The sequence below is a fragment of the Bradyrhizobium sp. 2TAF24 genome, from assembly GCF_052115025.1.
GTDB lineage: Bacteria > Pseudomonadota > Alphaproteobacteria > Rhizobiales > Xanthobacteraceae > Bradyrhizobium_A.
On sequence record NZ_JBFRFW010000004.1, the window covers coordinates 1 to 54,835 of the forward strand.

Genomic DNA, 54,835 nt, shown 5'->3' on the forward strand with positions numbered 1-54,835 from the left:
AACTACACCCCGTCCGACCTGCAGCAGTCCGCCAACGGCACGGTCGACCCGGAAGTGACGCCGCAGACCCGCTACACGCTGCACACCGCGCAGCTCAACGTCAGCTTCACGCCGGACATCTGGGGCCAGAACCTGCGCAACGTCGAAAGTCTCGACGCCCAGGCCGAGCAGGCCCAGTACCAGCTCGAGGCGGCGTACCTGACGCTGACCGCCAACGTCGTCACCGCGGCGATCCAGGAAGCCTCGCTGCGCGGCCAGATCGCCGCCACCGAGCGGCTGATCAAGATCGCCCGCGACATTCTCGGCATCCTCAAGAACCAGTTCGCCGCCGGCCAGATCGCCCAGGTCGACGTGCTGACCCAGGAGACGCTGCTCGCCCAGGCCGAGCAGGCGCTGCCGCCGCTGCAGAAGCAGCTCGCGGTGCAGCGCGACCTCCTCACCGCGCTCGCCGGCCAGTTCTCCGCCGACGAGGTGCTGCAGAAGTTCGACCTGCCGCGGCTGACGCTGCCGGCCAACCTGCCGGTCAGCCTGCCCTCGACCATGGTGCGCCAGCGCCCCGACGTGCGCGCCGCGGAAGCGGCACTGCATTCGTCGAGCGCCCTTGTCGGCGTCGCGATCGCGGCGCGGCTGCCGAACATCACGCTGTCGGCCAACCCGGGCGCCGCCGCATTCAAGTTCGCCGAGCTGATGACGCCGGGGACGCTGTTCTACACGGTGGCGGCGAGCGCCAGCCACACGGTGTTCGACGGCTTCACGCTGTACCACAAGCAGAAGGCTGCGGAAGCGGCGCTGGAGCAGTCGGAAGCGCTGTACCGCCAGGCGGTGATCACCGCGATGCAGAACGTCACCGACGCGCTGCGCAGCCTGCAGGCCGACACCCGCGCGGTGCAGGCCGCCGTCAAGGCGGAGAACGCCGCCAAGGCCAGCCTCGACATCGTGCAGAAGCAGCTCACGCTCGGACAGATCAACCAGGTGACGCTGCTGAACGCCCAGCAGGCCTATCTCAACACCGCGATCGCCCGGGTACAGGCGGAAGCGACCCGCCTGTCCGATACCGCGGCGCTGTTCATGGCGCTCGGCGGCGGCTGGCCGGCCGACTGCCCGAGCAAGGACTGGCGCGCCTGCGTGTTCGACGACGTGCAGGTCGCGGCGGCGGCGAAGCCGGTGCAGTAAGCGCTCCAACGGGCGTCGTGAGCCGGCTTCCCGGCCAAGCCTGAGGCAGCCAGGCCTGAGGCAGTGCTTGCGCGTTTCCGGCGGCGAGCGTGTCGCCGGAAACGGCTCAGGCGGCGACCGCCATTGCCTCAGCGGCATCACGGTGCGCTGACAGCAGCAGCCCGCGCTTGCAGTGCACCCCGGCCTCGATCCGGAAACCGAACGGCGCCAGCAGCGTCCCCGCCTGCGGGCCAAGGCCGCAGCCGTCCTCGATCAGCACCATCATCGTCGCGGCTCCGGCGAGGAAAGGCACCACCCGCGCGATGGCGACGCCAAGCGCCGCGCGCGACCGCGCCCCCGCCACGATGCCGACCGCGTATTGACCACGCCCGATGGGATCGGTCTCGAGGCCGATGGCCCGCAGGCCGTCAGCCCGCAAGGCCCCGCACAGCGCGGCGTCGCCACTGACGATGAAGCGGCAGGCGGCGCCGGGCTGCGCCAGGCGGATCACCGTCTCGACGATCTGGCGCTGCGCCTGGGTCGATGAGAGCTCGTTCATACACGCCTCGCTTGCCACCGCCGCCCCGCGACCCGTCCCTGCGCGCCCGGGGTCAACGCCTGGCACGCCGCAGGGTTGCGCCGTGTTCCACCCCGATCGCGCGCCATGCCAGCCGCGACGCCCCATCCGTTGAGGAGAAGATGGCAGCGGCGCCGTAGGGATTCGAGACAAGGGTCCGCCGGATTTCATAAACGGACCATAAGCGCATGGCGACGAGGCGGACCTGCGTACCGTCCCAGCCTCCGCTTACGGACGGCGAATCTGGTTTATCCTGCCGCCATGTCCGCTCCCAAACCGCTTCCCCTCGGCAAGGCACAGGCCCGCCGCATCTGGCTGCACGCCCAGCGCCTCGACACGCCCGCGCCGTTCGGCGACGGGCCGCAGGCCGTCGCCGCCGCGGTGAGCCATCTCGGCTATGTCCAGATCGACACCATCAACGTCATCGAGCGCAGCCACCACCACATCCTGTTCAACCGCATCCCGTCCTACCGCCGCGCCGACCTCGTGCAGGCGCAGAGTGCGGACAAGAGCGTGTTCGAGTACTGGACCCACGCGCTGTCCTATGTGCCGACCGCGGACTTGCGCTTCTTCCTGCCGGCGATGCGCGCGCACCGCCGCGAGCCGAGCCGATGGTTCGCGAGCGTGACGCCCGCCGACACCCGCAAGGTGATGCGGCTGCTGCGCAGCGGCGGCCCGCTCAGCATCCGCGACATCGACGACGACGTGCTGGTGGACAAGATCCATCCCTGGGCCAGCCGCAAGCCGTCGAAGCGGGCGCTGCAGCTGGCGTTCTATGGCGGCGCCGTCACCATCAGCGCCCGCGACGGCATGCTGAAGAGCTATGATCTGACGGCGCGGCATTTCGGCTGGCGGACACCGCCGAAGGGCGCCTCGGAGGCGGAGATCACCGCCTATCGCCTCGACCGCGCGCTGCGCGCCCAGGGCCTCGTCAGCCTCGACTCGGTCTGCCATCTCGAGGCGTCGCGCAAGGCGGCGGTGCGCAAGCTGATCGAGACGCGCATGCGCCGCGGTGCGCTGGTGCCGGTGGCGCTGGAGGGCGCCGGCAAGCAGGAGCACTGGGCGACACCGCAGACGCTGGCGCAGGTCCATGCCCCGACCGACCTCGTCCACATCCTGTCGCCGTTCGATCCGCTGACCATCCAGCGCAAGCGCACCCACCTGCTGTTCGGCCACGACCACCGTTTCGAGGCCTATCTGCCGAAGGAGAAGCGCAAACTCGGCTATTTCGCCCTGCCGGTGCTGGCCGGCGACCGCCTGGTCGCGGCACTCGACCTCAAGGCCGACCGGGCGCAGGGCAGGCTGCTGATGCAGCAATGGACGTGGCTGGAGAACGGCCCGCGGCGCGAGCTCAAGCGCCGCATCGAGGACGCGCTCGACCGCTTCGCGCGCTTCCAGTTCGGCGCGTGAGACGGCCTATTCGCTGAGCTGTGCGCGGTAGTCGTCGAGCACGCCCTGGACGCGATAGCACTCCGCCTCGTCGGTGGTGAGCTTGACCCAGCCGCGCTCGGGGATGAACACCGCCTGGTCTTTCAGGCCGCGCTCGAACCCTTCCTGGATCCAGCTCTTGTTGCGCGGCGACAGGAACGGCGCGAGATCCGCCATCAGCTGCTTGGTCTGTCCCTGCGGGATTCGATCGTGGCCCTCGCACAGCAGCGCGGCGGCGAAGAACGAGCCGGCGCTGGTCGCGGTCGTCTTCGACATGTCGGCGGCGGACGGAGCGGAACCGAGCACAAGCGTGGTGAACGTCGCGACGGCGGCTGGAGCGAAACGGACGGAACGACGAAGCACGAAACGCAAAACGACAGCCCTGGTTCGGGTGGGTGGAGAAAGAGCCGCGACCGGCGCTCCCCGCGACAGAACTGAAATTTCGTGGCGCCGTCAAATGCTGCGCTGCGTCGTCCGACAGTTGTGCACCGCCGCGTGACGGTGCCTGGGAACCGGAGCGGGAGCGCTGTCAAGGCAGCTTCGCGAAGCCCTGCGCCGCAGCGCGTCGGCTTGTCGCTGTGGCACCGCCTCGATAGGTTCCAGGACAACAAGCAACACGATCGACACGGCAACACGACTGGAAGCGCCATGGACTGGTTCGGCCTGCCCCTTTCCGACCTGCGGCATGAGACGCGATTCGGCGATCGCCTCGTGCCCGCCTTCGCCGAACGGCCGCACAGCCTGTGGCAGATGCTGGAGGACGCCGCCGCGCGGCAGCCCGACGGCGAAGCACTGGTGTGCGGCACGGCGCGGCTGACCTGGCGCGAGGTCCGCGACCAGTCCGCGCGGGTCGCCGCCGGGCTCGCCGCCCGCGGGCTTGTCAGCGGCGACCGTCTCGCGCTGCTGCTCGGCAACCGCACCGAATTCGTGCTGGCGCTGTTCGGCGCCGCCCGCCTCGGCGTCGTCAGCGTGGTGCTGAGCACGCGCCAGCAGACGCCGGAGCTCGCCTATGCCCTCACCGACAGCGGCGCGCGGCTGATCGTCCATGAGAGCAGCCTCACCGACCGCCTGCCGCAGGCGGATGCCGTACCGGCGCTGGCTGGACGCATCGCCACCGATGGCTTCGCCGAGTTGCTGGCCGCCGAGCCCGGCCAGCCGCCGGCGGCGGTCGGCGAGGAAGACACCGCGCTGATCCTCTACACCTCCGGCACCACCGGCCGGCCGAAGGGCGCGATGCTCGCCCACTGCAATCTCATCCACTCGGCGATGATCTACGAGGCCTGCCTGGGGCTGACGGCCGCCGACCGCTCGATCGCCGCGGTGCCGCTCGCCCATGTCACCGGGGTCGTCGCCAACATCATGAGCATGGTGCGCTGCGCCGGCACGCTGATCGTGGTCGCCGAGTTCAAGGCCGCCGACTACCTGCGCGTCGCCGCGCGCGAGCGCGCCACCTACACGGTGATGGTGCCGGCGATGTACAATCTCTGCCTGCTGCAGGCGGACTTCGCCGACCATGACCTCTCGGCGTGGCGCATCGGCGGCTATGGCGGCGCGCCGATGCCGACCGCGACCATCGAGAAGCTGGCGCAGGCGCTGCCGGGCCTGAAGCTGATCAATGCCTATGGCGCGACGGAGACCACCTCGCCCTCGACCATCATGCCGCCGCAGTTCACCGCGCAGCATCTCGACAGCGTCGGCTTCGCCTGCCCGGGCGCCCACATCATCGCCGTCGATCCGCAGGGGCGCGAGCTGCCGCCGGGCGAGGTCGGCGAACTCTGGATCCATGGCGGCTCGGTCATCAAGGGCTACTGGAACAATCCGAAGGCGACCGCCGAGAGCTTCACCGCCGGTTACTGGCACTCCGGCGATCTCGGTTCGGTGGATGCCGGCGGCTTCGTGCGGGTGTTCGACCGCGCCAAGGACATGATCAACCGCGGCGGGCTCAAGATCTATTCGGCGGAAGTCGAGTCGGTGCTCGCCGGCCATCCCGACGTCATCGAGAGCGCGATCGTCGCGAGGCCCTGCCCGGTGCTCGGCGAGCGCGTCCATGCCATCGTCGTCGCCCGCAACGCCACCCTCGCCGCCGACAGCCTGCGCCAGCTCTGCATCACCCAGCTGTCCGACTACAAGGTGCCGGAGACCTTCGACATCACCCTTGAGCCATTGCCGCGCAACGCCAACGGCAAGGTGATGAAGAAGCAGCTGCGCGAGCGCGTGACAGCGGCGTGAGAGGCGTGCCCTCGCGGCGGCGTCGCCGATGGCAGCGGGATGGGCGTTCATGATGTCGGCGCCGCGGGAAGGTCTGACGTCTGAATGCGGCGCCCTCGTGAGGCCGTGAACCCGGCCGCGACCATCGGCCGAGCATGGGCCGGGCCTCGCCGCATCGAACCAACATTTCGCCCTATGGAAATGACGTTTCCCGCGACCGCGTGATTTGCACTGGCCGCAGCTGTTGTGCCAACATCGTTTCACCGCCCCCCATAATCGAACAAGGGCCCGCCTGAACGGGCCGAACGTCGAAAGAGGACATCATGGTCAATCGCCTGCAATTCTACATCGACGGCGCCTGGGTCGATCCCGTCGTCAAGAAGACCGTTCCGGTGGTCAATCCCGCAACCGAAGAGCCGCTGTACGATGTCGCGGTCGGCTCGAAGGCCGACGTCGACAAGGCCGTCGCCGCCGCCAGGCGCGCGTTCGAGACTTTTTCGCAGACCAGCCGCGAGGACCGCGTCGCGCTGCTGACACGGGTGGTCGAGGTCTACAAGACGCGCATGAAGGACATCGGCGCCGCTGTGTCCGACGAGATGGGCGCGCCGCTCGGCTTTGCCGAGAAATTCCAGGCCGGCGCCGGCCTCGGCCACATCATGTCGACCCTCGAGGTCCTCAAGAACTACCAGTTCGAGGAGCCGCTCGGCTCCGCCGTGGTGGTGCGCGAGCCGGTCGGCGTCATCGGCATGATCACGCCGTGGAACTGGCCGCTCAACCAGATCGCCTGCAAGGTCGCGCCCGCGCTCGCCGCCGGCTGCACCATGATTCTCAAGCCCTCCGAGTTCACGCCGACCTCGGCGCTGATCTTCGCCGAGATCCTGCATGAAGCGGGCGTGCCGAAGGGCGTGTTCAACCTCGTCAACGGCCTCGGCCCCGAGGTCGGCGCCGCCATGAGCGAGCATCCGGACATCGACATGATCTCGTTCACCGGCTCGACCCGCGCCGGCATCGATGTCGCCAAGCGCGCCGCGCCGACGGTGAAGCGCGTCAGCCAGGAGCTCGGCGGCAAGTCGCCGAACATCATCCTCGACGACGCTGATTTCACCAAGGCGGTGAGCGGCGGCGTCGCCCAGGTGTTCGCCAATTCGGGCCAGTCGTGCAACGCGCCGACCCGCATGATCGTGCCGCTGTCGAAGATGAAGGAGGTCGCTGAGATCGCCAAGGGCGTCGCCGACAAGACCAGGGCGGGCGATCCGCGCGCGGCCGACACCACCATCGGCCCGGTCGTGTCGCGCATCCAGTGGGACAAGATCCAGGCGCTGATCCAGAAGGGCATCGACGAGGGCGCCACCCTCGTTGCCGGCGGACCCGGCCTGCCCGAGGGCGTCAACAAGGGCTTCTATGTCCGCCCGACCGTGTTCGCCGACGTCACCAACGACATGACCATCGCGCGCGAGGAGATCTTCGGGCCGGTCATCGCCATCCTCGGCGCCAAGGACGAGGACGACGCGGTGAAGATCGCCAACGACACGCCCTATGGCCTTGCCGGCTATGTCTCCGCCGGCACCGTCGAGCGCGCCCGCGCGGTCGGCCGCAAGCTGCGCGCCGGCAACGTCAACCTCAACGGCGTGCCCAACGAGCGCACCGCGCCGTTCGGCGGCTACAAGCAGTCGGGCAACGGCCGCGAGTGGGGCAAGTTCGGCCTCGAGGAGTATCTCGAAGTCAAGGCGATCGCCGGCTACAGCGCCGCGTGACGACACAATGAACGACCTGGCTGGGTCATCCAGCAGCTGACAAACGCGCCGGCCTCTCGCGAGGCCGGCGCTTTTCTTTGATCAGTTGGAATTGCGTCCGGTGCCAGCCAGCGCGTTCCGTCCCCTCACCCGATGCCCCACAGCTGCGCCAGGCGATAGCCGGCGTCGCGCAGCAGCTCGGTGGCGGCGGCGCGGGCCTGCGCCGGGGTGCGCCAGTTCAGCGCCAGCCCTGCCGCTTCCAGCGTCTGCTCGGCACACACCACGCGCTCCACCACCAGCGCGGCGCGCAGGCCGATGTGCTGCACCGCCTCGCGATAGCGCTGGCGGTGAAACACCTGCCGCTCGGTCTTGGCCATGCCGGAGTAGCCGCCGGGATCGACAGCGAACACGCGGCTGAGGTCGACGCTGCCGACCGACGGCTGCAGGCCGGCATGGTGCCAGTGCTGCTTGAACTTCATCAGCGCCGAATACTCGCGCGCGTCGATGCCGCCGCGGGCATTGAGGCGCTCGAGCGGCGAATCGCGCAGCGTGTAGATGCGCGTGCCCTGGGCATCGTCGCCGATCTCGACATGGCCGTCGGCTTTCGCAAGACGCTCCTGCGTCGGCGCGCCGAGCGGCTCGCGCCGCGTGCGCAGGCGGCCGACGCGGCGGCGCTTCGGCCGGCGCTTGCCGTCGTTGGCGGCGACCTTGATGTCGCCCTTCGGCGGAATGTGAAAATGGCTCATGGCTGCAGGCTCTCCTTGAGGGTGGATGGATCGGGTGACAGGTCGGCTGACGGCGCGAACGGCGCGCCGTCGGGGGCGAGACCGAAGCGCGCCAACAGCTCGGTGGAGGCGCGGCAGCCGGCGAGACCCGGCGCCGGCCCGGCCCAGCGCGACCAGTGCCGTGTGGTGGCGAACAGCCGCACCGCCTCCTCGATGCCGAGCCGCGACGGCGGCCCGAGCGCGAGGCGTTTCGGTGCCCGCGATGCATGGGCTTCGCGGATCGGCGCGTCGAAATAATTGAGGCTGGAAAGGTTCGGCTTGCGTGCCACGATCTCGCTGACCACCGCGAGGATGATGTCGGCCTCATAGCCCTGGCTGAGCCACAGCCTGACGCGGCCGGTGTCCGGCACGCTCGCGGCATTGGCCTGCACGAACGCGCGCGCGACCTCGTCACGCAGCTCGGCCTCGAGCGGTGATGCCGCGCCGCGCGGCGCCGCGGCGTCCGGCGCGGCCGCGCCCTCGGCGATCTCAGGCACGGCCGCCACGATCGTCGCCTGCGCCGCACGGCGGTTGGCGCGGAAGCGCCGCACCCGCTCGGTCGAACAGTCCGACTGAAACTGGCGGCCGTTCCAGTTGTGCGGCATCACGACGCCGCCGCTGTCGTCGAGCAGGCCCGCCGTCACCAGGCGCGCGATGATGTCGGCCGCCTTGCGCGGCGTCATCCGCAGCTTGTAGGCGACGACATTCACCGCGGGCAGCGCGCCGCCGTTCTGCGAGGCGAGGCACCACAGGTTGATCAGCGCCTTGAACAGCGCGCTCGACAGCTGCTGCACTTTCGGATCATCCACCAGGGTGTTGTAGACGCGGAACCAGTGATGCATGCGGTCACGGCCTGGGCCGCTCCAAGACCAGAACCAAGCACAGAGCCAACAACAGAGGCGGGAACGGAGCCGCGCCTCGCCGCCCGCCCCTCGCGCCCCCGCGACGGCGACGATTCCCATCGCGATCGCGTCCCGCGCGAGGAGCAGGCGGCGCGGACAACCCTGTCACGGCGCGCCCTCGCCGGCCTCGAGCTGCGACAACAGCTGGTCGGTCAGCACCTCGACATCGAGGCGCAATTCGTCGTCACGCGGCAGCTGCTCGGTGACCTTGCGGATCGCCGCGAGAATGGTGGTGTGATCGCGGTCGCCGAACAGCGCGCCGATCTTCGGCATCGACAGCGCGGTCACCGTGCGGCAGAGGTAGACCGCGACCTGGCGCGGCCGCACGATGCCGGCATGGCGGCGCGGCGACAGCAGGTCCTGCAGGGTGACGTCGTAATAGGTGCACACCGCGAGCTGGATGGCGCGGGCGCTCGGCGCCGGCGGCAGCGTCGCGGCAGCTGCGAGTTGCGCAAGGCGGGCGGCCGCCGCGCGGTTGGGCGACAGCGCCGCCGACCGCCGCGGCTGGCCAGGCGCGAGCTTCGGCTCGCTCGCGTCCAGCATCGGCTCGGCCACCCGCGCCGCCTCCGGCGGCTGCGGCCGTGCGGCGGCGGCGAGGCGCGCCAGACGCCGCTTGCGGGCATGATGCAGCGTGTACTGCGTCGGCGTCATGGCGGTGCCGTCCTCGTCGCGCAGCTGCGCGAGACGGTTGGCGATCTGCGCCTCGGAGCGGTTCATCCGCCGCGCGATGTCGACGGTGTCGTGGCGCTCGTTCCACAGCCGCAGGATGGTGCGGTCGTCGGCGGGCGACAGCGCCGCGCCGGCGGCGTCGGCGGGCATCAAGGGCGGGGCAGTGGCGATCAGCGGCGCGCGGACGGCGGACATGGCGGCTCCATCGGGGACGGTTGCGGATAGATGTCGGGGCGCAGGTCGTGGCGGCTGACGCCGCTCGCGGCTTCGATCGCCAGCACGAACTCGCCGGGCACGCCGCGCCGGCTGCGCGCCAGCCAGTACCAGACCTTGGACTGGGTGGTGCCGATGCGCCCGGCGAGCGATTTCTGGCCACCGACGGCATCGCAGGCTCGCTGCAGCGCCAGCTTGTGCGACGCGGATGGATCGGGGACGACCTGCCCCGCGGCGTCGGGCGCGGGCGGGCTCGGCAGTGACGTTTCCTGCAAGGAATGGTTGTTATCGGTCATGCCCTCACCATCACTGAAACATTGGTTGACAGCAACCGATAAATCAGTAGAGTGGATAACCGAAATCTTGGTAGGGCCGCGCGCCCCGCCCGTCATCCCCGAGCCGGTTGCTCGCACCTCGGAGGTCATCATGAAGCAGGTAAATGCTGCGGCGTTCGGCCATCGCATGCGGCGGCGGCGGGCGAAGCTCGGCCTGTCGCAGGAGGCGCTCGCCGACCGGGTCGGCATGAAGCAGCAGGGCATCGACGCCATCGAGCAGGGCCGCGTCAAGCGGCCGCGGCTGCTGCGCGAGATCGCCGCCGCGCTCGCCACCTCCGAAGACTGGCTGCTGTGGGGGCGCGGCAGCGAAGACCCCGACAGCGAACCCAAGCGCGTGCCTGCCGGCGAGGAGTTCGAGCCCGATCCGGAGATCGACACGCCGACCACCGAGCTCGACCGCCCCTTCCCCGACGCGCTGCCGCAGATGCGCGGCCGCATCGGCGGCGGCTCGACCGGCACGGTGCTGACCATCGACGTCGGCGAGATGCAGGCGCGCGAGGAGGTCGCCGACTGGTGGCGCATTCCGGCCGCCGTGCTGCGCGGCCTTGCCCGCGCCGACGTCGCCCGCACCGTCGGCTTCGTGATGGATGGCGACAGCATGGAGCCGACCATCCAGCGCACCGACGTCGTGTTCGTCGACACCAGCCGCCAGCAGATCGAGCCCGACGGCATCTGGGCGGTGGACTACGGCCTCGGCCGCACCCTCAAGCGCGTCTTCGTCGAGCGCACCGACAGCGGCATCCGCTATGTGCTGAAATCGGACAACAAGATGTACCCGGACCAGTCGTTCGCGCCGGAGGAAGTCACCGTGTTCGGGCGCTATGTCGGGCGCTTCTCGGTGTACTGAGCGGCGCGGCGATGGCGAGAACTGCAGGGTTACGGCAGTCCGGTTCATTGCCATATTTTTCAGCGTCATCACCGGGCCGACGCCAACGGGTCCGCGCGAAGCGTGGCCCGATGACAGGCTCCGCGTCGAGCCCCGGTGATCCAGCTTCAAAACGTGCGTCAGGCTCTGAACAGGAGCTCGATTGCCGGGTCAAGTCCCCGGACTGAACATCAAGCCCGGCAATGACGCAGTAGGTGTGGCTCGTGTATCCGGTCAACCGGACAGTCACAGCTCAGGCCCGCGCATGACGCAGAATTTGCGGAAGCTTGCCGTCAGTCATTCGAACACCGCGGGACCGCCCTTCAGGCGCTGCTGACAGAAACTGACACAGCGGCGGCCTTCAACCTGCGCCGTCGCGCGGCATCCTGCGCGATCAGGAACAGGAGACACAGATGTCCGACACACCCGAGCCCAACGATTTCACCGCTTTCATGACCCAGCGCGAGGCCGCCGCCCGCGCCTATGTCAACGGCGACGCCGCTCCGCTCGATCGTCTGTGCACGCAAGCGGAGCCCGCGAGCTTCTTCGGCCCCGCGGGCGGCCATCGCCTTGGCGCGACCGCCGTCACCGCCGCCTACCGCCAGGGCACGGCGCTGTTCAGCGGCGCCGGCGAAACGCACCTTGAAATCCTGCAGCAGGGCGCGAGCGACACGCTCGCCTTCTGGACCGGCATTCAGCGCGCCACCGTGCGCCTGCATGGCAAGGCGGAAGCTGTCCCGATGGACCTGCGCGTCACGGAAATCTTTCGCCGCGAGGACGGCGGCTGGACGCTGGTGCACCGCCATGCCGACATGCTGACCACCGAGCCGCCGCGCGTCACGTGACGGCATGATCCGTCAACACCGACACGGCATCCCTCGCGCCGGTGCGCGGGAGATGCCGTGATCACATCATCCGGTATCAGCGCTTCGGCAACGAAGTTCTTGCCGACGACGACATCTCGTCGACCTTGACCAGTTGCGGCTGAACGGTGGTGAGCTGATGGGCGCTCATCGTCTGCGTCTTGGTGCTGTGCTTCGACGGTGCGCTGGCGGATGCGCCGGCCTCGACGCGGCCAGACGCCAGCACACCGAGCGAGACGATCAGAACGAAAGTGATCGCCACAAGGGTTTTGCTCATTGCACGCTCCTTTGGTTCGAGCGGATCGCGGCGTGTCCTCCTCGGGCGTAACCGCCCGATGCCGCGACTATGATCCCGCCGCAGACCCTGCGCAATGCGCAACTCGCGCATGCCGAAAAGTTCGTCAGCGTGTTGTCGGCGGCGAAAAAAGCGCCAGCAGCATCGTGCGCCGCAACATCGACACAGCCATGCGGCGATGAGATCGCGCGATCAGTGCGGCGCACCGGAAGCCTGCAGCAGCAGGTCGGTGCGGTCGCGCGCGGTGCGGAAGGCCGTCAACAGCTCGCCATCGAGCACGCGGCCGGCGCGCAGCTTCACTCGCAGCGGATCGACATTGCGGCCGTTGATGCGCACTTCATAGTAGAGATGCGGGCCCGTCGACAGGCCGGTCGAGCCGATGGTGGCGATGGTCTGGCCCTGGCGCACGCGATCGCCGACCTTCAGCCCGTGCGGCACGCCGGCGATGTGCGCATAGGTCGTCTCGTAGCCGTAGTCGTGGCGGATGCGGATGTATTTGCCGTAGCCCCATTGCTGGTCGATCTTCTCGACCACGCCGGCAGCGGCGGCCGCGATCGGCGATCCCATCGGCGCGGCATAATCGACGCCCTCATGGAAGCGGCGGTCCTGCAGCACCGGATGGGTGCGCCAGCCGAAGCCATCGCCGAGCCGGCCGGAGGTCACCGGCTTGCGCAGCAGCGACTTGGTCACCGAACGGCCATCGGCGTCATAGTAATCCGAACTGTCGTCGTCGGGCGCATCGAAGCGGTAGTAGCGCCGCGTCTCGCCGCCGAGGGTGAGCGCCGTGAACATCAATTCCGCCTGGCCCAGCGCGTTGGGGCTGAACAGCAGCTCGACCTTGTCGTCGGCGCCGATCGGCGCATCGAGATCGACGTCATGGGCGCACAGCCGCCCGACATCGTCGATGACGGCGCCGTCGATGCCATGCGCCCGCGCCAGCGCCTGCAGGCTGTCGCGCAGGCTGGTGCCGCCGGCAGGCCGCAACCGCTGCGCGCCGGCATGCGCGACCCCGGCGCGCACCCGCGCCGGCTCGGCATGGGCCACCGGCACATAGCGGCCGGCATCGGACAGCGCCGCGGCGACATCCGGCCGTCCGGGGCGCGCGAGGCGCACCAGCCGCGGGCGCAGCGCCGGCCGCGACGCGGCGGGCGCGGCATCACCGCCATCGAGCACGGTGATCTCCTCGCCGCCGGTGAAGCCATCGCGGCTGAACCATTTGCGCGGCATCAGCAGCGTCGCGATCGCCTCGGCGTCGGACGCCGCGACGCCAAGCGCGACCAGGATCTGGTCGAGGGTGTCGCCGGCGCGTGCCACGACCACGCGCTGCGGATCGCGGACCTCGGCCTTGGGCGCACTCTTGCGGAGCACCGTGAGGTTGATGGCGTCGGGCGGAATCGCCAGCCGTCCGGACAGTCCGTCGTCGGCGGGCGCATAAGCACTGGCACGCGGCTGCGCCGCCGGCTTCGCCGCGCCATAGCGGATCACCGGCGGCAGCGTCACCGCAGCCATCTCCGACGACGGGCCCGAGGACACGTCGGCAAGAGCGGCGACGAGATGGGTGAACGGTTTGGGCCGCAGCTCGCCGTCGGCGAGCTGCTCGATCCGCGTGCGCACCATCGTGCCGTCGTCCTTGCCGCTGTCCGGCGCGCGCGCCTGCGCCAGGCGGTCACCGCGCGGCAGTTCACCCTCGCTGGAGGCGCGCCGGGCAAACGACGGCACTGCTGCGAAATGCGCCCGCATTCCCAACACCGAGCACAGCGTTCCAAAGATCAGCGCCGCCGAGACCGCAGCCAGCAGCAGCACGGCCGCGAGCCAGCGCAGGTTGAGATGCAGGCCGAACAGATGGGGCTGTGGCGGCAGCGCCGCCTCGATGTCAGCTTCGGGCCAGGCGCCGTTCAGCGCCGGAACGCCCTCGATCAGTCCCCCGCCCCGCGTCACGCATCCACCAGAACGGTCTGGCGGCGCGCCGCATGCACGGCAACGGGAAACCTGGCGCTGGTCTTGACGGGAGTCTCGGACAACGCAGCTCCGCCCCGCGGTCCGGAGCGAACCACGTCAGTCGGCGGCTCCCTATGGCTTCCAGAGGAGGAGGGCTTCGACGTTGCGCTTTGTCGGGGTGAAGATGGGCAGCAGTGTGGCAACACGCCACACTGCTGCTACATCAGCATCCGATTACCGCTGCATCGTCACCAGGTGTAGCGCGCGATCCCCTTGCCCGCGTAGGAGCGCGTGGTGCTCGAGAACTCGCCTTCGAAGGTCGCGCCGAGCGAGAAGCCGCCCGCCCAGACCTTCTCCGCCGCGACCGTCGCCAGCGCCGCATCGCGGGCCGGCGTCGCGCCGTTGACCACGAACGACGCCGCACCGAGGTTCTGGAACGTCGCCGTCACGTTCGAGGTCGGATTGTAGTCGTGCGCCCAGGCGAGGCGTCCGCGCAGCACCAGCATGCCGTCGGTGAGCGCGAACGAGCGATCGGCGCGCAGGCCGAGCTCGCTGCGGGTCGCCGTGGTGGACTTGCCGGCATAGTTCAGCGCGAAGGTGTTCATCCCCGACACCGCCTGCTCGCCATAGCCCGGCAGGCGATAGAGCGTCGCCTGCACCGCCGCATAAGGCGCAAGTCCCAGGGGATCTGCATGACAGCGCGATGACGCGGGAACCCGACACCGCGCGATGCGACAATCCGCAACTCGCGGCGACTTTTCCACAAAACTGATTCATTTGTTGATGAATACTAATTTATTAGTGATGCTGGCCACGGCTCGAAGCGACGGAGATGCCGTGGGACGCACGCTGACCTTCCAGTTCGAGGAATTGCCGCTGGTGATCGAGGGCGGCATCGAGGCCGGCGACGTCGCCGGCTCGGCGGAGATCGCCTATCACGGCGACGGCGCCTGGACGATCCGCAGCATCGCGCTCGACGGCGCGCGACGCCTGGTGCACGCGCCGCGCGACATCGCCACGGCCGCGCGCACCGGGCGTGGCCTGCCCGCCTTCGCGCGCCACAGCATCATGCTCGACGAGGGCGACCCGCTGTACCTGCGGATCTATCACCGGCTCGAACACGAGTGGCACCCCCGTGTGCAGAGTGCGGTGATCGAGCAGCTCGCCGACGATCGCGACACCCGCGCCGACAGCCGCGCCGATCGGCGCCGCGCACTGCGCGCGCTGTGATCGCGGTGGATCGCGGGCATTTTAACGAAATTCTTGACAGCATTTTCAGCACTCTACCTTAGGTCGTCCATTGTGGTTGTCACACGGGGAGCGAGATGATGCGCGGTCTGCGGTTGGTTGTTGCCCTGGTGTCGGTCGGCTCTTCCGGCGCGTTGGTGCTGCCGGCGGCCGCGGCGATCCGCCCGGCCCCAACGGCCGCCGTCGTCGCGCTCCCCGCGATCACCACCCCTGCGCGGGCCCGCCAGTCCGCCTGGTGCAGCCGCGCGCCGCACCGCCTCTGCCTGCCGCAGGACGCGTCGCCGGCCGCGGCGCCGTTCTCACCGAACGCCGCTCCACAGAACGGTCGCGCCTGCATGCGCGGCGTCGACCGCGAGGCCGCGATGCGCCCCGACATGCCGGCGCTGGAGGTCGCGCCATGATCACCGCGACAGCTACGCGACTGTGGCTTGCCGTACTGGCCGGCAGCTTCGCCGTCACCGCGGCGGCGGCGCCGTCGCCGTCGTCGTCGTCGTGCACGCTGCTGCAAGTGCAGACCAGCCCGGACAGCGTCATCGGCCCCTGCTCCGCGATCATCGACGATTCCACCACGGCGCCGGCCGACAAGGGCTTTGCGCTGTTCATCCGCGGCAAGGGTTATCACCACACCAGGCGCCTCGACCTCGCCCTGCAGGACTACGATGCCGCCATCCGCCTGACGCCGCGCAATGCCGAACTGTTCGTGTCGCGCGCCAATGTCGCGGCTCGCCAGAGCCGCTGGCGCGAGGCCGCCGAGCTGCTGCAGCAGGCCCTGACGATCGAGCCGGCGAACGCGCACGCACTGCGCATGGCCGGCACCTTCACCGACGGCGCCGAGAGCACGCGCTACTTCACGCTGGCTCTGGCCTCGGACCCGACCGAGGCCTACGCGCTGCTGTTCCGCAGCCGGCAGTACAAACGGCGCGGCCAGCTCGACCTCGCCCTCAAGGACGCCGACACACTGGTGGCGATCGCGCCGCAAGCGATCAACCGCCAGGGCTATCTCGACGAGCGCGGCGACCGGCTCGACTTCCATGTCATCGCGCTGCAGAACCGCGCCCGGATTCTCGACGCCCGCGGCGAGCCGCAACTGGCCGAGCGCGATCTCGCGGCCGCGATCAGCTACAGCCCCGCGGCGCTGGCGCTCGCCGCGCGCGGCCAGTACCTCGCCTACAAGAAGGGCCGTGAAGCCGACGCCCTCGCCGACCTCGACAGCGCCATCGCACTCGGCTCCACCGATCCGGACACCTTCTACGCCAAGGGCATCATCTATGTCCGCCAGCGCGAGTTCGCCAAGGCGCTGAACGCCTTCGACGCCGTGATGAAGCGCGATGCGGAAAACGGCGAAGCGCTGCTGATGCGCGCGCGGATGTATCGCCAGCTTGACGATAGCGAACATGCGGTCGCCGACATGCAGCAGGCCATCGCCGTCGATGCCCGGGTGCTGTCGGAATCCCTGCCCGCGCTGCGCGCCGCCGGCTACTGGACGGCGCAGGACCCGCCACGGCAGATGACGCCGGAACTGCAGGATGCGATCCGCGCCTGCATGCTCGACAAGGACTGCAACTGATGGCCTGCGGCCGCCTGCGTTTCGCAGCCCTTGCCGCCGGCGTACTGCTGGCTTCTGCGGCCGGGGCCGCAGACCGCATCGGCAGCGCCGGACCGATCCGAAGCTATGGCGGCATCCCGTGCGCACGCGGCGTCGAGGCGCTGATGAACGGCGAATGCGACCCGCCCGCGGTCGATGCGGCGCTGCCGCCGGCGCAGCGCGTGCAGGCTCATCTCGAACGCGCCCGGCAGCTGATCGGCCTGATACGGCCGGAGCAGGCCCGGCACGCGCTCGACGACGCCGTCGCGGCGGATCCGGCCAACGTCACCGCGCGGGTGCTGCGCGCCCGCGCCAGGATGGAGATCGCCGGCGACGACGCCCGCGCCGACATCGCCGCCGCACTCGCATTGGATCCGGACAACGTCGACGCGCTGGCGACCCGCGCCTTCCTGATCCGGGACGATCCGCCCAACGCGCTGCAGAACGTCAACGCCGCGCTCGCGCGGGCGCCGCACCATGCCGACGCGCTGTGGATCCGCGCCACCCTGCTTACGCGCCTCGGCGCGCCCGACAAGGCGGTCCGCGATCTCGACGAAGCGCTCGCCGCCGAACCCGGCTTCACGCAGGCACGGCGGACCCATGCCCAGCTGCTGATGCGCATGGGCCAGTATGCGAGGGTCGAAGCAGACGCCAGCGCGATGCTGGCCGAACGCCCCGACCAGCAGACCTACGAGCTTCGCGCCGCGGCACGCACCGCGCTCGGCAACCATGCCGGTGCGATCGAGGATCTCGACGCGGTGCTCGACACCGCGCGCGGCCCGCGGCCGCCGATCGGCAAGGAGCAGGTCGGTCTCTACATCCAGCGTGCGCTGGCGCTTGTGCGCACCGGAAATTCCCAGGCCGCCCGCCGCGACCTCAACACCGTCGTCGGGCTTGGCGGACTCAGGGCGGTGCTGCAGATGCAGGTCTATCTGCGGCAGCATGGCTTCCCCGACATCGCGCTCGACGGCAAGCGCTCCGACGCACTCGACGAGGCCATGATCGCCTGCTTCGTCAACGAAGCCTGCGGCCGCGGCATCGCGACCCGCAGTTGAAATCACCGCACGCTCGCGCGATGCGCGCAACGCGGGAACCAGCTGTTCCCATGCCTTTCACCGACCACAGCGTTTCCGCAATTCGCCGCATTCGGCTCATCAAAGCGGCGGCTTGCGGCGGCACTTGCACGCTCGCTCCCGCCGCGAGGTTCAAACCCTGACGCCGAAGTCAGGCCCGCGACGTGGGGCATGGGGAAGGTTGTCACAGGGTCTGTCGCGGGATGCGGTATCTGATCGCCGCGCTCGCCGCTATGCCGCTTTTACTGGCGGACGTCGCGGTCGAGCCGGCTATGAATTCGTCACACCATCTGCTCACACTGTCGATCGAGGCCTCGCGGAGCGAGGCGGAGACGATGCCGTTCGATCCGGCACGGTTCGATTTCGACGGCGCCAGCACCATGCTGCTCGGCTTTCCGGCCTTCGTCGACGCGCGCGCCATGGATGTGCCCGCCGATGCGTCGCCGCCGGATGCGCCGCTGGACCGCCTCGCACTCTCGACCGGCGAGTTCTGCGACACGCTCGCGGCGGCGGCGAAGGACAACGACATTCCGCCGAGCTTCTTCGCCCGGCTGATCTGGCAGGAAAGCCAGTTCAAGTCCGACGAGGTCAGCCATGCCGGCGCCCAGGGCGTCGCTCAGTTCATGCCCGATACTGCCGCGGAAGAGGGCCTCGACGATCCGTTCGATCCGCGCAAGGCGCTGCCCGCCTCCGCGCGGCTGTTGCGCAAGCTGCGCGACCGGCTCGGCAATCTCGGCCTTGCGGCCGCCGCCTACAACGCCGGCACCGGGCGCATCCAGGACTGGGTGGCCCGCCGCGCCGCGCTGCCGGCGGAGACGCGCAACTATGTGCACCGCATCACCGGCAATTCCGCCGAAAGCTGGCTGCGCGAGACCAACACCGTCGGGCTGATCCAGCACCTGCCTCGCGAAGCGCCGTGCGAGGGCATCGCCGGCCTGTCGCGCGACAACGCTCCGGTTGCGACGTCCGTGGCGCTCGCGCCGGACCTGCGCACCCTGCTGCAGAAAGCCCGCGCCGCGGCAGCGCGGGTCGAGGCACGAGCCCATCGTCGCCTCGCCGCGCGCAGCGCGATTCGCCTTGCCCACGCGCATGCGCGCGGGCCACGCACGCTGCGCCTTGCCGCAGCCGAGCGCTGAACGTTGAACCTTTCCGGCGCCGCGCCGACCAATCACCAAAACGTGCGTGATCATCGAAACGGTTAACCACGGACACGGGAACCAAACCGCTCGCGGGGAATTGACCGTCACCGTCATAACGGCTGTCTTGCAAAGGTGGTCGTGAATGACGATGTCGTGATGGTGAAGCTGCGGGCATCCGCGAGTGATGTCCCCAGTTTCAAATGTCGTGTCCACTCGCCGCAGTGTCGTCGCAACGCCTTTTTCAGTGTCTTGTGCAGTATCTTGGGGCAAGTGTCGTGTCCTGCCGACCATCGTCACCCGGGTGTGCATCACCCAGATGTGCATCGGCCAGATGTGATGCTGGCGTGACCGGTTCCGGATCCGTCCGGCGCCTGCGGATGCGTGGTGCGGCCTGTCGTTGCGTGGCCTGTGTCGAAATCAATCCGAACGGTGTGTGATGCCCCTGTTGCGTTATTTTGTCGGAGTTGGCGGAGCGCTGATGGCGCTGATGCTGCTCGTGAACGCCTACCTGCCGACGCCGGTGGCGCCGCAGCAGCAGCAGGCCAACGGCATCGACAAGTCCACGATCCGCATCGTTTCCAGGCAGAAAGGCCCCGAACGGGTGGAGATCGACACCTCGCTGCCGACCATCGTACCGTCGGTCGACGTGGCGCAGGCCCAGATCCAGCCAAGCCGCACCGTCGAGCGGCAGGCGGCGGCTGAGGCGGCGAAGACCGTCGAAGCGAACGATGCCTACGCGCAGATGCCGGCGACGTCCGCCAGGCATGTCGCGGCGACCGCGAAGAAATCCAAGGTCAGGATCGCGCGCACGGATGCGCAACGCCGCATCGCGCAGCCGACACGGGTGGCGATGCGCGTGCAGCAGCAGCCGTCGCTGTTCGCGAACTTCTTTGGCGGCTGGCAGGTTCGCTAAGCGATTACCGGCCCGCCTCCGTCTTTACACGGACACAGGACACGAACACAGGGACATCGCGGCGCGCCGCAGGGTTAATCGCGCCATAACGCCCGCGCGACAGTTGTCCGTGTCGGGCCGGAACCGTCGGTTCCCGGTAGCCTTGCGTTAGCTACGCCTCAGCCCCGCGGCATCGATCACAACGCAGCATTAAGGTCCACGGCGGAAACTGTCTCCCGGACGGAGAGGTTTCCATGTTCCTGCTGTGGCGCAATCCCGGGCCGATCCGCCTGCCGCTGCTGGCGGCGGGGTTCGTTGCGCTGGCCTGCCTCGCCATCCTCGCGCTCAGCGGCTGGCGCGAGTGGGAAGCGCGCAACGCCACGCTGAGCAACGCCGAGACCGACATGGCCAATCTCGCGCGCTCGCTGACCCAGCATGTCGACGACACCTTCGAGATCACCGACAACACGCTGACCGTGCTGGTCAACCAGCTCGAGCTGGAGGGCACCGGCGCAGCCGCCATGGCCAAGCTGCAGGTCTTCCTCGCGCGCCGCAATGCCGCGGGCCGCATTCATGGCATCTTTGTCTATGACGAAAACGGCCGCTGGCTCGCCACCACCGAACATGTCGCCGATCTCGCCGTCTTCAACAACAGCGACCGCGACTATTTCAAGCAGCACAAGGCGTCGCCCGCGCGCGGCACGCTGATCGGCCATCCTGTGCGCAGCCGCTCCGGCGGCCAGTGGATCGTCACCGCGTCGCGCCGCTTCAATCATCCGGACGGCAGCTTCGCCGGCGTCGCGCTCGCCACCATCGACGTCGCCTATTTCACCCGCTTCTACGAGCAGTTCGACGTCGGACCGCGCGGCGTCATCGCGCTGCTGCAGACCGACGGCGCCATGCTGGCGCGCAGCCGCGACAACGACAGCTATGTCGGTCGCGACATGTCGGGCGCGCCGCTGATCCGCAGCCTCGCCAGCCGCCCTGCGGCCGGCGCCTACGTCTTCACCTCGCCGCTCGACGGTGTCGAGCGGCTCAGCTACTACCGCGTCAGCAGCCGCTATCCGATCATCGTGCTGGCGACGGAAGCGCGCGACGACGTGCTCGCGCCCTGGCGCCGCGACGCGGTGATGCACATGGCGGTGGTCACGGGCCTCGTGGCGCTGGTTGCGCTGACCGGCTTCTTCCTGGTGCTGCAGCTATGGCAGCGCCAGCGCATGGCGGCGGCGCTGGAGGCCAAGGAGGCCGATTTCCGCATGCTCGCCGAACAGTCCGGCGACATGGTGATGCGGATCGGGCTCGACGAGGAAATCCTCTACGCGTCTCCCTCCTCCGCGCGGGTGGTGGGCTGGCTGCCGCATCAGCTTGTCGGCATGCCCGCGCTGGCCGGCATCCATGCCGACGACCTGCCGCACGTGCGCGACCGGGTCTCGGCGCTGCGGGAGGGCCGCGCCGAGGAAGCGCGGATCATCTACCGCACCCGCCATCGCATCCGCGGCGACATCTGGGTCGAGAGCGCGCTGCGCGTGACGCGCGTCACCACCACCGGCGCCATCAACGGCGTGGTGGCGATCACCCGCGACATGACCGAGCACAAGGATCTGGAGCAGCGCCTCGCGGCACTCGCCACCCGCGATGGCCTCACCGGCCTCGCCAACCGCCGGCATTTCGACGACCGCCTCACCGAGGAGTGGGCACGGGCAAAACGCGACGGCACGCCGCTGTCGCTGCTGATGATCGACGTCGATCACTTCAAGCTGTTCAACGATCGCTACGGCCACCAGGTCGGCGACGATTGCCTGCGCGCGGTGGCGCGGGTGCTCGCTGCGCAGGCGCGACGGCCGGCCGACCTCGCCGCGCGCTATGGCGGCGAGGAGTTCGTGCTGCTGCTGCCCGACACCGATGCCGACGGCTGCGTCCGCATCGGCGAGGCGGTGCGGGACGCGCTGCACGAGCTCGCCGTGCCCCATGCCGCCAGCCCGTCGTCACGGTCCGTCACCGTGAGCATTGGCGGCGCCATCCATCAGCCGGCAACCGGCAGCAGCGAGGCCGCGGCGCTGATCGAGGCTGCCGACCGTGCCCTCTACACCGCCAAGGAACGCGGCCGCGACCGTCTGGTGATGTCCGGCGAAGTCATCGCCTGGCCGAGCTCGCGCAGCGCCTAGAGCGTTTTCGAGCGAAGTGGACACCGGTTCGCGAGAAGAAAACGCGTCAGAACAAATAACCAGAGCGCGTTCGTGATTCCATCAAAAGCGAACGCGCTCTAGTGTCCCGCCTGCCACATGCGCATCACCTTGCGGCGGGCTGCTTGCGAAGGCCAGAACCATGGGGATGCCGGCCAATGTGGAATTCCAGCGCGGTTTGGGATCAGACATTCGCTTGATGGACGCGCGGCGATAGTCAAACGAAAGTCGGATCCATCACACTGGAACGATTGCAGCCGACAATCTCTGTGGCATCAATCCATCGCCGGCAGGCGGTGTTCAGCGACATGAACGCGCCATTCATCCCCGAGTAATCAAGACTTCGCCATGATCGGCTCGCAACGTCCAGCCTGCAACGATTTGCCAGTCGTGGACGTGATGAGCTGAGATCGAGGACCGGGAGATGATCATGAAAACAAGAATGGCCCTGCTGGCCTGCGTGGCCACCCTCGGGATGGCGCTGTCGAGCGGCACCGCGTCCGCAGCGATGCCGAACGGATTGCAGGGCGTGCAGACCCCCGTGCATACCGAGCAGGTGCGCTGGGTCTGCAATCCCTGGCGCTGCTGGTGGCGCCCGAACTACTATTATGGCTACTACGGCCCCGGCTACGGCTACTATGGTGGCCCGCGCTACTACTATGGCGGCGGCTGGGGCTGGCATCGTGGCTGGGGCGGCGGCTGGGGCGGCGGCTGGCATGGCGGCTGGCACCATCGCCACTGGTGAGCTGCAGGGCACAGCGCTGACGATCCGACGCGAGGGGCGGCCGCAGGGCCGCCCTTTGTTTTGTGACGCCTGGTGTTTTTGACCTGCGGCCTTCGACCGCCACCGGGCCGCGGCGTGGAACCCGTCGCCTGACCCGCGCGTTACCCTGCTGCTGTCCGGCCATTCTGCGCCACAAGACCGGACGCGCGATGCGAACGCGGGCCGGCGCATCGCAGATCTGGCGATCAGCCGCTTCCGACATACATGTCATGCATGAAACGGGAAGCTGCGGGCCCTGCGGGTGACACGAGGCTGACATGACGACGTATGGTGCATCGAGGCAAGGCGGAGAACGGCGCGGCGTCGCGGCCGCGATGCTGCTTGTGCTGTGCTGCACGACGGCGGCCTTCGCCCAGTCACCACAAGCCGGCCCTGCGGCGCCGGCAGCCAGCTCCGTCTACCGGCCCGGCGACTTCCTGACGCTGGACCTCAACCGCGCGGCGCTGTCGCCGCGTCCGCTCGGCCCGGAAACACGCTTCGCGCCCTATGGCGTCGAGGCCAAAACCGAGACATTGCCGAACACCGGCGGCCACACCGCGCGCCTTGCCCGCACGCCGGCGGAACAGGCCACCGCGGAGCACGCGACCGCGGCGCGCAGCGCCGAGGCGAAGCCGCGCGACAGAACGACGGTGCACCGCCTCGCCGTGCGCCGCCACCGCAATCCGCTCGATGCCCAGGCGTTCGACGCCCGCCCGCAAAGCTGGCCGTGCCGCGGCAACAGCGGCATCTGCGCCTGGCGCTGAAAGTGTGATGAGTTGAGCCAGACGCCGTCATCTGGCTCGTGCTCGACACGAGCGGCATCGGCGACAGCGTCAGCGCCGCGAGCCGCACGACTGTCGCCGGCAAGGCGCCGTCGACGTCGGTGTGAGGCCAGGATGAGGCACGGTGTGAGACGTCGTACGCGACGTCTCACTCGGCATTGCTTCCTCACCCTGAGGAGCCCGCGCAGCGGGCGTCGCGAAGGGCGAGGCCGAGGCGCCGCCGAGACGCCGTGATCAGGAACGGTCCGCCACACGGAGCCGCTGCGCCCCGGCCTCATGGTTCGAGACGCGCGGCGTCGCCGCGCTCCTCACCATGAGGAGTGGGCCCCCCTCTACGACTTCCCGAGGCCGCGCAGCACGAAGCGGTTGACGCGGCTGGCGAAGGCGGCGGGGTCGTCGGGGAGTTCGCCGTCGAGGATCTGTGCCTGTTCGAACAGCAGCAGCGACAGCTCCGCGCTGTCCGGATCGGAGCCCGGCAGACCACTAAGCGTGCCGACCAACGCATGGCGCAGGTTGACCTCGAGCACCGGCTTGAAGCCGGCGCCGCGGTTCTGCTTCGCCAGCAGGCGCTCCAGCTCGCGGTCCGGCCCCTGGCCGGCGGCGACGAGGCAGGAGGCGCTGGTGGTGAGGCGCTGCGACGCCCGCACGTCGGCGACGCGCTCGCCCAGCGCCTGCTTGATCGCGGCGATGATGGTGGCCTCGGCAGCGCTGTCCGGCGCCGGCTGATCCTTGTCCGCATCGTCCGTGAGCGGGATCTGGCCGAAATCGACGTCGCCCTGGCTCAGCGAGCGCAGCGGCTTGCCGCCGAACTCCAGCGGCGCCGACGTCCACAACGCGTCGACCGGATCGGACAGCAGCAGCACCTCGATGCCACGCGCGGCGGCGGCCTCCAACTTGGGATTGGCCTTGAGGCGCTCGACGCTCTCGCCGACGAGATAATAGATCTCGGTCTGGTTGGGCTTGAGATCGTCGACATACTGCTTGAGCGAGCGCTTCTCTCCCGTGGTCGACGTGAAGCGCGTCAGGCCCAGCAGCTTCTCTCGGCGCTCGCCGTCCTCCCAGATACCCTCCTTGAGCACGGGACCGAACGCGTCCCAGATCTTGGTATAGGCCTCGGCATCCTTCTCGGCGGTTGCCTCCAGCTCGCCGACGACGCGGCTGGTGATGGCCTTGCGGATCTGCGCGAGCTGCGGATTGTTCTGCAGCATCTCGCGGGAGAGGTTGAGCGGCAGGTCCTCGCTGTCGACGACGCCGCGGATGAAGCGCAGGTAGGTCGGCAGCAGCTCCGCCTCGTCGGTGATGAAGACGCGGCGCACATAGAGCTTGACGCGGCCCTTGCGCTCGCCGTCGAACATGTCGAACGGCCGCATCGACGGCGCGAACAGCAGCACGGCGTAGGAATAGCGGCCCTCGGCGCGGTAGTGCAGCGTCATCGCCGGCTCGTCGAAGCCGCCGCTGATGGTGCGGTACGCTTCGGTGTAGTCTTCGGCCTTGAGTTCGGACCTGGAACGCTGCCACAGCGCGCTCGCCGAATTGATCTGGCGGATCTCGCCCTCTTCCGGCTTCAGCTCGATCGGGAACTGGATGTTGTCGGAGTACGCGCGAACGATACGCTCGATGGTGTGCGGCTCGAGATAGTTTTTGGCATCATCCTTCAGATGCAGCACGATCTCGGTGCCGCGCGAGACGCGGGCGGCGGCCTCGGCGTCTGCCGGCGTCACCTGGAAGCCGGCGCCGCCGGTCGACGTCCACACCCACGCCTCGGTCTCGCCGGCGCGGCGGCTGGTCACGACGATGCGGTCCGCCACCATGAACGCGGCATAGAAGCCGACGCCGAACTGGCCGATCAGGCCGGTCCCCTTCGCGCCGTCCTTGCCGTCCTTCGCCGCCTCCTGGCTGGCGTGCAGACGGGCCATGAACGCCTTGGTGCCGGAGCGCGCGATGGTGCCGAGGTTGTCGATCAGCTCCTGGCGCTCCATGCCGATGCCGTTGTCGACGATCGACAGCGTGCCGGCGGTCTTGTCGGGCACGATGCTGATTTTGGGCGCGACGCCGTCGGCCATCAGCTCCGGCCGGGCGATCGCCTCATAGCGCAGCTTGTCGCAGGCGTCGGAGGCGTTGGAGATCAGCTCGCGCAGGAAGATGTCGGTCTCCGAATAGACCGAGTGCACCATCAGGTGCAGCAGCTCGGCCACCTCTGCCTGGAAGGGTTGGGTCTCGGCCGCAGTCGTCGTCATGGCGTCGGAAATCCCTGGGTTCGCAATGAAGATGGAGGCCGCGACACGATCGCGGCAGGCCTTTGTTTAGGAATGGGGCCTGCATTTCGCAAGCCCCGCCCCGGACGCGGCATCGCGCCGACTTGATCCGGCCACGGCTTTCTCCTTAAAAAGGACGGCACCGCACCGCCCAGGAGACGCCCTTGAACGCCCCCTCCGCCCCACGCAGGACCACAGTCGTGTTCGACCTCGGCGGCGTGCTCGTCGACTGGAATCCGCGCTACCTCTACCGCAAGCTGTTCGACGGCGACGACGCCGCCATGGAGCGGTTCCTGGCCACCGTCTGCACCTCCGACTGGGTGCTGCAGCAGGACGCCGGCCGCACCTGGGCTGAGGGCGCGGCGGCGCTCAAGGCCGCGCACCCGGCGCAGGCCGCCATGATCGACGCCTTCCACCAGCGCTGGCCGGAGACGATCGCCGGCCCGATCGCCGGCACCGCCACCATCCTGCGCGAACTCGACGCCGCCGGCACACCGCTCTACGCCCTCACCAACTGGTCCCACGAGACCTTCGATCATGCCTGGCAGTTCGACTTCATGCAGGCGTTCAAGGGCATCGTCGTGTCCGGCCACGAGAAGCTGGTCAAGCCGGACCCGGCGATCTACCGCCTGCTGATGGACCGCTACAGCCTCGTTGCACCGGACCTCGTCTACATCGACGACAACCCGCACAACGCTGAGGCCGCCACCGCTCTCGGCATGCACGGCATCCATTTCACCAGCCCCGACGCGCTGCGGCGGGAGTTGGTGACGCTGGGGTTGCTGCGGGGGCATTAGCGCCTTCCGCGGTGCGTCCGGAAGGGTTACCCTTCTCTCGCTCACACCCCGCGATGACGGGGGCGCACCTTGATAACGCGGAGACGCCTGGGGCTGCGTTCCGAATCCTCGTCAGCCATAATCGAGTTCTGCCACTCGATATGACGGCAGAGCCCATCGATATCGGGATAGATGCTGAACTGGTTGAAGCCGCAGCGGTCGAGCCCGAAGCGCAGATCGCAGAAGCTGTCTGCCGGAATGATCAGCTTGGTCAGGCGCTTCCGATAGATCTTGATCCTGTCCAGCGGTGAGAAGCCACGGGAGGCGTCGAGATATTTGTGAACGGTGAAACATCCGCTCTGTGCGCGGATGCGCGCCGAGACATGGGATGGGGTGAACACCCTGGTTCGCTTTCCGGCGAACGGATCGTCGCTTTCGTCGACGACGTTGTCCGCTTCGGCCGGCTTGAAAACCCAGACCACGCCGTTCTGCCCTTTTTCCGGCGGTTTTTCGACAGCGAACCAAAGCGCGACAAGCGGATTGAGTGTCCAGTCCAGCAGCCGCGTCGCCATGCCATGGTGCTGGGCGAGCGCGAGCCACTCCCAGCTGTTGAGCAGCTCGCGCGGCAGCAACTGGTTGGACTGGCGCCTGAGTGCGCGCATCATGTGCTTCTCGTCGTCGAGAATGGAGCTGCGCGGCTTGATACGTGCGATGCGCGGGCGCAGGGGATAATCGCCCTTCTGGCCACGAAACAGAATCTGATCCTGCGTATCCAGCTCCGACAGATACCTGAAATAGTCTCGCAACTCTGCAATGCGATGTTCCCTGACCATGGCGTCAGCCCTCAAATGAATTCGAGAAAATGAACTGAAAAAAGCATAGTAACAAATGTCGCCCCAGGGTTTGATGACACCCCAGGGCGATGAGCACAATGGTGACGGCAGCAAGGGCGCGAGGACACTCAGACCGCAGCGGCGCCGGTCGATCAGCCGCCTACAGCAGCTTGCCGTCCGCCCCGAAGAACGGATGCGGGCCGTCGAAATCGCCGATCGGCACCCAATGCGTCACGACATGGCCGAACGGATCGTCGAGCGCATTTACCGGCGGAAACCAGGCGTGGAGATGAAACGCCGGCGGCTCGATGCAGAACGAGGGCGGGCGCAGCTCGCCGAGGTCGAGGTCGACGGCATGGTTTGGCGCCGGACAGATGGTCGCCGGGCGGCCGGCGAACAGCGTCAGCGTTGCGCGATGGACATGGCCGGCGGCGACGAGACGGATGCGCGGATGGCGCGCGACGACCGCAGCCAGCGCATCGGCATTGAAGAGGTTCTGGCGATCCATGTGCCAGATGCCGGCGACGAACGGCGGATGATGCAGAAAGACGATCGCCGGCCGCTGCGGCGCCGCGGCGAGCTGCGCCTCCAGCCACTGCAGCGTCTGCGGCTCGAGCACACCATGCGGCTGCCCGGGCACGCTGGAATCGAGCAGCAGCAGGTCGAGCACGCCGAGCGAAGCCGCCTGGTCCAGCGGGCCTTCGACATGGGCATAGGCCGCCTGCGGAAACGCGGCGCGCATCAGCGCACGGCCGTCATGGTTGCCGGGCACGCCGACGACCGGAATCCTGAGCGGTGCCAGCAGTTCCGCGAGGAGCTCATACTCCTCGCGCAGCGGCGTATCGACGAGGTCACCGGAGATGACGACGATGTCGGGCCGCGGCAGCAGCGCGTTCAGCGTCTCGACGCAACGCGCCAATGCCGCCGCGGTATCGACCTTGCCATAAGCGAGCTGCCCCCGCGGCTTGATATGCAGGTCGGAGAGCTGGGCGATGAGGACGGGCTTTGGCATGGGACGGGCCTTGGGTTTGATCAGTTGAGCTGTATCACGAAGCGGTCGCCCGCGGACCGCTCGCGATCCGGCGAACGTTTCCTGCTGTCCGACGAGCCTTTCTCCTCATCCTGAGGAGCCCGCGCAGCGGGCGTCTCGAAGGATGAGGCCCGTGTCGACGAAACGAGAAGCCTCGGCCCCATGGTTCGAGACGCGCGGCAGAGCCGCGCTCCTCACCATGAGGGGAGACGGCAAGGCGTGTGAAGAGTGCAGGCTGCGTGCGCGCGACGCACAAGGCCCTCATCGCGGTGCGGACCGAGCGGCGCTGCTGCTTGTATCGCGAGACCTGCCCCACCCACTGCGTCATTGCCGGGCTTGACCCGGCAATCCAGCTTACGCGCAGCGCGGTACAAAGCTGGATCACCGGGTCACGACGCTTCGCGTCGGCCCGGTGATGACGCTGAGCATGGAGAAAGACCCCAGTCATCAACATTCGTCAGAACCCGATCCCTGCCCCGCTCCTCACCCCTCCGGCAACAACCGCACGGCCTCCGGCGGGACCGCAAGCCCGACGCGGTCGCCAGGCTTTGCAGCAATGGTGTTGGGTGCATCGACATTCAGCGGCATCGGCGCAGCGCCCGTGACGACGATACGCTGGCGGTCGCCGATGAAGGCGACGGTATCGACGGTGCCCGCCAGAGTTGCGCCGGCGGCATCGACGATGCGGATGGTCTCGGGACGGATCATCGCCACCTTGGCGCCGGCGGCGGGCGCACCGGCGACGGCGAGCCGGCCGCCGGGCAGGCGCAGATGCACGCCCTCCAGAGGCGCCTCGACGATGTTGGCGGCGCCGACAAACTCGGCGACGAAACGGCTCTGCGGTGTGAAATAGATGTCGCGCGGCGTGCCGATCTGAGCGATGGCGCCCTTGCGCATCACCACGATGCGGTCGCCAAGCTCCATCGCCTCGGCCTGGTCGTGGGTGACATAGATCGCGGTGATGCCGAGCGCCCTCAAGAGACGGTTGAGCTCACTGCGCAGGCGATCGCGCAGCGCGGCGTCGAGCGCGGTCAGCGGCTCGTCGAGCAAGAGGATGCCGGGCCGGATCGCGACCGCGCGCGCCAGCGCGACGCGCTGGCGCTGGCCGCCGGACAGCTGGTCGATGCGCCGGCCTTCGAGGCCGCCGATGTTGGTCAGCGCCACCAGCTCGGCAACGCGCGCGTCGCGCTCGGCGCGAGCGATGCCGCGCAGCTTGAGGCCATAGGCGATGTTGTCGGCCACGCTCATGTTGGGGAACAGCGCGTAGGACTGGAACACCATGCCGACATTGCGCTTCTCGATCGGCATCGCGGTGACGTCGCGGCCGTCGAACAGCACGCGGCCGCCGGCGTCCGGCGCCTCGAGCCCGGCGATGATGCGCAGCATGGTGGTCTTGCCGCAGCCCGACGGCCCCAGCAGCACCAGCGTCTCGCCGCGGGCGATGTCGAGGGTTGCCGGCTCCAGCGCCCGCGTGCCGTCGGCGAAGGTCTTGCCGCAGGCCTCGACGCGCACCGCCGCGCCGTGCCCCGCCGTGACGTCGGTCATGATTTCTGTCCCCTGTCGGCCAGCATCTGCATCGCCACCAGCAGCGGCACGATCATGATGAAGAAGATCAGCGTGTAGGCGGACGCCACCTCGAGCCGCATCGAGGCGTAGCTGTCGGCAAGGCCGACCGGCAGCGTCTTGGTCAGCGGCGTGTGCAGCATCCAGGTGAGGTTGAACTCGCCGAGCGACAGCGTCACCACCATCAGCGCGCCGGCGAGGATGCCAGGCATGGCGTTGGGCACGATGACGTCGCGGAAGCGCCGCCATGGCGAGGCGCCGAGCGAAGCGGCGCCTTCGTCGAGCGTCCTGATGTCGATGGTGGCGAACACCGCCATCACCGAGCGCACCATGAACGGCAGCGTGAACACGACATGGCCGGCGAGGATGAACAGCCACGAGCGGCGGAAGCCCGAGAAGCCGCCATACGTCAGCAGCAGCGCCAGCGCGATGGCAAGACCGGGGATCGCGAGCGGCAGCGTGATCACCTCCTCGATGACGCGTGACAGCCGCCCGCCGCGGACATGCAGCGCATAAGCGGCCGGCACGCCGATGACGAGGGTCGCGAGCAACGTCGCGAACGCGATCAGGAACGACAGGAAGATGGTGCCGGCATAGAGCTCCCACACCTGCTGCACCCATTGCAGGGTGACGCCGGACTGCAGGCCGCGAAAGTAATTCGCGGTGACACCGGCGGAGATCGACAGCACCGCGGGCACCACGAGGAAGGCGGCGACCAGCAGCGTGAACAGCAGCTGGCCGGCGAAGATCAGGCGGTCGCGCATCGCCCCTCCTCTTTCCCGGACACTGTGCAGCATACCTGAGCCATCCGCCTACCCCGCCGCCGCGACGGTGCCGCCACTGACCGTGCGCGCGACCGCGAGAATCGCCCAGGCGATGACGCCGAGGCCGACCGACAGCGCCGCGGAGGTGGCGAAGTTCGCCGCCAGCGTAAACTCGGTGTAGATCAGCATCGGCAACACGTCGATATTGGTCGCGAGCGTGAACGCCGTGCCGAACGCCCCCATGGCGGTGGCGAACGCGATGGCGCCGGAGGCGACGAAGGCCGGGGCCAGCGCCGGCAGCACGACGTCGCGCTGCACGGCCCATGGGCTGGCGCCGAGCGAGCGCGCGGCTTCCTCCAGCCCGCGGTCGAGCTTCTGGATCGCCGCCATGATGGTGAGGATGACGCGCGGGATCGAGAAGTAGAGGTAGCCCGCGAACAGACCCCAGATCGAATAGGCGAACACAATCCTGTCGCCGAGCACGCGGCTCGAGAGGTCGCCGATCAGGCCCTGGCGGCCGGCGAGGAGAATGATCATGAAGCCGACGACGACGCCGGGAAACGCCAGCGGAAACGTCAGCATCGCGATCAGTACCGCGCGGCCGGGGAAGCGATGGCGCTGCAGGAACATGCCGGCGATGGTGGCGACCGCGAGCGTCACGGCCGTGGTCGCGGCCGACAGCACCACCGTGTTGATCAGCGTCGCGCGATAGCGCGGCTCGGTGAGGATCGCGAGATACCCCATCAGCCCCCGCGGCCCCTCCGCCCCCATCACCATCAGCCGCGCCATCGGCATCACGAAGAACGCCGCCGTGACGACGACGAGCGGAACGAGGCAGAGGCGGAGGAAGGTGCGGTGGGACATGGGGTGGGTCAGCTCGGGCAGTTGATCGTCGGGGCGGCCCCCGATGGCGCCGGCCATATTTTCCTGTCATGGCCGGGCTTGTCCCGGCCATCCACGTCTTTCATCATAACGCGATGGCAGGTGGTTTCGTCTACATTCTGACCAACCGACCGAACGGCGTACTCTACGTCGGCGTGACCAGCGATATCGCTCGGCGCGTAGCAGAACATCGCGCGGGCGACATCGATGGGTTCACGAAGCGCTATGGGGTGCATCGGCTGGTCTACTTCGAGCAATACGACGACATCCGGACGGCACTGCAGCGCGAACATAACATCAAGCACTGGCCGCGCGCCTGGAAGGTACGAAAGATCGTCGCCGACAATCCCGACTGGCGAGACCTGTTCGAGACGATCGTCTGAGTTCGCGGACAGTTCAAAGACGTGGATGGCCGGGACAAGCCCGGCCATGACGCTTCAGATGTGGCGTGCGCCGGTGCACATCATTGATGTGACACAATACGGCTCATGCCACGTTGCGTTCCGCCGCCCTCACCGCACCTCGGCGAGATAGCGCTCGACAAAGCCCTTCTGGGCGTTTTCCATCTGGCCCCAGTCGACGGCCTTGGCGCGGGCGTAGTCGGTGTCGGGGAGGAACTTGCTCTTGACCGCCGGCGGCAGGTCGATGGCGCGGGCGGGGCGCAGGTAGGCGTTGGTCCAGATCGCCTGGCCCTTGTCGGACAGCAGATAGTCGATGACCTTCTTCGCCTTGTCCTTGTCGGGCGCGTTCTTCACGAGGCCGACGACATAGGGAAACACCACCGAGCCTTCGCAGGGAATGACGAACTCGAAGTTGCCCTTCTCGGAATATTTGGCGCGGTAGGCATTGAAGTCGTAGTCGAACAGGATCGGCATCTCGCCGGAAACAACGCGGGCGTACGACGTCTGCTTGGGCACGATCGGCTGGTTCTGAGCGAGTGCCTTGAAGAAATCGATCGCCGGCGAGAAATCGCTCGCCGAGCCGCCGAGCGCGAGATTGACCGCGACAGCGCCGACATAGCCGACCGCCGCGGACGACGGATCGAGATAGCCGACCATGCCCTTGTAATCGGGCTTGAGCAGATCCTTCCAGCACGCCGGCACCGGCTTGCCGCCGAGCGCGTCCTTGTTGACGAACAGGCCGAGCGTGCCGGAGTGGATGGTGGTCCAGGCACCGTCGGGATCCTTGAGGCCGGCAGCGACCTCGTCCCAGTGCGCGGGCTTGTAGGGCTCCAGCGCGTCCTGCGCCTTCGCCTTCATGCCGAAGGTGACGCCGAAGTAGCCGATGTCGCCGACCGGATTGGCCTTCTCGGCGATGATCTGCGCCAGTGCCTGGCCGGAGTTCTTGTTATCGTGCGGGATGTCGTAACCGAGATCGGCCTTGATCGCCTTGAGCATAGAGGCCCAGTCGGCCCACTCGGGCGGGCAATTGTAGCAGATGACGTCGGCGGCCTTCGCCGGCTGCGACAGCACGGCGGGCGCGGCGATCAACGCCAGCGCGACACCCGCGGCCTTGAGAATCATGGACAGCTTCATCATCGCAACACCGCCTTGCCAAAAGTCGTTGAAGTCGACCGGCCCCCGCCGGCACTCGGGACCGTCAACTATAGGCGGCGGGTGACACATTTGCGACAGGGGCGATCGGGCCGCGCCCGTCGCCAGCTCAACGTCCACGCGCATCATGGATACGGTCTCGCCGGAGCGTCAGATCGGCTCCAGCTTGTCGGCGGCGCACCAGTGTTCGGCGGTGATGCGGGTGCGATCGCCGACCTTGCCGTCCTCGACCGACAGCAGGATGCGGATCTGCTGCAGCGCGCCGGCGATCCCCGGCACCATGGCCGTGACGCAGGCCTGCCAGTGCATGCCGTCGCGATGCGGCGGCCCGACCCGCACGTCGGTGGGATGGCCGGCGAACACCAGTTGCAGATTGTCGGCGACGAGCTTCTTCACGTCCGGCTCGGGATCGAGATGCGCGCTCGGCGCCGGCTGGCGATAGCGCTCCGGCACGAAGGTGACGCTGGAATCGACATAGCCGCAGCCGGCGAGCACAGCCGCAAGGCACGCACCGACAACGCCTCCCCGGACTTTCACGCCGAACCCCATCCCCTCCCTCACCCCTGAACGACAAGCCTAGAGCCGCTGAAAACGGACCGGCAACCGAAAATTTCGACCGACGGCGCGGACGCCGCGCCGCACAATGCAGCATCATATGGGGAGGAATTGCGCGACCTTCAAATCCGGTCATGGTGCGCCGGGCGGATCAGGTCCGGCCGGGCGGGCACACGCGCGACCTATCTCGCCGACTATCCCAATGCCAGGCTCAAGGTCATCGACAATTGCGGCCACGATCCGATGCAGGAAGTGGCGGTGCTGTTCGCGACCGAAGTGCAGGCGTTCTTCACCGCCCCCTGAACGGTGGCAGACCGCACCCGGCGTGCCTATATTCGGCTCCGCATGGTTTCGCAGGGCTGACGGGATGACGGAACGACGCTTCTCTGGCGACGCGGTGGCGCGCAGCCTCGGGCTGCATGACGCCCCGTCGCTGACCTCCCGTGCGCTGCGCAAGTCGGCGATCGCGGCGACCCGCATCTCCTGCGGCGCGCGGCAGCTCGGCATGACGCCGCAGATCCCGCCCGAGGACAGCTTCATCGTCGCGCTCTATCTCACCCGCCTGCCCTATCACGAGCTGTGGAGCGGCGGCCGGCCGCTGTTCATGCAGGGCTATGCCGCGAATGCGATGCGCATCGTCAACCTCGCCGGCGAGTTCTCGGCCCGCATCACCCATCCGCACGAATCGCTGAACTTCCACATCCCGCGCAGCGCGCTCGATGCCTTCACCGACGATGCCGGACGACCGCGGATCAGCAACCTCGCCTGCACGCCCGGCATCGTCGATCCGGTGCTGGCGCATCTCGCCGCCGCGCTGCTGCCGGCATTCACGCGCCCGCAGGAGGCGAGCGCGCTGTTCGTCGACCATGTCACGCTCGCGGTGTGCGCCTATCTCGCCGAGAAGTATGGCGACGGCCCGCCGGCCCGATCGGAGACCAGGGGCGGCCTCACCGCGGCACAGCTGCGCCGCGCCGAGGAACTGCTCGCCGACAACTGCAGCGGCGAGCTGCTGCTCGCCGACATCGCCCGCGCCTGCGGGCTGTCGCGGCAGTATTTCACCAAGGCGTTCAAGGCGACGACCGGCGTCACGCCGCACCGCTGGCTGCAGCGCTACCGGATCGAGACCGCCAAAGCGCTGATGCGCAACACGGCGCTGCCGATCGCCGACATCGCGATCCGCTGCGGCTTCGCCGACCAGAGCCATTTCACGCGGGTGTTCAGCGCCATCGCCGGCGCCAGCCCGGCAGCATGGCGGCGGGCACGGCCCGCCGCGTAAGCGCGCCGCCGGCGGCTCAGCGCGTCGCGAGCTCTGGCGTCGCGGCGGGATGGAAGGTCCGCACCGCACGCCAGCCGAGCACGGCGAACAGCACCAGCACCACGAGTTGCGCGACCGCGAACGGCGGCTCCGACTGGGTCGGCGCCAGGGCGTGCAGCGCCGGCACTTTCTGGAACGCCTGCACCACGGCGACGAACACGTTGAGATAGAGCGCGGCGATCGCCGTGATCACATAGACGCGCCGCCACAGACCTGAGAGATGGAAGAGGTAGAGAGCGGCGATCGCCAGCGCCAGCAGCACCAATGACAGCACGCCGACCGCGCGCGGCGGATCGAAGCCGAACGGCGGCAGCGGAAAGCCGGTGACGCTGGTCAGCACGGTGGTGGCAAGAAACGCCGCGGTCCAGCCGCTGCGCATCCGCCCCTGAAGAAGGTCGACAAGCACCACGAGACCGGTCACGATCCCGATCAGGCTCAAGCCCACATGAATCTGGAGAAGCATGGTCATCACCCCCGATGGTCGGGCCGCGGTGCGGCCTGTCGCGGACCCAGCCTAGCAGTGCAGGCGGCGAAACGGCTTGAATAAAAGACGCCCCGCCTGGCAGCAGGACGGAACGACCGCCGCCATGACCGCCTCCGGCATCGCGGCGCCGCTTGCGGCGGGTCAACGGCGCTGACCATCTGTGTGTGCGCTGCGACGCGTCAAACGTTAAAATCGGTTGTCTTTTGTTCAAGAAGCGGTCGCGTCCCGCACCTAAGGTGACGCCCGCGAGGGATTCCGCCCAACGGTGGGCGGCTTCGGGAGAGAGTGACATGTCCAGCATCAAGACCAAAGACGGCGTCGAAATCTTCTACAAGGATTGGGGCGCTGGACAGCCGATTGTGTTCAGCCATGGCTGGCCGCTGTCGTCCGACGACTGGGACGCCCAGATGATGTTCTTCCTCGGCAAGGGCTTTCGCGTCATCGCCCATGACCGCCGCGGCCATGGCCGCTCGAGCCAGGTCGCCGACGGCCACGACATGGACCACTACGCCGACGATCTCGCGGCGCTGACCGCGCACCTCGACCTCAAGAACGCCGTGCATGTCGGCCACTCGACCGGCGGCGGCGAGGTCGTGCACTACATCGCCCGCCACGGCGACAGCCGTGTCGCCAAGGCCGCGATCATCGCCGCGGTGCCGCCGCTGATGGTCAAGACCGAAGCCAATCCGGGCGGCCTCCCCAAGGAGGTGTTCGACGGCCTGCAGGCGCAGGTCGCCACCAACCGCAGCCAGTTCTACTACGACCTGCCGGCAGGGCCGTTCTACGGCTTCAACCGGCCCGGCGCCAAGAAGTCCGAGGCGATCGTCTGGAACTGGTGGCGCCAGGGCATGATGGGCGGCGCCAAGGCGCACTATGACGGCATCGTCGCATTCTCGCAGACCGACTTCACCGAGGATCTCAAGAAGATCAATGTCCCGGTGCTGGTGATGCATGGCGACGACGACCAGATCGTGCCCTACGCCGATTCCGGCCCGCTGTCGGCCAAGCTTCTGAAGAACGGCACGCTGAAGACCTACAAGGGCTTTCCGCACGGCATGCCGACCACCGAGCACGAGACCATCAACGCCGACCTCCTCGCCTTCATCAAGGGCTGAGCCACCGCCGCAGGACCGTCCGCCGCCCGTCCTGGGCCGGCGGACGGGGGTGGCTATCAGGCGGAACCCCGTCATGATTGTCGCCATTTTGTAAACAGTAATGCCATAAATGGCTGAATTGTCTTCAATTTAGTCATCTGAGATACCTAGTCCACCGACGCACTGACACGACGTCGCCACCACCCAAGAGGATGAAGACCATGCCGATCACCGCCACTGCGACCCCGGGCTCGAAGCTGCTGACCCCGACCGACCACGCCCTGATCCTCATCGACTTCCAGTCACAGATGTCGTTCGCCACCAAGTCGATCGACGCGGTCGCGCTGCGCAACAACGCCGCGCTGATCTCGCGTGCCGCCGCCGGCTTCAAGGTGCCGACCATCCTCACCACCGTCGCGGAGAAGAGCTTCTCCGGCCCGATGTTCGGCGAGATCACCGAGGCGTTTCCGGGTCAGAAGCTGCTCGACCGCACCTCCATGAACACCTGGGAGGACGAGGCCGTGATCAAGGAGGTCAACCGCATCGGCAAGACGCGCCTGGTGTTCGCGGGCCTGTGGACCTCGGTGTGCATCGTCGGCCCGACGCTGTCGGCGCTCGACCAGGGCTTCGAGGTCTACGTCATCACCGACGCCTGCGGCGACGTTTCCGAGGAAGCGCACGAGCGCGCGGTGGAGCGCATGATCCAGGCCGGCGCTCGGCCGATGACCTCGCTGCAGTACCTGCTCGAGCTGCAGCGCGACTGGGCGCGCACCAACACCTACGACATGACCACCGGCATCGCCAAGCAGTACGGCGGCGCCTACGGCCTCGGCATCATCTACGCCAAGTCGATGTTCGGCGCGTCGGAAGGGCACTGAGCGCCCAAACCGACAACGGGCAGCGCATGGATCGGTCGAGGCGCTCCCCCACACAAGGCGTCATGCCCGTGCTTGTCACGGGCATCCACGTCTTCACAGCCTCGTAGACACGCCAAGACGTGGATGGCCGGGACAAGCCCGGCCATGACGCAGAGAATAGCAGACGCGCCCCTCCATATCGTCTGACCGGAGAACGGCCCCGATGAAACCCTACCTGCTCTCGCTCGGCGCCGGCCTCCTGGTCGGCGTCATCTACAGCCTCATCAATGTGCGTTCGCCGGCGCCGCCGCTGATCGCGCTTGTCGGCCTCGCCGGCATCCTGATCGGCGAACAGGTCATCCCCGTCGCCAAGCAGATGATCGGCGGCGAGGCGCTCGCCGCGGCCTGGCAGCAGGCCAAATGCTCGAGCCACCTGTTCGGACACCTGCCCGGACGCCACACCGACACCACCACCGCTTCGTCCACCCGTTCCGTGGAGACCCGCTCATGACCACCCGCGCGCCCGACCTCATCCTGCACCGCGGCCTGTTCACCACCCTCGACCGCAGCAACCCGACCGCCAGCGCGGTCGCCATCACCGACGGCGTGTTCACCGCCGTCGGCACCGATCACGAGGTGATGCCGACAGCCGGTCCCTCGACGAAAATCATCGACCTCAAGGGCAAGCGCGTGCTGCCGGGGCTGATCGACAACCACCTGCACATCATCCGCGGCGGCCTCAACTTCAACATGGAGCTGCGCTGGGACGGCGTGCGCTCGCTCGCCGACGCCATGAACATGCTCAAGCGCCAGGTCGCCGTGACGCCGCCGCCGCAGTGGGTGCGCGTCGTCGGCGGCTTCACCGAGCATCAGTTCGCCGAGAAGCGCCTGCCGACCATCGACGAACTCAATGCGGTGGCGCCGGACACACCGGTGTTCCTGCTGCATCTCTACGACCGCGCCATCCTCAATGGCGCGGCGCTGCGCGCGGTGGGTTACACCAAGGATACGCCGGAGCCTCCCGGCGGCGAGATCACCCGCGATGCCAACGGCAACCCGACGGGCCTTTTGCTCGCCAAACCCAACGCCAACATTCTCTACGCGACGCTGGCCAAGGGCCCGAAACTGCCGTTCGACTATCAGGTCAACTCGACGCGGCACTTCATGCGCGAGCTCAACCGCCTCGGCGTCACCGGCGCGATCGACGCCGGCGGCGGCTTCCAGAACTACCCCGACGACTATGCGGTGATCCAGAAGCTGTCCGACGAGGGCCAGCTCACCATCCGCCTCGCCTACAATCTCTTCACCCAGAAGCCCAAGGGCGAGAAAGAGGACTTCCTGAACTGGACGAAGACCTCGAAGTACAAGCAGGGCACCGACTACTTCCGCCACAACGGCGCCGGCGAAATGCTGGTGTTCTCCGCCGCCGACTTCGAGGATTTCCGCGTCGCCCGCCCCGACATGCCGCCGGAGATGGAGGGCGAGCTCGAGGACGTCGTGCGCGTGCTGGTGCAGAACCGCTGGCCGTGGCGGATGCACGCCACCTATGACGAGACCATCTCGCGGGCACTCGACGTGTTCGAGAAGGTCAACCAGGACACCCCGCTGGAAGGCCTCAACTGGTTCTTCGACCATGCCGAAACCATCTCGGACCAGTCGATCGACCGCATCGCCGCGCTCGGCGGCGGCATCGCCGTGCAGCACCGCATGGCCTACCAGGGCGAATACTTCGTGGAGCGCTACGGCTTTGGCGCCGCGGAAGCGACGCCGCCGGTGAAGAAGATCCTCGACAAGGGCGTCAAGACCTCCGCCGGCACCGACGCCACCCGTGTCGCCTCCTACAATCCCTGGGTGGCGCTGGCGTGGCTGGTCACCGGCAAGACGGTCGGCGGCCTGCGCATCACGCCGCAGCACAACTGCCTCGACCGCGAGACCGCGCTGCGGATGTGGACCGAGAACGTCACCTGGTTCTCCAACGAAGAAGGCAAGAAGGGCCGCATCCAGGTCGGCCAGTTCGCCGACCTCGTCGTGCCCGACCGCGACTACTTCTCGTGTGCGGAAGCCGAGATCGCCGACATCGCCGCGGACCTCACCGTGGTCGGCGGCCGCGTCGTGTATGGCGCGGGCCCGTTCGTCAAGCTCGACGACAATCCGGTGCCGCCGGCGATGCCGGACTGGTCGCCGGTGCGCACCTTCGGCGGCTATGCCGCATGGGGCGAGACGAAGCAGGGCAACACGTTGCAGATGAAGGCGGCGCAGATGTGCGGCTGTGCCAATTCCTGCAACGTGCACGGCCACGCCCACGCCACCGCGTGGTCGAGCAAGCTGCCGGTCGCCGATCTCAAGTCGTTCTGGGGCGCGCTCGGCTGCGCCTGCTGGGCGGTGTGAGATGCCGCAGGCCTCCGACATGACCCCGCGGTTCGTCGATGCGATCCTGCGCTGGCGCGGCACGCCGGTGGTGGCGCGCGTCGCGCTGGCCTCGGCGTACCTGATCGGCGGCATCACCAAGCTCGCGGACTTCTCGGCCGCGGTGGCTGAGCAGGAACACTTCGGCCTCACCCCGGGCTGGTTGTGGGCCTCACTCGCCATCGCGGTCGAGCTTGTTGGCTCGGCGCTCGTGATCTCCGGCCGCCTGGTGTGGCTCGGCGCCGGCGGGCTCGGCGTCCTGACCGCCGTCGCGATGCTCACAGCCAACCGTTTCTGGGCGCTGGAGGGCGCGGCCCGCTTCGCCGCCTTCAACGCCTTCTTCGAACACCTCGGCCTGATCGGCGGCTTCGTCCTCGTGGCGGTGCTGGCCTGCCGGACAGCTTCCCCCTCCCGTTCATCCTGACCACCCCCAGCCGGAGCGTTTGCATCATGCGCCTGATTCCCGTCCTCGCCGCCGCCGTCGTCGCCGGCAGCCTCACCACCGCGCAGGCCCGCCCGGCCGCAGCGCCGGCCGTTGCCGTCGCGCCGCAATACGGCACGACCCATGTCTATGTCGCCCCAAGCGACCTCGACCGCTTCGTCGCGAGCTTCCTCGCCACCTTCGGCGGCCAGAGCACCAAGCAGGTCGTCGCCACCGTGACGCCGACGCCGAGCAGCACGACGTCGCAGCTGCTGCAGACGCCGGTCGGCACCGTGTCGCTGTTCGGCTTCAAGACGCCGATCCCCACCCCGTTCGGCGCCGAGCGCAACGGCTATCTCGTCAGCGACATCGACGCCGCGGTGAAATCGGCGCGCGCCGCCGGCGCCGACGTCATCGTCGAGACCTTCCCCGATCCGATCGGCCGCGACGTCGTGGTGCAGTGGCCGGGCGGGGTCAACATGCAGTTGTACTGGCACACGACCAAGCCGAACTACGCCGCATTCCAGACCGTGCCGGAGAACCGCATCTACGTGTCGCGCGAGCGCGCCGACGCCTTCGTGCGCAGCTTCCAGCGCTTCGCCCACGCCAAGGTGGTGTCCGACGACGCCCGCGCGCCGGGTGCCGAGATCGGCCGTCCCAAGGACACGTATCGCCGCATCCGCCTCGAAGCGGCGTTCGGCAAGTTCACGGTGCTCTCAACCGACGGCCATCTGCCCTACCCCTACGGCCGTGAGATGACCGGCTACGAGGTGACGAACCTCTCCGACACCCTCGACAAGGCCCGGGCCGCCGGCGTCACCGTGCTGGTCGAGCCCTACACGGCCGACCATCGCCAGGCCGCCGTGGTGCAGTTTCCCGGCGGCTACATCGCCGAGATCCATGCGGCGGTGAAGTGAGCCTCCGCGACGTGCCCTGCGCTCCTCATGGTGAGGAGCGCAGCACCGCTGCGCGTCTCGAACCATGAGGCCCGGACGCCGCGATGATCGAGCGCTGCCCGGCCCTCATCCTTCGAGACGGCGCGATGCGCCTCCTCAGGATGAGGAGGATCGTGGCGCGGCAGACACAGCAGCACGGTCGGCATTGTAGTAGAATGATCACGATGGGCAGCGGGACAAACAGACAATCGCGTCACACGCTGCGGCGATCATCCGCCGCGCGGTTCGGCGCTGTTGCTCTCGCCGCCGCGGCAGGCGCACTCGTTGCGCTCGCGCCGCCTTCCGCCCGCGCCAACGATGCCGCCACCGCCACACCGCAGCGCCCCGCGATCCAGAGCAACCGCTGGGAGGAGGACTGGTCGGTGCTCGCCGATCCGTCGCTGCGCAGCGAGCCGTTCGACGGCCTCAAATACATCCCGCTGATCCCGGGCGATCCGCACAGCTACGTGTCGTTCGGCATGAACCTGCGCGAGCGCTTCGAGAGCGTCAACGCGGCGGGCTTCGGCACCAGGGGGACGGCGGACGCCTATCTGCTGCAGCGGCTGCAGTTTCACGCCGACATCCATCTCAACGACAACTGGCAGATCTTCACCCAGATCGAGGACGTCCGCGCGTTCGGCAAGAATGTCATCACGCCGGTGGACCAGAACCCGCTCGACCTGCGGCTCGCCTTCGTCGCCTACACGCAGACTTTCGACGCCGGCACCTTCAAGGCGCGCGTCGGCCGCCAGGACTTCGCGTTCGACCTGCAGCGCTTCGTGTCGTCGCGCGACGGGCCCAATGTGCGGCAGTCGTTCGATGCGGTGTGGGCCGACTGGGAGAGCGGTCCGTGGCGTCTGCTCGGCTTCGTCAGCCGTCCGGTGCAGTACAATGATGCCGCGCCGTTCGACGACGTCTCCAACGACCACTTCCGCTTCTCGACCATCCGTCTCGAGCGCCATGTCCTCGGCACCAACGAGCTGTCGGCCTATTATGCGCTCTACCAGCGCGACAATGTCAGCTACCTCGACGCCCGCGGCAACGAGCGCCGCCATGCCTTCGACATCCGCTTCGCCGGCAAGTCCGCCAATATCGACTGGGATCTCGAGGCGATGGGCCAGACCGGCGCGGTCGGCGCCAGCGACATCCGCGCCTGGGCGCTCGGCGCCCGCACCGGCTATACCTTCTCCGACGTCACCTGGACGCCGCGGCTCGGCCTGCAGGCCGACGCCGCCTCCGGCGACGGCCATCCCGGTGACGGCAAGCTCGGCACCTTCAATCCGCTGTTTCCCAACGGCTACTATTTCACCCTCGCCGGCTTCACTGGCTACGCCAACCTGATCCATCTCAAGCCGTCGCTGACGGTGAAGCCGCTCGCGCGGCTGACGCTGATGGGCGCGGTCGGCCTGCAGTGGCGCCAGACCACCGCGGACGCGGTCTACATCCAGCCCAATGTGCCGGTCGCCGGCACCGCGGGGCGCGGCAGCGCGTGGTCCGGTGTCTACACCCAGCTGCGCGCCGACTACGCCTTCAACGCCAACCTGACCGGCGCGGTCGAGTTCGTCGACTTCCGCATCGGCGACACCCTCCGCCAGGCCGGCGGCCATGACAGCGACTATCTCGGCATCGAGCTGAAATACGGCTGGTAGATTAGCTGTCTCTGCGCGGCGGCCAGTCGCGGGGCGGGCCGCTCGCGACCTGCGGCCGGCGGATGACGGCGCGCGCGCCGGCGAGCCAGGCCTCGTTCTCCGACAGCGCCTTGTAGGCGAGCGCGAGCTGGCGGTACTCGTTGCGCTCCGGGCCGACCGGCAGCGCCCGCGCGCGGCGCGCGGCATCGACGGCCTTGAGACGCAACGCCACTGACCCGTCAAAAGGTATCGGCTCGGTCATTCGCCTGCAGGCACGTCACCTGCCTCCCTGATGAATTAAGTGCGATCGCCCGCCCGGTTCGTCAACATCCGACTGGCACGCTTTGCATCGCATCATGGAACCGGGCCGCCGGCCGCGTCCCCTGCCGGGGCGGCAAAGCCGGCTATACTCCCGCGCGATTCGAACCCTCGAGACCACCATGAACGCGACGCTGATTGCTGCCTGCCAGATGTTTCTTGTCCCGACCACGCTGCTGTTTGGCGCGCTCGGGGTCGCCAACACCCGCGGCCTGAAGCTGCTGATCTGCCTGCTCGGCGTCGCCACCTCGGGGCTGTGGATCTATCTCATCTGGTACTGGGGCACGCTCTCGATCATGGACCGCCGCGTCGCGCTGGGCCTGTCCGGCCTCTATGCGCTCGCCTGGGTCTTCACGCTGCTGGTGCAGGTGAAGAACATGGCCGCGCCCGGCTACGACCGCCGCTGACCCCGCGGCTCAGCGGCCCGTCAGCAGCGGCTTGCCGAACAGCGACGGGATGAGATCGTCGAGGAAGAACAGCATCTGCGCCCGAGCGCCGACGGTGCGGCCGGCCTGGGTATTGAGCGGGATCACCGCCTCCACTGCCGCCTGCCAGGTCACCGCGACATAGGAGATGCCGGGATTGACGGTGGCCGCCGTCTTCTGCCCGCGCGGACTGTCGAACGCGAACTCCACCAGCGGCACCCACTGGTTGAGCGGCTCCTCTTTCGGTGGCCCGCCGGTAAAGCGGCTGGTCAGGTAGAGCGTGCTGAATTCGACGGCGAAGCCCCAATGCAGAATGTCGACGTTGCCGACAATGGTCGGCCCGAGGGCGCCGGTCGTCGGATCGAGGCCGAGCGCCGGCGAGGTCGACGACAGCGGGTGCTCCAGCACGACACCGCCGGCGATGCCGAACGGCCGCAGCCAGCCGAGCTGGTCCGGCAGATCGCCGAACCCCTTGCCGAAGAAGATGCCGGGCTTGATGGTGTCGGTGGCGCCGGCGCCGATCCCCAGCGCCCCGGAGCGGCCGATGCCCCAGCCCAGCGACGCCGCGATCAACATCTCATGGGGATCGTTGCGATAGATTTCGCTCTTGATCGTGAGGCTGGTGGTGTCGAAGCCGGAACGACGGCTAACGCCCCAGTTGCGGGCCGCCGCGCCGCTGTCGACGGCGAACGCAACCGTCGGCGTCAGCAGGCGCAAGAACGACCAGTTGATGCGGTTGTCGATGACGTCTCCGCCTTCGCCGGGACGCTTGATGCTGGAGATGAGCGGGAGCACCGCCTCGTCGGCCACCGCCGGATCGTCGAACGTCAATGTGCCTGGAAAGAAGCGGTTGCCGGCAATGCCATGGGCATGCGCCGCGGTGGCGCTGACAAACAGCGCGACCGCGATCGCCGCCAGGCGTCGCGCATCGAACAGACCGGCTTTCCTCATCGACCCATCACTAATATAGGATACCCCCCTATATTATATAACCAGGACCGTTGCAATGCGGCGGAGCTTCGCGAGGGCCGGTCATACCGCTGCATCCACATGCAGTGGTTGCACGGCGACCGCGCAACACGTGCTGCATGTTTGTGCTGGCATGCCAGCGATCGCGCGCACTTGTGATGAATCGAAGTCGCCAACCCTTCATTAAGATCGCGCTATCATTGTGATCGGGTGATTCGTTCACGGAGCTTGCGCATGGACATTCAGCTGTCTCTCCCGACGCCCGTACCGGCCTTCATCGATCCGCGCCTTGTGCCTTCGATCAGCGACGATGAATGCATTGCCTGCCTCGCACAGGCGATCGCCGAGCATGACGACAACAAGCTGGCGGAGATCGCCCTGCTGATCGGACGCCTCGCCGTCGTCATCGAGTGACGACGCGGCGCGCGGGCGACACGGCTCACGGCGTTCGCCCGCACGGCCGATGACAGATCGCCTGCCGCCCGGCTGACGACCGTGCTTCGTGATGGCGTGTGGCTGCGGCTGCGGGCGGCATTTTGCGCGACGACCGCGAACGTCCCGCGACATTACAATTTCATTAAATCCGACATCGCCACACTTCTCGCCGGTTTCGTTCAGAGACTGTTCAGCGGACCGCGCGTTGAATGGTGCAGCTTCGACGATCATCGGTTGTGACGGTCGACGCGGCTGATCGCAGGGATCGTCGAGGGCACAAAGCCGCGTGGTCCGGAACATCCGGCGATCATCCGCAATCCCGCACCAATGCCACGCCCGGTCGCGAGCTGCCCGTCAACCGCCCTGCTCGAGGCCTGTTCATGACGACACCGCGTCGCGCTCTTCCCCTCCGCCTCGGCCTCCTCGTCACCGTCGCGCTGACGGTTGCCCTGCCAGCTCGCGCCGCCGATCTCAGCGCGCGCGATCTGGCGCTGCTCGACCGCCTGACTTTCGGCGTCACGCCGTCGAGCGCGGCGCAATTCCAGTCGATGGGCAGCGAGCAGTGGCTCGACCAGCAGCTGCATCCACCGGCCAACCTGCAGCCGGCACTGCCGGACGCGGTGAAGGCCCAGATCGAGGCGATGCCGGACGTCCACACGCTGCCGTTCGACATCGTGCTGGCGTTCGACCAGCAGGGCCGCACCGCCAACCAGATGACCGATCCCGACCAGAAGAAGGCGGCGCAGCAGGCGCTCCAGCAGGCGATGAGCGACCGCGCCCGCCAGGCGGCAGCGCGCACCATCTTGCGCGGGCTTTATGCGCCGGACCAGCTGCGCGAGCGCATGACCTGGTTCTGGTTCAACCACTTCAACGTCCACCAGTACAAGGCCAACCTGCGCGTCATGGTCGGCGACTATGTCGACAACGCCATCCGCCCGCATGCGCTCGGCCGCTTCCGCGACCTGCTCAGCGCCACGCTGCACCATCCGGCGATGCTGCGCTATCTCGACAACGCCGACAACGCCGTCGGCCACATCAACGAGAACTATGCCCGCGAGATCATGGAGCTGCACACCATGGGGGTCGGCTCCGGCTACAGCCAGGCCGATGTCGAGCAGCTCGCGCACATTCTCACCGGCGTCGGCATCGACCCGAAGCAGGAGGATCCCAACATCAAGCCGGAGCTGCGCTCGCAGCTGGTGCGCCAGGGCCTGTTCGAGTTCAACCCGATGCGCCATGACTACGGCGACAAAACGCTGCTCGGCCACGCCATCAAGGGCCGCGGCCTCGCCGAGGTCGATGAGGCCCTCGACATCCTCTGCCATCATCCGGCGACCGCGACACGGGTGTCGCAGAAGATCGCGACCTACTTCGTCGGCGACGCCCCGCCGCCGGCGCTGGTGCAGCGCATGGCGCAGACCTTCCAGAAGACCGACGGCGACATCGCCGCGGTGCTCGCCACCATGGTGCACGCGCCCGAGTTCATCGCCTCGCTGCAGCCCGGCGCCAAGTTCAAGGATCCGGTGCTCTATGTGATGTCGGCGGTGCGCCTCGCCTATGACCGCAAGCCGATCCTCAATACCGGCCCGGTCCAGAACTGGCTCAACCGCCTGTCGGAAGGCCTGTTCAACCACCAGACCCCGGACGGCTATCCGCTGACCGCGGCAGCCTGGAACGGCCCGGGACAGATGATGCTGCGCTTCGAGGTCGCCCGCCAGATCGGCTCCGGCTCCGCCGGCCTGTTCAAGCCGGAGGGGCCGAACACCACCGACCAGCCGGGCTTCCCGCTGCTGCAGAACGCGCTCTACTTCACCACGCTGCGCCACACGCTCAGCGCCACCACCATGGCCGCGCTCGACCAGGCGGTGTCGCCGCAGGACTGGAATACGCTGTTCCTGTCGTCGCCGGAGTTCATGCGATGAGCGTTCGTGCGATGACGAGCCACCTCGGCCTCATGGTTCGAGACGCGCTGACGCGCTCCTCACCATGAGGAAGGGCGAAACAACTTGGCAAGACGTCAGGACAAGGTGCGTCCCGGCACGAACCATCTCCTCATCCTGAGGAGCCCGCGCAGCGGGCGTCTCGAAGGATGAGGCCCGAACACCAAAGCCCGAGGCACCGCCTCGGCCTCATGGTTCGAGACGGCGCTTTGCGCCTCCTCACCATGAGGAGTGACGAACGACGACAAGACAACAACACGAGGAGCCGACCATGAACCGTCGTGATCTCATCAAGGCCTTCGCGGCGATGGCGCCGATGACCGTCGCCGGGCGGGTTTGGGCCGCGCCTGTCACCGACGCCCGCCTGCTGGTGGTGTTCCTACGCGGCGCCTATGACGCCGCCAATGTCGTGATCCCGATCTCCAGCGACTTCTACCGCGCCTCGCGGCCGACGCTGGCGATCGCCAAGCCCGATGTCGGCAACCCCAACGCGGCGCTGGCGCTCGACGCCGACTGGGGCCTGCACCCGATCCTGCGCGACACGCTGTACCCGATGTGGGGCAAACGCGAGATCGCCTTCATCCCGTTCGCCGGCACCGCCGACGATCTCAGCCGCAGCCATTTCGAGACCCAGGACACCATCGAGCTGGGCCAGGCGGTGGGCCATTCGCGCGACTACCGCTCCGGCTTCATGAGCCGCCTCGCCACCGAGCTGACGCGGGTCAAACCGATCGCCTTCACCGACCAGCTGCCGCTGACCTTCCGCGGCAAGGCGCAGATCCCCAACATCGGCATCAACGGCGTCGGCAAGCCCGGTATCGACGACCGCCAGGCGCGGCTGATCAAGAACATGTATGAGCACAGCGACCTGTCGAGCTCGGTGTCGGAAGGGTTTCGGGTGCGCGACGACGTCTACCGCGCGGTGTCCGAGGAGATGACCGCCGCCAACCGCGGCGCGGTGTCGCCGCGGGGCTTCGAGCTGTCGGCGCGGCGCATCGGCCGCCTGATGCGCGAGCAGTTCAATTTGGGCTTCGTCGACGTCGGCGGCTGGGACACCCATGTCAACCAGGGCGCCGCCAACGGCTACCTCGCCGACCGCCTCGGCGAGCTCGGCCGCGCGCTCGCCGGCTTCTCCGAGGAGATCGGCCCGGCCGGCTGGCGCGACACGGTGGTGGTGGTGATCTCCGAGTTCGGTCGCACCTTCCGCGAGAACGGCGACCATGGCACCGACCATGGCCATGGCAGCGTCTACTGGGTGCTGGGCGGCGGCATCAATGGCGGGCGCATTCTCGGCGAGCAGATCAAGGTCGAGCAGCCCAAGCTGTTCCAGAACCGCGACTACCCGGTGCTGACCGACTACCGCAGCTTCTTCTGCGGCCTGTTCCAGCGCATGTACGGCCTGGAGAAGCCGAGCCTGGAACGGATTTTCGCGTCGGTTCAGCCGACCGACCTCGGGCTGGTGTAGCCCGCCGGGATCTGCGGACCGCGTGTCCCCGCCCTCGTGGCGGGGATTTTTTTGCCCCGCTGGCCGCAGGGGGCGCACCAGGGTCCGGACCTGCGGAGGAAGACGGCAAAGGCCGGTCAGGCCGTCGCAGGGATCAGGATGCGGCGCCGGACGGGATGGGTCACATCGGATCGGGCCGCTATCGGCCCCTGACGGGCAGCGGGTCGGTTCGGAATGGGGGGATGAAGGAGAGGATCAGCCGCGGCGCGGGGCCGAGTTCTGGAACATGTCGTAGGCGTGGGCGAGGAAGATTCCGGCGCTAAGGAAACCACCACACATGGCAACGATCTGCAGCATCACTTACGTCCTTACGCCCGCCCCGGCTACTGAAGTCCACTTTCGCAAGGCCACCGCGCGTCGGCGGATCGAACCTTGCGCCTGCATGGCAAGCACGTAACGGCACGGGAGCCTGCACAGTCAACGACCGCCGCGCAGCGCTGCAGATTTCACGACGGCAGTGCGACATTCCTGCAACGAACGATGATCAATTGCGCCGACGGCAAGGCAGGAATCCGCCGCAAAAGCGGATGCGCGCGCAGGGCGCGCCGCCGCGTCGACATGATTGGCCTTAACGGAAACCTGAGGGCTGCGACTCGCAGGACCTGCGTCCGGCCGCCAGCCTGTCAGGACGAGCGTGCGCAGCCGTCGCCCAGGCTGCCCTGCAGCGCCCGTGCCTCTTCGGCGCTCCGGCACGGCACCGCGGTGAGCTTGCGCGGCACATGCCTGCCGTCGAGCAGCCGCTGGCCCTTGATCAGCAGCTTGGCGCAGCCGCCGTCGACCGGATAGACCCCGTACACCACATCCGCCGAACGCAGGATCGCCCGCAGCGCCTCGCCCGGATTCTCGGCGCTCAGGATCAGGTTCTCGTTGTCGGCGGCGATCTTCTGCAGCTCGGCATCGTCCATCGCGGAAGGTCCCAGGTCCTATGAAGTGGTCCAGACAAAATCTGCCGGCGGGAGCGTTGCGCTCCGGCGGCGGGCGGCACGTCCCCGGCAGCCATGCCGCAAACCTCTCCCGCGAATTTTCGCTGCCGTCTCCGGCTACCGGCGCATCCCTGTCATGCCGGCCGCCGCGCCGGCTTTCCGCAATCCGGGCGCCGCGATCCCCGGCCACCATGCGCCGGCGGCGTAACCCCTGTGTCCGGAGAGGATTTTTCCCGGCACGCGCCACCGCCCCCCGGCGCCTTATGACGCGCTGCGGGCGCGAGCCATTCCATGGCGCCGCCCCCCCCATGCGCGAGCGGACATGAACAGGACCGGCTTCGGCGGCCCCGGCCGCCGCGGATCCGCGATGCGCCCCGGGGAACCGAGCCCGGCCGGACCTGCCCCGAGGCCGCCGACCTCCACGCCACGGCCCGCGACGCCGCCGCCGATGCGCACGGCCCCCGGCAAGGATCGTCCGCGCGGCGGGCGTGGTAGGCTGGCGAATCATGATCCTGCCGGGAGCGGCACCCGATCCGAGGTCGGTGATAGAGGATGGCATCACCCCCACGCCTGTTCGGCAAACGCTACTCGATCCGCATTTATGTCGGGGCCTTCACGGCGGCATTTTTTGTGTCCGCGATGGCCCTCGCCGGCTGGCTCGCGTCCCAGTCGGTGACCAGTGCCCAGGAGCAGTTCAGGAAGGACCTCGAGCAGAAGGGCCGCGAGATCGTCGCCACCATCGAGCGCGAGATCATCAGCACGCAGAATGTCCTGATTGCGCTGTCGACGTCCCGTTCGCTGCAGAGCGGCGATCTCGAGCCGTTCCACCGTCAGGCAACGAAGATCGCACAGCAGCTCGACATCCAGATCGCGCTGCGCGACGCGCGGACCGGACAGCAGCTGATCAACACCGCCCTGCCCGCCACGGCGCTGCGGCTGCAGCCGATCGAGGTGCCCGCGGACCCGCTTCCGCTCGCCGCCGGCCGCCCCGAAATATCCGGCGTGATGTTCGATCCGCTGACACGGCGCTACCAGGTCGTGGTCGTCGTCCCCGTGCCGGACAGCAAGGCCGCCTATGCGCTGTGCGTCGGACTGCCGATCGAGCGGTTCGCCAGCCTGCTGCAGCTGCTGCAGCTGGAGGACGACTGGATCGTCACCGTCACCGACCAGACGGGCAACATCGTCGCGCGCTCGAAAAAGCAGGAGGAGTATGGCGGCAAGCGGGTGCCGCTCTATTCCGAGATCGCCGTGAACGAGACGCAGAGCGTCGCGGTCGGCAGGAATCTGGAAGGCATCCCGTTCCACTGGTTCAACCGCCGATCGCAGGTCTCCGGCTGGCGCATCTCGATCGGTGTCCCCGACCAGGCCATCAGGGCGCCGCTGCGCGAAGCGACCATCAGCCTCGGCCTCGTCGGCGGCGCCCTGCTGCTGATCAGTGTGTTGCTCGCCCGCCTGCTCGCGGGGCGCCTGCTGCAATCGTTCGGCACCCTCGGCATCGACCGCCAGCCGACGCGGGAAGAGTTCAGCTCGCTGTTCGAGCTCGCCCCGAACGGCGTCGTGGTGATCGACGGCAATGGGCTCATCGTGCTCAAGAACGCCCAGATGCGGGTCATGTTCGGCTATGACCAGGACGAGCTCGTCGGACAGCCGATCGAGATGCTGATTCCGGAGCGTCATCGCACAGTCCATGCCGAGCAGCGCGCCGCCTTCATTCGCGCATCACGGCCGCGCCTGATGGGAGTGGGCCGCCCGCTGAGCGGCCGTCACAAGAGCGGCAGCGAGTTTCCGGTGGAAATCAGCCTCAACCCGATCAGGACCCAGGCCGGGGACCTCGTCATCGCCACCATCGTCGACATCACCGCCCGGCGGCATGCCGAAGAGCGCCTCGCCGCCGTGCTCGCCGAACAGGACAGCCTGCGCCGACGGCTGATCCAGGCTGAGGAACAGGAGCGCCTGCGCCTCGCCCGCGAGCTGCACGACCAGACCGGCCAGGAGTTGACCGCAGCGATGCTGGCGCTGAAGGGGCTCGAGCCGTCGGTCAGCCGGTCCGGACTGCCGCGCATCGGCCAGCTCCAGGACCTGCTCGGCCGGATCGGAACGGCGCTGCATCGCGTCGCCCGGGACCTGCGTCCCATCCTGATCGACGATATCGACCCCGCGATCGCGCTCGCCGGCTATGTTTCGGAATGGGGCGGACAGGCCGGGGTTGCAGCCGACTTCCATTGCACCGACGGCACGCTCGACGAGATCGGCGAAGAAATCAGGAATGCGATCTATCGGATCATCCAGGAAGCGCTGTCCAACATTGCCAAGCACGCTTATGCCGATGCTGTCAGCGTCATCGTCAGCCGGGCGGGCGGACTGCTGCGCCTGACCATCGAGGACAATGGCTGCGGCTTCGACACCGCGACCGCCGGAAAGCGCGCGCGCGAGCAGTTCACCGGAGGCCTCGGCATCGCCGGCATGCGCGAGCGGGTCATCCTGCTCGGCGGCGACATCGAGATCGAGTCCGCGCCGGGAGCGGGCACGACCATTTTCGTGCGCATTCCGGTCGAGCCAGGAAAGGTGACCGCGTGAACAGGAAGGTCCGCATCGTTCTGTCCGACGACCACCCGATCGTGCTGGAGGGGCTGAGAAACCTGATCCGCGCCGAACGCGATCTCGATCTCGTCGGCGAAGCGAAGAGCGGCCTTGCCGCGCTGAAGCTGATCAGGGAGACCGAGCCGGATATCGCAGTCGTCGACATCTCCATGCCGGAGCTCAACGGCATCGCATTGAGCCGGCGCGTGATCGGCGAACTGCCGTCGGTCCGCGTCATCGTCCTGACGTCGCACGAGGACCAGGCACATGCCAGGCAGGCGCTCGAGATCGGGGTCCGCGGCTATGTCCTCAAGCGATCGGCTGCGGAAAAGCTCACCGGCGCAATCCGCGCGGTGGCGGTGGGCGGATTGTATCTCGATACCGCGATCGCCGACCGCGTGCTCAGTCCGGTGCTGAAGCCGGGAGCAGCGGGCCAGCTCGGCACCGCGATGCCGCAGCTGACCGACCGCGAGGCCGAGGTTCTCAAATTCATCGCGTTCGGGCTCTCCAACAAGGAGATTTCAGCCCAGCTCGGCATCGGCATCAAATCGGTCGAAACCTACAAGACCCGCGGCACGGACAAGCTCGGCCTGCGCACCCGCGCCGAGATCGTGCGCTATGCGGCCCGCCAGGGCTGGCTGAGCGAGCTCTGAACGTGGTTAACGAACCGTGAAGATGTCAGGAACATCCTGACATCTTCCGCGCGCGCGCCGTGCCAATTTCATCTCAGAATCTGCTGTTTATTCCGTCGGGTGGTTTGCCGGAAAGCCGCGGCCGACCAAACGGGGGGGACTGTTGATGAGCGAAGTTCTCGATCATATCGACTACGACTATGCGATCGCGGCGGCCGACCGTTCACTGAAGTGGATGTCGAAGCAGGCCGTGCCGCCGATCCCTCATAATTTCGAGGTCTGGTTCAACTATTCGACCGGCAGCGTGCCGGATCTCAACAAGACCATCGACATCCTGATCAATTCCAGGAAGCGCTTCGACGCCTCGACCAACCGCGACCTGTTTCAGACCTACATCCGGTCGCACGGCGATGCGGTCACCGGCGAAGTCTCCGCGCAGTTGCAGGCTGCCCTCGACACGGCGCGGACGCTGCTCGGCACCGCGATCACCGACAACCGCAGCCAGATCCATGCGCTCGGCGATGTCGCGACGCAGATCGAGCGCAGCGAAGACACGCGGGCCATCATCGCCAGCCTGATCAACGCGCTGTCGCGCGCGGCCACCAGGGCCGCCGCGCTGGAAGAGGATCTCACCCGCAGCTCCCAGGAGATCGAGCAGATCCGCGCCTCGCTGCAGCACGCCGAGGAGCGGGCAAGCACCGACGGACTGACAGGCCTCGCCAATCGCCGAACGCTCGACGATTTTCTCCGCAGCGCGCAAATCGCGGCGATGGAATACGGGCAGGATCTCAGCATTCTGCTGCTGGATATCGACCGCTTCAAATCCTTCAACGACCGTTTCGGGCATCAGGTCGGCGATCAGGTGCTGCGCCTGACGGCGGAGCTGCTCGGCCGCTTTACGGGGATCACCGACCTCGCGGCTCGCTACGGCGGCGAAGAACTGATTGCGGTGTTTACCGATACCGCGATCGAGGACTGCATGAAGCGGGCGGAGCGGCTGCGCTGCGCGATCGCGGATTGCCGCATCACGCGGCGCTCGACCGGCGAAGTGCTTCCGGGCATCACCGTCTCGATCGGCGTCGCCAGGTTCAGGCCCGGAGAGGCGATCGAGCAGACAATCGAGCGCTGTGACCGCGCGCTCTACCGCGCCAAGACGACCGGACGCAACCGCACCGTGATGGAGTTCGACGACGAGCCGGTTCCGGCCTGACCGCCACCACGCCCCTTCAGCCTCAATGAATGGATGCGAGCATGAAGAAGACGCCCAAAAATGCAGATGCTGTGCAGGACGGTTTCGGCCCTGCCGTGACGTCATGCGACGAAGACGCGCTGTTCGCCCTTCGGCTGGTGCAGGCCTTCCTGGCGATCCCCGATCAAGCCAGGCGCATGGAGCTGATCCTGCTGGCAGAGGCCATGAGCGCGGACAACACCTCACGGCAGCGCGCCCGCATGCGCTCCGCCGCAACGCGCACGCACTGAACGTCATCGCGACAGCGACATTCCGGAATGATGTCCTTCGCCAACCATCGCGAGCGCCAGTTGCTGCATCATCTGCGATCCGGCCGCTGGGCGTCGCTTCACAAGCTGCCTGTTCCGGCCGGCAAGCGCTTGCTGCTGTCGCTGTTGAACAAGGGCTGGATCGAGCGGCGTGACTCCGTTGCGCCCGCAGAGATCAGGCTGACGGGGCCCGGCTTCGACGCGCTTCGCGCTCCGGTACCACTGTGATGCCGGGCTATCAGGATCGCGATCCGCTCCCAGGACCGCGCGCGACACATCGTCGCACGCCGCCGATCAGAACGCGGCGCCGAGGCTGACGAACTTCGCTTTCACCGCCGCGCCGATGTTGGTGACCGACACAATGATCACGAGCGCGATGCCGGAGGCGATCAAGGCGTACTCGATCGCAGTCGCGCCCTTTTCATCGATCAAGAAACGTTTAATGAGCTTCGCCATGGCGGGAACAATGCGCCAGAGGACTGAACCCCGCGTAAATGCCTAGGTGAATTTCCGAACCAATGCGGTAAAAATTCGCTGGCGCGGCGACCTCGATCGCCGCTGCCTCGCCTGCTCGCTCTAACGGCTTGTTAGCCGGTCACGCCTAATCTTGATCAAGAGCGCCCTGCTGTCCTCCCGGGCGGCCGTGCGAACCGA

57 protein-coding genes are annotated in these 54,835 nt (G+C 67.9%); 35 read left to right on the forward strand and 22 right to left on the reverse strand.

The features are described from left to right. Positions 1-1,173: efflux transporter outer membrane subunit (locus AB4Z37_RS07885; RefSeq protein WP_441516154.1), on the forward strand; the 1,173-nt coding region annotated here is incomplete at its 5' end. Positions 1,174-1,279: 106 nt separating this feature from the next. On the opposite strand, the gene AB4Z37_RS07890 is transcribed toward AB4Z37_RS07885, so the two are convergent. After that, entirely contained in the window at positions 1,280-1,711 is a 432-nt protein-coding gene (locus AB4Z37_RS07890) for a hypothetical protein (RefSeq protein ID WP_441516155.1), read from the reverse strand. A 279-nt stretch (positions 1,712-1,990) separates the two neighbouring features. Between AB4Z37_RS07890 and AB4Z37_RS07895 the strand changes: the two genes are divergently transcribed. Next, positions 1,991-3,139: a winged helix-turn-helix domain-containing protein gene (locus AB4Z37_RS07895; RefSeq protein WP_441516156.1), complete on the forward strand. Its 1,149-nt coding sequence runs from the start codon at positions 1,991-1,993 to the stop codon at positions 3,137-3,139. A gap of 6 nt (positions 3,140-3,145) precedes the next feature. Here the strand turns inward: AB4Z37_RS07895 and AB4Z37_RS07900 are convergent, their stop codons facing one another. Further along, the gene (locus AB4Z37_RS07900; protein WP_441516157.1) at positions 3,146-3,433 is read right to left on the reverse strand and encodes a hypothetical protein; all 288 of its coding nucleotides are present in this window, start codon (positions 3,431-3,433) and stop codon (positions 3,146-3,148) included. Positions 3,434-3,805: 372 nt separating this feature from the next. On the opposite strand from AB4Z37_RS07900, the gene AB4Z37_RS07905 reads away from it, so the two are divergent. Further along, positions 3,806-5,386: a class I adenylate-forming enzyme family protein gene (locus tag AB4Z37_RS07905; protein ID WP_441516158.1), complete on the forward strand. Its 1,581-nt coding sequence runs from the start codon at positions 3,806-3,808 to the stop codon at positions 5,384-5,386. A 302-nt stretch (positions 5,387-5,688) separates the two neighbouring features. After that, positions 5,689-7,119, forward strand: coding sequence for an aldehyde dehydrogenase family protein (locus AB4Z37_RS07910; protein ID WP_441516159.1), 1,431 nt, complete (start codon positions 5,689-5,691; stop codon positions 7,117-7,119). Between the two features lie 125 nt (positions 7,120-7,244). Here the strand turns inward: AB4Z37_RS07910 and AB4Z37_RS07915 are convergent, their stop codons facing one another. The 4 genes from AB4Z37_RS07915 to AB4Z37_RS07930 all read right to left on the reverse strand — a co-directional run bounded on the left by AB4Z37_RS07915 (position 7,245) and on the right by AB4Z37_RS07930 (position 9,942). Further along, positions 7,245-7,844 carry a DUF6456 domain-containing protein gene (locus AB4Z37_RS07915; protein ID WP_441516160.1) on the reverse strand — a complete coding sequence of 200 codons (600 nt, stop codon included), beginning with the start codon at positions 7,842-7,844 and terminating at the stop codon, positions 7,245-7,247. Then, positions 7,841-8,704 (reverse strand): hypothetical protein, encoded by an 864-nt coding sequence (locus tag AB4Z37_RS07920; protein ID WP_441516161.1) that lies wholly within the window; start codon positions 8,702-8,704, stop codon positions 7,841-7,843. The genes AB4Z37_RS07915 and AB4Z37_RS07920 overlap by 4 nt, the downstream gene beginning before the upstream one ends. A gap of 165 nt (positions 8,705-8,869) precedes the next feature. Continuing rightward, a complete protein-coding gene (locus tag AB4Z37_RS07925; protein ID WP_441516162.1) occupies positions 8,870-9,628 on the reverse strand; it encodes a helix-turn-helix domain-containing protein in 759 nt (252 codons plus the stop codon). Continuing rightward, positions 9,604-9,942, reverse strand: coding sequence for a YdaS family helix-turn-helix protein (locus tag AB4Z37_RS07930; protein WP_441516163.1), 339 nt, complete (start codon positions 9,940-9,942; stop codon positions 9,604-9,606). The genes AB4Z37_RS07925 and AB4Z37_RS07930 overlap by 25 nt, the downstream gene beginning before the upstream one ends. Before the next feature lie 130 nt (positions 9,943-10,072). Here AB4Z37_RS07930 and AB4Z37_RS07935 point away from each other — a divergent pair, with 130 nt between their 5' ends. After that, complete coding sequence (locus AB4Z37_RS07935; protein ID WP_441516164.1) at positions 10,073-10,828, forward strand: XRE family transcriptional regulator; 756 nt, start codon at positions 10,073-10,075, stop codon at positions 10,826-10,828. 431 nt (positions 10,829-11,259) lie between these two features. Then, positions 11,260-11,691 (forward strand): YybH family protein, encoded by a 432-nt coding sequence (locus tag AB4Z37_RS07940; protein WP_441516165.1) that lies wholly within the window; start codon positions 11,260-11,262, stop codon positions 11,689-11,691. A gap of 76 nt (positions 11,692-11,767) precedes the next feature. On the opposite strand, the gene AB4Z37_RS07945 is transcribed toward AB4Z37_RS07940, so the two are convergent. The 3 genes from AB4Z37_RS07945 to AB4Z37_RS07955 all read right to left on the reverse strand — a co-directional run bounded on the left by AB4Z37_RS07945 (position 11,768) and on the right by AB4Z37_RS07955 (position 14,706). Further along, complete coding sequence (locus tag AB4Z37_RS07945; protein ID WP_441516166.1) at positions 11,768-11,986, reverse strand: hypothetical protein; 219 nt, start codon at positions 11,984-11,986, stop codon at positions 11,768-11,770. Positions 11,987-12,196: 210 nt separating this feature from the next. Next, positions 12,197-13,942 (reverse strand): M23 family metallopeptidase, encoded by a 1,746-nt coding sequence (locus AB4Z37_RS07950; RefSeq protein ID WP_441516167.1) that lies wholly within the window; start codon positions 13,940-13,942, stop codon positions 12,197-12,199. A 248-nt stretch (positions 13,943-14,190) separates the two neighbouring features. Beyond that, positions 14,191-14,706: an autotransporter outer membrane beta-barrel domain-containing protein gene (locus AB4Z37_RS07955; RefSeq protein ID WP_441516168.1), complete on the reverse strand. Its 516-nt coding sequence runs from the start codon at positions 14,704-14,706 to the stop codon at positions 14,191-14,193. Positions 14,707-14,779: 73 nt separating this feature from the next. Between AB4Z37_RS07955 and AB4Z37_RS07960 the strand changes: the two genes are divergently transcribed. The 9 genes from AB4Z37_RS07960 (at position 14,780) to AB4Z37_RS08000 (ending at position 23,589) form a co-directional block, all read left to right on the forward strand. Continuing rightward, positions 14,780-15,172 (forward strand): hypothetical protein, encoded by a 393-nt coding sequence (locus AB4Z37_RS07960; protein WP_441516169.1) that lies wholly within the window; start codon positions 14,780-14,782, stop codon positions 15,170-15,172. 95 nt (positions 15,173-15,267) lie between these two features. Next, positions 15,268-15,591, forward strand: a complete 324-nt coding sequence (locus AB4Z37_RS07965) for a hypothetical protein (protein ID WP_441516170.1) — start codon at positions 15,268-15,270, stop codon at positions 15,589-15,591. Continuing rightward, positions 15,588-16,757, forward strand: a complete 1,170-nt coding sequence (locus AB4Z37_RS07970; RefSeq protein WP_441516171.1) for a tetratricopeptide repeat protein — start codon at positions 15,588-15,590, stop codon at positions 16,755-16,757. Before AB4Z37_RS07965 ends, AB4Z37_RS07970 begins: the two co-directional genes overlap by 4 nt. Next, positions 16,757-17,830, forward strand: a complete 1,074-nt coding sequence (locus AB4Z37_RS07975) for a tetratricopeptide repeat protein (RefSeq protein ID WP_441516172.1) — start codon at positions 16,757-16,759, stop codon at positions 17,828-17,830. Before AB4Z37_RS07970 ends, AB4Z37_RS07975 begins: the two co-directional genes overlap by 1 nt. A 290-nt stretch (positions 17,831-18,120) precedes the next feature. Next, positions 18,121-18,984 carry a lytic transglycosylase domain-containing protein gene (locus AB4Z37_RS07980; protein ID WP_441516173.1) on the forward strand — a complete coding sequence of 288 codons (864 nt, stop codon included), beginning with the start codon at positions 18,121-18,123 and terminating at the stop codon, positions 18,982-18,984. A 481-nt stretch (positions 18,985-19,465) separates the two neighbouring features. Next, a complete protein-coding gene (locus AB4Z37_RS07985; protein WP_441516174.1) occupies positions 19,466-19,900 on the forward strand; it encodes a hypothetical protein in 435 nt (144 codons plus the stop codon). A 233-nt stretch (positions 19,901-20,133) separates the two neighbouring features. Continuing rightward, positions 20,134-22,044, forward strand: coding sequence for a diguanylate cyclase (locus AB4Z37_RS07990; protein WP_441516175.1), 1,911 nt, complete (start codon positions 20,134-20,136; stop codon positions 22,042-22,044). Between the two features lie 448 nt (positions 22,045-22,492). Further along, entirely contained in the window at positions 22,493-22,807 is a 315-nt protein-coding gene (locus AB4Z37_RS07995) for a hypothetical protein (protein WP_441516176.1), read from the forward strand. Between the two features lie 296 nt (positions 22,808-23,103). Next, complete coding sequence (locus tag AB4Z37_RS08000) at positions 23,104-23,589, forward strand: hypothetical protein (RefSeq protein ID WP_441516177.1); 486 nt, start codon at positions 23,104-23,106, stop codon at positions 23,587-23,589. 350 nt (positions 23,590-23,939) lie between these two features. On the opposite strand, the gene htpG is transcribed toward AB4Z37_RS08000, so the two are convergent. Next, the gene (gene htpG, locus AB4Z37_RS08005) at positions 23,940-25,844 is read right to left on the reverse strand and encodes a molecular chaperone HtpG (RefSeq protein ID WP_441516178.1); all 1,905 of its coding nucleotides are present in this window, start codon (positions 25,842-25,844) and stop codon (positions 23,940-23,942) included. 182 nt (positions 25,845-26,026) lie between these two features. On the opposite strand from htpG, the gene AB4Z37_RS08010 reads away from it, so the two are divergent. Continuing rightward, on the forward strand, positions 26,027-26,659 hold the full coding sequence (locus tag AB4Z37_RS08010) for an HAD family hydrolase (protein ID WP_441516179.1): 633 nt from the start codon (positions 26,027-26,029) through the stop codon (positions 26,657-26,659). Positions 26,660-26,700: 41 nt separating this feature from the next. On the opposite strand, the gene AB4Z37_RS08015 is transcribed toward AB4Z37_RS08010, so the two are convergent. From AB4Z37_RS08015 to AB4Z37_RS08035, 5 genes are all read right to left on the reverse strand, one after another. Next, entirely contained in the window at positions 26,701-27,471 is a 771-nt protein-coding gene (locus tag AB4Z37_RS08015; RefSeq protein ID WP_441516180.1) for an FRG domain-containing protein, read from the reverse strand. 160 nt (positions 27,472-27,631) lie between these two features. Continuing rightward, complete coding sequence (locus AB4Z37_RS08020) at positions 27,632-28,483, reverse strand: phosphodiesterase (RefSeq protein WP_441516181.1); 852 nt, start codon at positions 28,481-28,483, stop codon at positions 27,632-27,634. Positions 28,484-28,984: 501 nt separating this feature from the next. Continuing rightward, positions 28,985-30,046, reverse strand: a complete 1,062-nt coding sequence (locus AB4Z37_RS08025; RefSeq protein ID WP_441516182.1) for an ABC transporter ATP-binding protein — start codon at positions 30,044-30,046, stop codon at positions 28,985-28,987. Then, on the reverse strand, positions 30,043-30,828 hold the full coding sequence (locus AB4Z37_RS08030; protein ID WP_441516183.1) for an ABC transporter permease: 786 nt from the start codon (positions 30,826-30,828) through the stop codon (positions 30,043-30,045). Before AB4Z37_RS08030 ends, AB4Z37_RS08025 begins: the two co-directional genes overlap by 4 nt. Positions 30,829-30,876: 48 nt before the next feature. Further along, positions 30,877-31,692 (reverse strand): ABC transporter permease, encoded by an 816-nt coding sequence (locus tag AB4Z37_RS08035; protein WP_441516469.1) that lies wholly within the window; start codon positions 31,690-31,692, stop codon positions 30,877-30,879. A gap of 68 nt (positions 31,693-31,760) precedes the next feature. Here AB4Z37_RS08035 and AB4Z37_RS08040 point away from each other — a divergent pair, with 68 nt between their 5' ends. Then, positions 31,761-32,093 (forward strand): GIY-YIG nuclease family protein, encoded by a 333-nt coding sequence (locus AB4Z37_RS08040; RefSeq protein WP_441516184.1) that lies wholly within the window; start codon positions 31,761-31,763, stop codon positions 32,091-32,093. A 129-nt stretch (positions 32,094-32,222) separates the two neighbouring features. On the opposite strand, the gene AB4Z37_RS08045 is transcribed toward AB4Z37_RS08040, so the two are convergent. Together AB4Z37_RS08045 and AB4Z37_RS08050 are read right to left on the reverse strand one after the other, a co-directional pair. After that, a complete protein-coding gene (locus tag AB4Z37_RS08045) occupies positions 32,223-33,233 on the reverse strand; it encodes an ABC transporter substrate-binding protein (protein ID WP_441516470.1) in 1,011 nt (336 codons plus the stop codon). A 180-nt stretch (positions 33,234-33,413) separates the two neighbouring features. Further along, positions 33,414-33,800 carry a hypothetical protein gene (locus tag AB4Z37_RS08050; protein WP_441516185.1) on the reverse strand — a complete coding sequence of 129 codons (387 nt, stop codon included), beginning with the start codon at positions 33,798-33,800 and terminating at the stop codon, positions 33,414-33,416. Positions 33,801-33,929: 129 nt separating this feature from the next. On the opposite strand from AB4Z37_RS08050, the gene AB4Z37_RS08055 reads away from it, so the two are divergent. Next, positions 33,930-34,121, forward strand: a complete 192-nt coding sequence (locus AB4Z37_RS08055; RefSeq protein WP_441516186.1) for an alpha/beta fold hydrolase — start codon at positions 33,930-33,932, stop codon at positions 34,119-34,121. Between the two features lie 64 nt (positions 34,122-34,185). After that, positions 34,186-35,094, forward strand: coding sequence for a helix-turn-helix transcriptional regulator (locus AB4Z37_RS08060; RefSeq protein WP_441516187.1), 909 nt, complete (start codon positions 34,186-34,188; stop codon positions 35,092-35,094). Positions 35,095-35,110: 16 nt separating this feature from the next. On the opposite strand, the gene AB4Z37_RS08065 is transcribed toward AB4Z37_RS08060, so the two are convergent. Then, positions 35,111-35,596: a hypothetical protein gene (locus AB4Z37_RS08065; protein WP_441516188.1), complete on the reverse strand. Its 486-nt coding sequence runs from the start codon at positions 35,594-35,596 to the stop codon at positions 35,111-35,113. 311 nt (positions 35,597-35,907) lie between these two features. On the opposite strand from AB4Z37_RS08065, the gene AB4Z37_RS08070 reads away from it, so the two are divergent. From AB4Z37_RS08070 to AB4Z37_RS08100, 7 genes are all read left to right on the forward strand, one after another. Further along, entirely contained in the window at positions 35,908-36,732 is an 825-nt protein-coding gene (locus AB4Z37_RS08070) for an alpha/beta fold hydrolase (protein ID WP_441516189.1), read from the forward strand. A 200-nt stretch (positions 36,733-36,932) separates the two neighbouring features. Next, the gene (locus AB4Z37_RS08075; protein ID WP_441516190.1) at positions 36,933-37,589 is read left to right on the forward strand and encodes a hydrolase; all 657 of its coding nucleotides are present in this window, start codon (positions 36,933-36,935) and stop codon (positions 37,587-37,589) included. A gap of 202 nt (positions 37,590-37,791) precedes the next feature. Next, entirely contained in the window at positions 37,792-38,079 is a 288-nt protein-coding gene (locus AB4Z37_RS08080) for a XapX domain-containing protein (RefSeq protein WP_441516191.1), read from the forward strand. After that, positions 38,076-39,956 carry an amidohydrolase gene (locus AB4Z37_RS08085; RefSeq protein ID WP_441516192.1) on the forward strand — a complete coding sequence of 627 codons (1,881 nt, stop codon included), beginning with the start codon at positions 38,076-38,078 and terminating at the stop codon, positions 39,954-39,956. The genes AB4Z37_RS08080 and AB4Z37_RS08085 overlap by 4 nt, the downstream gene beginning before the upstream one ends. 1 nt (position 39,957) lies before the next feature. Further along, a complete protein-coding gene (locus AB4Z37_RS08090; RefSeq protein ID WP_441516193.1) occupies positions 39,958-40,398 on the forward strand; it encodes a DoxX family protein in 441 nt (146 codons plus the stop codon). A gap of 26 nt (positions 40,399-40,424) precedes the next feature. Then, positions 40,425-41,312 (forward strand): glyoxalase, encoded by an 888-nt coding sequence (locus AB4Z37_RS08095; protein ID WP_441516194.1) that lies wholly within the window; start codon positions 40,425-40,427, stop codon positions 41,310-41,312. Positions 41,313-41,515: 203 nt separating this feature from the next. After that, a complete protein-coding gene (locus AB4Z37_RS08100; protein WP_441516195.1) occupies positions 41,516-42,979 on the forward strand; it encodes an alginate export family protein in 1,464 nt (487 codons plus the stop codon). A gap of 1 nt (position 42,980) precedes the next feature. On the opposite strand, the gene AB4Z37_RS08105 is transcribed toward AB4Z37_RS08100, so the two are convergent. Further along, the gene (locus AB4Z37_RS08105) at positions 42,981-43,190 is read right to left on the reverse strand and encodes a hypothetical protein (protein ID WP_441516196.1); all 210 of its coding nucleotides are present in this window, start codon (positions 43,188-43,190) and stop codon (positions 42,981-42,983) included. A 208-nt stretch (positions 43,191-43,398) separates the two neighbouring features. On the opposite strand from AB4Z37_RS08105, the gene AB4Z37_RS08110 reads away from it, so the two are divergent. Beyond that, the gene (locus AB4Z37_RS08110) at positions 43,399-43,683 is read left to right on the forward strand and encodes a hypothetical protein (protein ID WP_441516197.1); all 285 of its coding nucleotides are present in this window, start codon (positions 43,399-43,401) and stop codon (positions 43,681-43,683) included. A 9-nt stretch (positions 43,684-43,692) separates the two neighbouring features. On the opposite strand, the gene AB4Z37_RS08115 is transcribed toward AB4Z37_RS08110, so the two are convergent. Beyond that, positions 43,693-44,652, reverse strand: coding sequence for a hypothetical protein (locus tag AB4Z37_RS08115; protein ID WP_441516198.1), 960 nt, complete (start codon positions 44,650-44,652; stop codon positions 43,693-43,695). A gap of 252 nt (positions 44,653-44,904) precedes the next feature. Between AB4Z37_RS08115 and AB4Z37_RS08120 the strand changes: the two genes are divergently transcribed. The 3 genes from AB4Z37_RS08120 (at position 44,905) to AB4Z37_RS08130 (ending at position 48,510) form a co-directional block, all read left to right on the forward strand. Then, the gene (locus AB4Z37_RS08120; protein WP_441516199.1) at positions 44,905-45,084 is read left to right on the forward strand and encodes a hypothetical protein; all 180 of its coding nucleotides are present in this window, start codon (positions 44,905-44,907) and stop codon (positions 45,082-45,084) included. A gap of 401 nt (positions 45,085-45,485) precedes the next feature. Next, the gene (locus AB4Z37_RS08125; RefSeq protein WP_441516200.1) at positions 45,486-47,027 is read left to right on the forward strand and encodes a DUF1800 domain-containing protein; all 1,542 of its coding nucleotides are present in this window, start codon (positions 45,486-45,488) and stop codon (positions 47,025-47,027) included. Positions 47,028-47,316: 289 nt separating this feature from the next. Next, complete coding sequence (locus tag AB4Z37_RS08130; RefSeq protein ID WP_441516201.1) at positions 47,317-48,510, forward strand: DUF1501 domain-containing protein; 1,194 nt, start codon at positions 47,317-47,319, stop codon at positions 48,508-48,510. A gap of 662 nt (positions 48,511-49,172) precedes the next feature. Here the strand turns inward: AB4Z37_RS08130 and AB4Z37_RS08135 are convergent. Then, on the reverse strand, positions 49,173-49,454 hold the full coding sequence (locus tag AB4Z37_RS08135) for a hypothetical protein (RefSeq protein ID WP_441516202.1): 282 nt from the start codon (positions 49,452-49,454) through the stop codon (positions 49,173-49,175). A 570-nt stretch (positions 49,455-50,024) separates the two neighbouring features. Here AB4Z37_RS08135 and AB4Z37_RS08140 point away from each other — a divergent pair. The 5 genes from AB4Z37_RS08140 (at position 50,025) to AB4Z37_RS08160 (ending at position 54,409) form a co-directional block, all read left to right on the forward strand. Further along, positions 50,025-52,049: a PAS domain S-box protein gene (locus AB4Z37_RS08140; protein WP_441516203.1), complete on the forward strand. Its 2,025-nt coding sequence runs from the start codon at positions 50,025-50,027 to the stop codon at positions 52,047-52,049. Continuing rightward, positions 52,046-52,705 carry a response regulator transcription factor gene (locus tag AB4Z37_RS08145; RefSeq protein ID WP_441516204.1) on the forward strand — a complete coding sequence of 220 codons (660 nt, stop codon included), beginning with the start codon at positions 52,046-52,048 and terminating at the stop codon, positions 52,703-52,705. Before AB4Z37_RS08140 ends, AB4Z37_RS08145 begins: the two co-directional genes overlap by 4 nt. A gap of 214 nt (positions 52,706-52,919) precedes the next feature. Continuing rightward, positions 52,920-53,894, forward strand: a complete 975-nt coding sequence (locus AB4Z37_RS08150) for a GGDEF domain-containing protein (protein ID WP_441516471.1) — start codon at positions 52,920-52,922, stop codon at positions 53,892-53,894. 41 nt (positions 53,895-53,935) lie between these two features. After that, positions 53,936-54,163 (forward strand): hypothetical protein, encoded by a 228-nt coding sequence (locus AB4Z37_RS08155; RefSeq protein ID WP_441516205.1) that lies wholly within the window; start codon positions 53,936-53,938, stop codon positions 54,161-54,163. A 27-nt stretch (positions 54,164-54,190) separates the two neighbouring features. Further along, the gene (locus tag AB4Z37_RS08160) at positions 54,191-54,409 is read left to right on the forward strand and encodes a hypothetical protein (protein WP_441516206.1); all 219 of its coding nucleotides are present in this window, start codon (positions 54,191-54,193) and stop codon (positions 54,407-54,409) included. Between the two features lie 66 nt (positions 54,410-54,475). Here AB4Z37_RS08160 and AB4Z37_RS08165 read toward each other — a convergent pair whose 3' ends face one another. Beyond that, positions 54,476-54,637 (reverse strand): Flp family type IVb pilin, encoded by a 162-nt coding sequence (locus AB4Z37_RS08165; RefSeq protein WP_441516207.1) that lies wholly within the window; start codon positions 54,635-54,637, stop codon positions 54,476-54,478. Positions 54,638-54,835 lie beyond the last annotated feature (198 nt).

Coding starts and splice junctions, on each gene's coding strand:
- AB4Z37_RS07990 (WP_441516175.1), top strand. CDS start 20,134: ATGTTCCTGCTGTGGCGCAATCCCGGGCCGATCCGCCTGCCGCTGCTG.
- AB4Z37_RS08150 (WP_441516471.1), top strand. CDS start 52,920: ATGTCGAAGCAGGCCGTGCCGCCGATCCCTCATAATTTCGAGGTCTGG.
- AB4Z37_RS07985 (WP_441516174.1), top strand. CDS start 19,466: ATGGCGCTGATGCTGCTCGTGAACGCCTACCTGCCGACGCCGGTGGCG.
- AB4Z37_RS07930 (WP_441516163.1), bottom strand. CDS start 9,942: ATGACCGATAACAACCATTCCTTGCAGGAAACGTCACTGCCGAGCCCG.
- AB4Z37_RS08130 (WP_441516201.1), top strand. CDS start 47,317: ATGAACCGTCGTGATCTCATCAAGGCCTTCGCGGCGATGGCGCCGATG.
- AB4Z37_RS08075 (WP_441516190.1), top strand. CDS start 36,933: ATGCCGATCACCGCCACTGCGACCCCGGGCTCGAAGCTGCTGACCCCG.
- AB4Z37_RS08040 (WP_441516184.1), top strand. CDS start 31,761: ATGGCCGGGCTTGTCCCGGCCATCCACGTCTTTCATCATAACGCGATG.
- AB4Z37_RS08000 (WP_441516177.1), top strand. CDS start 23,104: ATGACGACGTATGGTGCATCGAGGCAAGGCGGAGAACGGCGCGGCGTC.
- AB4Z37_RS08155 (WP_441516205.1), top strand. CDS start 53,936: ATGAAGAAGACGCCCAAAAATGCAGATGCTGTGCAGGACGGTTTCGGC.
- htpG (WP_441516178.1), bottom strand. CDS start 25,844: ATGACGACGACTGCGGCCGAGACCCAACCCTTCCAGGCAGAGGTGGCC.
- AB4Z37_RS07945 (WP_441516166.1), bottom strand. CDS start 11,986: ATGAGCAAAACCCTTGTGGCGATCACTTTCGTTCTGATCGTCTCGCTC.
- AB4Z37_RS07920 (WP_441516161.1), bottom strand. CDS start 8,704: ATGCATCACTGGTTCCGCGTCTACAACACCCTGGTGGATGATCCGAAA.
- AB4Z37_RS08085 (WP_441516192.1), top strand. CDS start 38,076: ATGACCACCCGCGCGCCCGACCTCATCCTGCACCGCGGCCTGTTCACC.
- AB4Z37_RS08115 (WP_441516198.1), bottom strand. CDS start 44,652: ATGAGGAAAGCCGGTCTGTTCGATGCGCGACGCCTGGCGGCGATCGCG.
- AB4Z37_RS08110 (WP_441516197.1), top strand. CDS start 43,399: ATGAACGCGACGCTGATTGCTGCCTGCCAGATGTTTCTTGTCCCGACC.
- AB4Z37_RS07995 (WP_441516176.1), top strand. CDS start 22,493: ATGAAAACAAGAATGGCCCTGCTGGCCTGCGTGGCCACCCTCGGGATG.
- AB4Z37_RS07970 (WP_441516171.1), top strand. CDS start 15,588: ATGATCACCGCGACAGCTACGCGACTGTGGCTTGCCGTACTGGCCGGC.
- AB4Z37_RS08020 (WP_441516181.1), bottom strand. CDS start 28,483: ATGCCAAAGCCCGTCCTCATCGCCCAGCTCTCCGACCTGCATATCAAG.
- AB4Z37_RS08060 (WP_441516187.1), top strand. CDS start 34,186: ATGACGGAACGACGCTTCTCTGGCGACGCGGTGGCGCGCAGCCTCGGG.
- AB4Z37_RS07940 (WP_441516165.1), top strand. CDS start 11,260: ATGTCCGACACACCCGAGCCCAACGATTTCACCGCTTTCATGACCCAG.
- AB4Z37_RS08080 (WP_441516191.1), top strand. CDS start 37,792: ATGAAACCCTACCTGCTCTCGCTCGGCGCCGGCCTCCTGGTCGGCGTC.
- AB4Z37_RS08140 (WP_441516203.1), top strand. CDS start 50,025: ATGGCATCACCCCCACGCCTGTTCGGCAAACGCTACTCGATCCGCATT.
- AB4Z37_RS08120 (WP_441516199.1), top strand. CDS start 44,905: ATGGACATTCAGCTGTCTCTCCCGACGCCCGTACCGGCCTTCATCGAT.
- AB4Z37_RS07935 (WP_441516164.1), top strand. CDS start 10,073: ATGAAGCAGGTAAATGCTGCGGCGTTCGGCCATCGCATGCGGCGGCGG.
- AB4Z37_RS08015 (WP_441516180.1), bottom strand. CDS start 27,471: ATGGTCAGGGAACATCGCATTGCAGAGTTGCGAGACTATTTCAGGTAT.
- AB4Z37_RS07915 (WP_441516160.1), bottom strand. CDS start 7,844: ATGAGCCATTTTCACATTCCGCCGAAGGGCGACATCAAGGTCGCCGCC.
- AB4Z37_RS08065 (WP_441516188.1), bottom strand. CDS start 35,596: ATGCTTCTCCAGATTCATGTGGGCTTGAGCCTGATCGGGATCGTGACC.
- AB4Z37_RS07890 (WP_441516155.1), bottom strand. CDS start 1,711: ATGAACGAGCTCTCATCGACCCAGGCGCAGCGCCAGATCGTCGAGACG.
- AB4Z37_RS08095 (WP_441516194.1), top strand. CDS start 40,425: ATGCGCCTGATTCCCGTCCTCGCCGCCGCCGTCGTCGCCGGCAGCCTC.
- AB4Z37_RS08135 (WP_441516202.1), bottom strand. CDS start 49,454: ATGGACGATGCCGAGCTGCAGAAGATCGCCGCCGACAACGAGAACCTG.
- AB4Z37_RS07925 (WP_441516162.1), bottom strand. CDS start 9,628: ATGTCCGCCGTCCGCGCGCCGCTGATCGCCACTGCCCCGCCCTTGATG.
- AB4Z37_RS08090 (WP_441516193.1), top strand. CDS start 39,958: ATGCCGCAGGCCTCCGACATGACCCCGCGGTTCGTCGATGCGATCCTG.
- AB4Z37_RS08045 (WP_441516470.1), bottom strand. CDS start 33,233: ATGATTCTCAAGGCCGCGGGTGTCGCGCTGGCGTTGATCGCCGCGCCC.
- AB4Z37_RS08125 (WP_441516200.1), top strand. CDS start 45,486: ATGACGACACCGCGTCGCGCTCTTCCCCTCCGCCTCGGCCTCCTCGTC.
- AB4Z37_RS07900 (WP_441516157.1), bottom strand. CDS start 3,433: ATGTCGAAGACGACCGCGACCAGCGCCGGCTCGTTCTTCGCCGCCGCG.
- AB4Z37_RS08100 (WP_441516195.1), top strand. CDS start 41,516: ATGGGCAGCGGGACAAACAGACAATCGCGTCACACGCTGCGGCGATCA.
- AB4Z37_RS08025 (WP_441516182.1), bottom strand. CDS start 30,046: ATGACCGACGTCACGGCGGGGCACGGCGCGGCGGTGCGCGTCGAGGCC.
- AB4Z37_RS07965 (WP_441516170.1), top strand. CDS start 15,268: ATGATGCGCGGTCTGCGGTTGGTTGTTGCCCTGGTGTCGGTCGGCTCT.
- AB4Z37_RS08165 (WP_441516207.1), bottom strand. CDS start 54,637: ATGGCGAAGCTCATTAAACGTTTCTTGATCGATGAAAAGGGCGCGACT.
- AB4Z37_RS08070 (WP_441516189.1), top strand. CDS start 35,908: ATGTCCAGCATCAAGACCAAAGACGGCGTCGAAATCTTCTACAAGGAT.
- AB4Z37_RS07910 (WP_441516159.1), top strand. CDS start 5,689: ATGGTCAATCGCCTGCAATTCTACATCGACGGCGCCTGGGTCGATCCC.
- AB4Z37_RS08160 (WP_441516206.1), top strand. CDS start 54,191: ATGATGTCCTTCGCCAACCATCGCGAGCGCCAGTTGCTGCATCATCTG.
- AB4Z37_RS08030 (WP_441516183.1), bottom strand. CDS start 30,828: ATGCGCGACCGCCTGATCTTCGCCGGCCAGCTGCTGTTCACGCTGCTG.
- AB4Z37_RS07980 (WP_441516173.1), top strand. CDS start 18,121: ATGAATTCGTCACACCATCTGCTCACACTGTCGATCGAGGCCTCGCGG.
- AB4Z37_RS07975 (WP_441516172.1), top strand. CDS start 16,757: ATGGCCTGCGGCCGCCTGCGTTTCGCAGCCCTTGCCGCCGGCGTACTG.
- AB4Z37_RS08035 (WP_441516469.1), bottom strand. CDS start 31,692: ATGTCCCACCGCACCTTCCTCCGCCTCTGCCTCGTTCCGCTCGTCGTC.
- AB4Z37_RS07905 (WP_441516158.1), top strand. CDS start 3,806: ATGGACTGGTTCGGCCTGCCCCTTTCCGACCTGCGGCATGAGACGCGA.
- AB4Z37_RS07895 (WP_441516156.1), top strand. CDS start 1,991: ATGTCCGCTCCCAAACCGCTTCCCCTCGGCAAGGCACAGGCCCGCCGC.